This is a genomic window from Sphingorhabdus sp., from assembly GCF_023910635.1.
Lineage (GTDB): Bacteria > Pseudomonadota > Alphaproteobacteria > Sphingomonadales > Sphingomonadaceae > Sphingorhabdus_B.
Genome location: NZ_JAAVVZ010000020.1, coordinates 1 through 45,698, shown reverse-complemented (window position 1 = coordinate 45,698; position 45,698 = coordinate 1). Strand labels below are relative to the sequence as shown.

Below are 45,698 nucleotides of genomic sequence, written 5' to 3'. Positions count from 1 at the left end.
CGCCCAACCGCCGCCAACACTATGCCCGCATTGCCGAAAATTCATCAATAATGAGAAAGTGCCAAAGTAGTGCTAGAACCACTAAGCCTGCGCTCTGCGGCCTTGCACTGAACAAAATGGCCTCAAACCGCGAAGGTGGATTTAAGTGGTCCTGACCCTAAGCAGCAGCGCGGCCTAATGCGGGAACAATGATGGCTTTTCGCTGTTAGCTATTCGGACACACTGCCTGCGAATCCTCCCTTTGTTAGTTCGGTGTGTCCAACTTGACTGATGGGGCGAATCCCAAAGCCTTGGCCCGAAGTCACCACCGAACCGCACGGCATTGATCGCCATTTGCTTACGCGGCTAGCGCGCCCGAATGACCTGCTTTTGTAATGCCGTTCACAAATTGGCTCGTGCATTTGTCCCAGCAAAATTGGGCTCCATAATTTGCAGCATCGGCACGACCAAGCGCCAGTGCCCCGTTGATTGCCTCCGTCAGATCGGGCTTAAGGCAGCCAATCGCGCGGTCTAGCCTGCTATGCGGCCCGCGACCCTCGGTACCGATAATGTCCAGTGGCCCCTGAACGGGATAGGCGGCCACCGGAACGCCAGTTGCAAGCGCCTCAAGCATGACAAGTCCAAAAGTATCGGTCTTGCTTGGAAATACGAAAACATCGGCAGAGGCGTAAATACTGGCAAGCTCGGCACCCTGGCGCGTCCCAAGAAAGACGGCGTCGGGATATTGCACCTGAAGATGCGCGCGGGCAGGGCCGTCGCCAACGATGACCTTCGTTCCGGGGACATCGGCGTCAATAAATGCCTCCAAATTCTTTTCTACAGCTACGCGTCCGACAGACAACATTATCGGCTTGGGAAGATGTTTTAAGCTTGGATGGGTGGGCTGGTCTGGATGGAACACGGCATGATCAATTCCACGCGACCAAAGCTGTGTTGGTTGAATGCCGCGGCTTTCCAGTTCGTTCCGCAGGCTTTGTGTCGCCGTCAGGACCGCGTGCGAACCCCTGTGGAATGTGCGCATAATGGGCCAGATGAAGTCCGGTGACAGCCGCGTGCGTGCGGCAACATATTCGGGAAACCGGGTATGAAAAGCGGTGGTGAAGGGGACTTTGTGTTTGATGCACCATGCGCGCGCGCTCCAGCCAATGGGGCCTTCGGTTGAGATATGGACGATGTCGGGCCTGAACGACCCTAGCGCCTTACGCACACCAAAGCGCGGCGCAAGCGCCAGTCGGATTTCCGGATAGCCAGGGCAGGGAATGGTCGTGAACTTGTCAGGTGCAACAACCTCAACAGTGTGTCCGCGTGCTTTTAGGTGGGTTATCGTTTCGGTTAAAGTGCGGACTACGCCGTTGACTTGCGGTGCCCAGGCATCGGTCGCGATGGCCAGCCTCATGCTTCGACGACCGCTTGGGTCGCGGCGCGATTGCGCACATGCGCTGCCCAGTCGATGATGGATATTGTGCCATCCTTGGATTCTGCCAACGCGGTGCAGCTTTCAACCCAATCACCATCATTATAATAGGTTATCGACCCAAATTGGCGAATTTCGGCGCAGTGGATATGACCGCAGACCACGCCTTCGACGCCGCGCTGCGATGCCTCACGCGCCACGACCTCTTCATATTGACCGATAAATTGGACAGCGTTTTTTACACGTTTTTTCAAATAAGATGAAAGCGACCAATATGGCAGGTTGAACCTGCGCCGGACGGCATTGAGGATGATATTGGCCTTCAACAGCAATGTGTAAGCCTGATCACCCAAAAAGGCGAGCCAGCGCGCATATAGCACAATGCCGTCAAAAGCGTCGCCATGTGTGACAAGCAAATTGCGCCCGTCAGCCGTTGTGTGGATCGCCTCCAACTGCACTTCGACGCCGCCAAAGCTGAGGCCCGCATAGTCACGGAACATTTCGTCATGGTTGCCGGGAATGTAAATGACGCGGGTGCCCCGATGCGCCATTTTCAATATACGGCGAATGACCTCATTATGTTGGTCCGGCCAGTACCAGCCCTTACGCAATCTCCAACCGTCAACAATGTCACCGACCAAGTATAGCGTTTCGCACTCAACCGAATGCAGAAAATCGCTGAGCAGTCCGGCCTGACAACCCGCAGTGCCAAGATGCACGTCCGATATCCAAACCGTGCGCAGTTTCATCTTTGGCTGAAAGCTTCGCGGTTCGGGCTTATCAAACCAAATTGGTAGCTTTGGACCTTTGTTATCTCGCTCAAGGCGCGGTGCGTCAATTGTGTCAGCGTTGCTAAATAGTGAATATGTCATCTGCTTTTACCCCCACCAGACGCGTTTCGAACGTAACTGGGGTAGCCGACCGATGGGTCAGGCGTATGGCAGATCAATGACAGTTTTCTTGCCATTAAGTTCCGCACGCGCGGCCGCCATATCGGGATATTTTCCATGTTGTTCATGGTCAAGCGCAGTCAGATAGACCGTCGTGGAGTAACGTTTTTCCCGCGCAAAGTTGGCGCGCCTGGGCCACGTTGCCATTGGCAGCACGCCGCGCACGCCTTGGGCATAGCTGCCTTGCGTGATGCGCTGGTCAGCGCCGCCTTTCTACTTTTCGGCGTTATGAGGGACGCCCGAGACAAGACTGGAGAAACCGCCTGCTTAGCCAAAATTGACGTGGGTAAAGGTGCGCATGATTTAACCTTCCCTGCGTATGTCTCCGTCGGCGCACTAGGGAAGGTACATGGTCGCTTCATGCGGTTATTATACTGTTTTCATATAATATTTATGACTTAAATATGCGACATCGTTGGATGTTTTTCGGCAATTCGCCTAGCATTACATTTTTATGACATTAATGTTGCAAGACTGTCATTAAAGTGTAACATAGTTGGCAGGATAAGGAGAATCGCTATGAAAATGATGTTGTTGGGCGCCTTGATCGCCGGAACTATTTCAGTTGCAGCACAGGCTAATCCGGGTGCAGTTGGCGAAATTTCATACCCAAAGGGCTCCATCGGATATGAAGCCCTCATGCGCGGTGATAATGAGCGCGCGGTCTCACAAATCTTGGCCAGCGAGCAGGTCAGCAAGCATGACCCTGCAAAACTGCTTAATCTCGGACGCGCTTATGCTCGTATGGGGCAGACCGAGCAGGCAGCTGGGTATTTCAAGGCAGCGATGCAGGCGCGTGAAAGCGTGGACTTGGTTCTAGCCGATGGCCGCGTGATGAATTCCAAGGTTGCAGCACGCGAGGCGTTCGCCAATCTGCAAACGCGGGTCGCGACGCGCTAGGGTCAGGACCACTTAAATCCACCTTCGCGGTTTGAGGCCATTTTGTTCAGTGCAAGGCGGCAAGCGCAGGGCTTAGTGGTTCTAAGTCCAAGCTTGCCAACGCGGCAATGGACAAAATGGGTCAAATCCTTCGGACGCCAAAATGGCTTCGATCTCAAAGCAAAATGCCCTTGCAGGCAGAATTACTGCCTGCGGCGGCCATTTTGCTTCGATATCTTTGCCATTTTGACGCCGCGAAGGTGGATTAATAGGTCCTGACCCTAGGTCCTGATCCTAAGCCACCGTCGCTGAAGTTTAGTATTGTTAAAGCTAAAAAAGGGCGAGCCGGACAGGCTCGCTTTTTTTGTTTGGAAACAGGGCCGCGGTAACAAGTGGCCTGCGATTTGTCATATTACTGACGCAAAATATTCTTCCAACTGCAATGTGATACGCACAGCCTTGTCATAGGCGTCCCCTATCGGCGGCAAGGTCAACGGGTGGGACCTATGTTGATTCGTCGCTGGTCCGTTGCAACTGCCTATAATCGGGCAAGCCATATTTGTTGCGGAGAATAAGAATGTTTGACCCTAAATTGCGCGGGATCGTATATGCGACAGCAGCAGCCGTCCTTGTCACTGGCTGTGGCGCAGATGATATCGCGTCGCCAGGTACCGGTGGTAACATCACCATCAACAACCCTGCTCCACCGCCTCCGCCGCCACCCCCACCGCCGCCACCGGCAACAGTTACGCCTGCGACGGGCTGCCCCACAATTTCCGATGCGCAGGGTTTGACCGATAGCGGCACTATTACGGGTCCAACCGGCACTTATCGCGTCTGCACCTTGCCAGCACAGATTAACACCAGCACTACTTTGCCAAAGGTAACAGGCCTTTTGTATCGTTTGGGCGGCCGCGTTGATGTCGGTACCGACCAAGGCGCTACGTCCACCAACACAGCAGTAACCCTGACCATCGCACCTGGCGTTATCGTTTTTGGTGGCACCGGCGTATCGTGGTTGAACGTCAACCGCGGCAACCGCATCAATGCAATCGGTACTGCCGCACTGCCCATCATCTTCACCAGCCGCGACAATGTTCTAGGCTTGAACACCGATAGTTCGATCGGTCAATGGGGCGGTGTCGTTCTTAACGGTCGTGCGCCCATCACCGATTGCCTTGCACCAGCAGCCACACCAGGCACTGCCGCATGCGAGCGTCAGGTTGAAGGCGCAGTTGATCCGGCGCGTTATGGCGGTGCGAACTCTGCCGACAATAGCGGTCGGTTGAGCTATGTTCAAATCCGTTATTCTGGGTTTGTTTTGTCGGGTGACTCGGAGCTTCAGGCTTTAACAACGGGTGGCGTTGGTTCGGGTACGGTGTTGAACAACATTCAATCGTTCAACAGCTCGGACGATGCTGCCGAATTCTTCGGTGGCAGCGTAAACATGAAGTATTTCGTTGCCGTTGGCGCCGATGATGACAATCTCGACACTGACACCGGTGTTAAGGCAAACTTCCAGTATGTGATTGCAGTTCAACGTCAAGGCGCGGGCGACTCAATGATCGAGGCAGACTCGGATAACGCTCTGGACGGCAACACGCCGCGTCAGAATACCCGCGTTGCTAACTTTACCTTCATCCAGCGCAGCAACATTGGCAACCTCTCGGCAATCCTCCTTCGCGGTGGTACCGATTATTCGTTGGTCAATGGCGTCATCGCTAGCCCGAACACGTCCTGCTTGCGCATCAGCCGCCCGCAGACAATTTCGGCAACTGCGGACGCGAGCATAGATGAAGCTGGCGCACCTTTGGTCCGCTCGGTTGTTGCTCAGTGTGGCACACCAGCGTTCCGCGGTTCGAATGGCGTATCGGAAGCAGAAGTTGCTGGTGTTTTCGGTTCGGGAAGCAATGGTAACAACAGCGCGTTCACGCCGAGCCTCACATCTTTGTTCATCAATGGTGCGAGCGAAACGGCAGTGAGTGCATTCAATGCGAGCACGTTGAATGCTTTCTTTGACGCAACGACCTATGTTGGTGCGGTGCGTGATGCCAATGACACCTGGTATGCTGGTTGGACTTGCAACAGCGCGACCGCCACATTCGGCACAAGCGTTACCGGGCTTTGCACCTCACTCCCTACCTATTGATAGGCGATAACTGATTGGGGTGGGGTGCAGGCATGGCCAGGCACCCCGCCCCTTTTTTAAATATGAAAAAGGGAATGAAAATGTTGAAGCCATTGGGGGCAATCAGCCTGTTGCTTGTAACGTCAGCACTTGTCGCGCCGTCGTTGGCATTCGCGCAAAGCGCCGAGCCTGCGGCAGCCGAAGCAGCAGAACCATCGCCAGAAGGCGCAATTACCGAGACAGCGGAACAACCTGCCGAACAGGAAGAGGTTGACGTATCGTTCGGCGGTGAAGAAATTGTTGTCCGAGGGTATCTGGATCGCAATATTTCAAAAAATGCACCGCAAGTTGTGTCGGTGCTTTCAGCGGCAGATATAGAACGGACAGGTGAAGGCGATATTGCGGGGGCCCTCTCGCGCGTAACGGGTTTGAGCGTCGTGGGTGGCGGCTTTGTCTATGTGCGTGGCTTGGGTGATCGCTACTCTTTAGCCTTGCTGAACGGCTCGCCATTACCGAGCCCTGAGCCTCTGAAACGCGTTGTTCCCCTTGATCTGTTTCCGACAAGCGTCATTGCTTCGTCACTGGTCCAGAAAACCTATTCCGCCAACTTTCCTGGCGAATTTGGCGGCGGCGTGATCAATTTGACCACCAAAGCAATCCCGCGCGAAACCTTCCTGACGATGAGCGCCGATGCCAGCATTAACGGCGAAACGACTAATCAGCTTGGCTACACATATTATGGCAGCTCCTCCGATTGGAGCGGCTTTGACAATGGGAATCGTGATCTAAGGCCCGCTCTGGCGGGCTATCTTACCAGTGGTCAGCGCATAAGTACCGGCGGCGTCGACACGCAAGCCATTGCAAGCCAGTTGGTGACAGGACGCAATGCCGTGGTGCAGCGTGATTATAATCTGCCAGCAAATGGTTCGGCAAATATTACCGGAGGTACCAATTTCGAAATTGGTGACGATGCCACAATGGGTATCCTGTTCAACGCAGGTTACAGCAACAAATGGCGCACACGCGACACGTTGCAGCAGACGGCATCGACGCTTGACCTCAGCCAGAAAGAATTGGATTTTCGGAAGGTTATAACTGACAACCGCCTCGTTGTTAACGGCCTTGTTGGCTTTGGCATCGAAGCGGGCGAGCAAAAGGTGCGTTGGACCAATGTCTTCATTCGCGACACGCTGAAACAAGCGCGTCTCGGAATCGGTACGCGGCAAAACCTTTCGCCAACTGCGACATTGTTGCAGCAGGACACGGCATGGTATGAGCGGCAGTTGGTTAATTCGCAACTTGTTGGCGAATTCAAGCTATCGCCCGACGTGAACTTCAGTTTCCGTGTTGGCTATGCCAATTCAAAGCGGGAAGCGCCTGATGAATTCAGTTTTGAATATTATCGCAGCAACCAAGCGTCAGATCCCTTTGGACAGGTTTTCATCAACCGTCTGAACAACGGACAGCAGGGCAGCGCTGAGGTAAGTTATTCCTACCTGAACGAGGACCTCTGGTCGGGAAGTGCTGATTTGTCGTTCAAGATCACGCCGGATATGACAGGTACGGTTGGTTATGCCTATGCTGACACCAAGCGCCGTACCGAGCGTCGTGACTTTTTGTTTACTGCGCCAGGCGGGACACCAATCGTTTCGGCACTTTTCCGTCCGGATTTCTTGCTGCAACCTGATGTGATCGATTTTTATAAAATCACATTGACTGACACCAACGAAGCCAACCCAGTGTTTGACGCGGGATTACTTACCCATGCTGGTTATGGCCAGATTCAGGCATTCATCACGCCTGAAATCAGCGTTAACATCGGTGTGCGTTATGAAAAGGCGACGCAATCTGTTGCGCCCGTGCAGGTTTTCAATGTGCCTACGGCGTCGTTAGCCTCCACCAGTCTTGATCGTGCATATTGGTTGCCCGCCGCGACATTGACGTGGGACATCAATGACCAAATGAAATTCCGTGTAAGCGGGTCAAAAACAATTGCCCGTCCGCAATTCCGCGAACTGATTTTCCAGAACTTTTATGACACCGATTCGAACCGCTTGTTCCGCGGGAACCCGTTATTGACCGACAGCCAGTTGTATAACGCAGAAGCGCGTTACGAGTATTATTTCGATCGTGACCAACGCTTTACGGTAGCGGCATTCTTCAAACGGATTGACAGTCCCATCGAGTCCTTCTCAAGCTTTGATGATAACTCGGTTGTCACCAGCTTTGCCAATGCGCCAAAGGCAGATTTGTACGGTGTGGAAATCGAAACACAGAAATATTTCGATCTGTCGGGCATAGGTGAAAAGGGCTTTTTCGCCACTCGCCGCGCAGTGGCAATCGTAAACTACACCTACACCCAGTCAAAGCTGGGCGTGAAGGCAGGCGACCCCGTTGCTGTGTTTAACTCATCCTCAACAAGCGCGCTCGACTTTTTCACCAATGGTTCGCCCTTGACTGGCCAGTCGGATCATCTGGTCAATCTGCAGCTTGGCTTGGAAGATACCGAACGTCTGTCGCAGCAGACAATATTGTTCACATTTGCAACCGACCGGGTCACCAGCCGAGGCGCATCGGGGCAACCTGATATCAAGGAACGCCCCGGCATCCAGTTGGATTTCGTTGCACGCGAAGGCTTTACCGTTGGCGGTAACGAGGCTGAGCTGAAGTTTGAATTGCGTAACCTAACCAATACAAAGTATCAGGAACGGCAGGAAAGCGGTGATAATGTGATTTTCTACAACCGCTACAAGCAGGGCATCAGTGCCTCAATCGGCGTTGAAATAAATTTTTAACGGTTTTACAACTCCCTGACTTACGGCGGCATGTTGTCATCAACGTGCCGCCTTTGTTTTGCCTATCGTGCACGCTGTAGGCAGTGATCGTCATGAAAATGTCATTTTAACTTCACTTTTAGGTCACAACGGCGTCTTAATCCCGCTTCAACGCGTGGAGTCGCCAGGGGGGTATTGTGGCAAGATCATTGGCTGAAAGGGTTAGGGTGCAATCTCGTGCGCTGACGTTGCTGCCTGTTGGCAATGTCCTTATTGCTTTGATTGTCGTCCTTCTGGCTATTCAGGTGACGCGGCTTTTTTGGGTCGTTGTCATACCGGTTGGACCTCTTGCCGGATGGCGCGCGCCATCGGTCAGTGTGGTTTCACCATCGGCTCGGCTCGCGCTTTTTAGGGGCTTTGATCCTTTTTATCGCACCGATGCGCCCGCAGCGACCACGCAAAATGTCACGTCCTTAAGCCTGGTTTTGTTTGGCGTGCGCGCAAATGAAAGCTCAGGAGGCGGTTCCGCCATTATTGCTGGCGAGGACGGTATCCAAAATAGTTTTGCCGTGGGTGAAGAAGTTGCGCCGGGCGTGACGTTGGACTCAGTTGCTTTTGACCATGTGATATTGTCGCGCGGCGGGGTGAAGGAGTCACTGTATCTGGATCAGTCGGTTCCGGCGGAAACGGTCAGCCCCTCTGGAGATGCGCCTCAACCAGCAATTGGCTTGTCCTCCACGGGAGGGTTGAACGCCCGAACGCTGCAAAAGGCCATTGGCTTTGCGCCGCGCAACGAAGGAGGCAGGGTCACTGGCCTAGTTTTGAAGGCCCAGGACGACGGGTCCATGCTTCGGCTCGCTGGATTTCAGCCAGGTGACATCGTTGTCGCCGTCAATGGTCGTCCCGTCTCATCCGCCACTGACGTCGTAGCACAATTCCGACCCGGAGCCCGCATAAGCGTCGAAGTCGAACGCGGCGGTTCAAAGGTCCCCATCGCTCTAAATTTGGAACAATAGTGATCCGTAAATTCTCCTTATGGTTGGCGTGCAGCACGCTTATTTTTACCACGCCAGTCATCGCGCAGCAGACATTGAACGTCCGCGACGCCGACATCCGCGCTTTTGTGCAAGACGCCGCGCGCGTTACGGGACAAACCTTCATCGTTGATGGCCGTGTCAGCGGTAAGGTGTCGGTTGTGACCGACCGCCCATTGTCGCGTTCGGAATATTTCGAAGTGTTTTTGTCGACATTGCGTGCAAATGGCCTTGTCGCCATTCCCATGCGCGGCGGGGGATATCGCATTCAGCCCTCGGACGGCGCGGCAACGCAGCCAACACGCGTAGGAAGCCGGGCCGAATCCGCCAGCCAGTTTGTAACCGAAGTGTTCCGCTTGCGGTCGATTGACGCAACCACGGCGGTGGAAACGCTTCGTCCGTTAATCAGCCGGGAAGGTTCGCTAACGGCGAACCGCAGCGCAAATAGCCTTGTGGTGGCCGATTATGCCGACAATATCCGCCGGATCCGCGATCTCATCCGCCAGATTGACCGCGACAGTGCAGCCACGCAGATTGTGACGCTCGAATATGCTGGCGCACGCGAAATTGCGACGGCATTGCAGGGATTGGCTGGCCAGGGCGGGGGCGAAGGCGCGCGTGCGCCGGTATCGATCGCTGCCATCGACAGCAGCAACGCAATCGCGTTGCGCGGCGACCCAACATCCGTCGCGCGCTTTGCCGAAATGGCGAAGCAATTAGATGCCCGTGCGCAATCTGGGGCGGAAATTCGTGTTTACCGGCTTGAGCATGCGAACGCCGAAACTTTACTTGAAACGGTCCAATCGCTGATTGGCGGACAAAGCGGTGGTGCGCGGGCCAGCGACATGCCGTCCGTAGCTGCACCTGCGAACGGCGGAGCGCCGGCTGCCCCATCCGCGCCAATCGTTGCGACATCTTCTGGCGCAGGCACGAACGGCATTGGCGGACGCGGGCCTATTGTTGTGACGCGTTATGAAGGCACAAATGCCCTCATCGTCGCTGCTAATCCGGACGTCCAGCGCAGCTTGGGCGAATTGATCCGGCAATTGGATACACGGCCTGAACAGGTTCTGGTCGAAGCCATTGTGGTGGAAATCGGCAATGAGGCCGCCAAAAAGCTTGGCGTGCAATTCCTCGTGGGGGGCAAGGACGCGCCTTTTGCAGCGACCAATTACTCCAACGCTTCGCCCAATATCCTGACAATAGCAGGTGCCATTGGGGCCGAGGAGTTGACGCGCACGACGACGACTGTGAACGGCAACACCACGACCACCGGGACCAGCAGCGCCTTGGGTGATAGCCTGCAAGAAGCGGCGGCGGCATCTATTTTAAGCGCGACGGGCGGCTTTGGCGGCTTCGCCCTCGATATCGGTAACAATGCGATTTTTGGCACAATCATCAACGCAATTGCATCGGACACGGAATCAAACCTTTTGGCGACGCCGCATATTGTGACCCTGAACAACCAAAAGGCGAAGTTTCTGGTCGGCCAAGAAGTGCCGGTCAGCACGGGCGAACAATTGTCCGCAAACTTTGAAAATGCATTCCGCACCGTGCAGCGTCAGGAAGTCGGCATCAAGCTTGAGGTCACGCCGCAGGTCAACGCGCAAGGCGATGTGAAGCTGTTCCTCAAGCAAGAGGTGTCAAGCGTTGCGGGCCCTGTATCTTCGCGGTCCAACGATCTTGTCCTCAACAAACGCGAATTCGAGACCACGTTGACGGTCGGCGATGGCCAATTGCTGGCGATAGGCGGGCTGCTTAACGATGACGAGCGCCGCACGATTGAGCGTATTCCGTTGCTCAGCGACATTCCGCTTATTGGTGAGCTGTTTAAGTCGCGCAGCCGCAGCCGAAGCAAAACGAACCTGATGGTGTTTATCCGGCCTACAATCTTGCGGACCCGGCAAGATGGTGATCGTTTGACCGCGCGTCGTTATGATTATGTACGCGACATGCAACGGGTGCGTAATCCGGATATTGAGCCGAGCATCGATGAATTGCTGCGCGATTATATGGGCGCCACGCCGCCAACTGAACCAAATACGCGGGCGAACGACATCATGATCGGCGCAGACGGCAATCTGACGCGGCCTCCGGCAGGCGGCGCACTTGAACCTGCTGATGTGCCTGCGAGCGCCATATCGGCTGCCAGTGGGGATGGACAATAATGACAGGTCCGCAAGGAACGTTGGAACGACAGGACGTGACTGACGCCGAAACTGACGCGCCCATCACTGTTGCCCAAATTACGCCATTGCTGGATCTGCCTTATGCCTTTGCCAAGGCGCACGGCCTAGTTTTGCGTCATGAGAGCAACGCGCGTTTAATCGTTGCCATGCGCGAAGGTGCAGATCCGCTCATGCTGCTGGAAGTGCGGCGCTATCTGGCGATGCCGTTCGATGTTGAGATAGCCGATAACCAGACCTTTGACCGCTATCTGTCCGACCATTATGCAATGGATGGAAGTGCAGCGGCAATGGCGGGTTCAATAGGCCATAACGACGGCGATCTGTTGTCCGATATGTTGCCAAGTGTCGATGATTTGCTCGACAGCGCGGACGACGCCCCCGTTATCCGGTTGATTAACGGCATCATAGCAGAGGCTGTGCGGCAAGGTGTTTCGGATATTCATATCGAGCCTTATGAAACTGGCCTCGTCATCCGTATGCGTGCCGATGGCGTGTTGCAGGAACGGCTTCGGCTCCCCGCCAATGTAGCGCCTGTTGTTGTTAGCCGTATCAAGGTCATGGCGCGGCTCGACATTGCCGAACGCCGCATTCCGCAAGATGGCCGTATTGGCCTGACGCTTGGTGGAAAGATGGTCGATGTGCGTGTGTCGACCTTACCCAGCCGTGCTGGCGAGCGCGTAGTGATGCGTATCCTCGACAATGAAAATGCAGGGATTTCGCTCGATTTGCTGGGCATGTCGGAAGAGACGCTAAAAATATTGCGCGAAGCATTGGCTGAACCCAACGGTATTATTCTGGTCACTGGACCGACGGGTTCGGGTAAGACCACCACATTATACGCGGGTCTAAAGCGCCTGAATGACGGTTCCCGCAACATACTGACGGTTGAAGATCCGGTAGAATATGCCGTTGAAGGCATTGGCCAGACACAGGTGAATGCGAAAGTAGGTATGACTTTTGCCGCTGGCCTGCGCGCGATTTTGCGGCAGGATCCTGACGTCGTCATGGTCGGCGAAATCAGGGACCGTGAAACCGCCGATATTGCGGTGCAAGCGGCGCTTACCGGCCATTTGGTGCTGACCACGGTGCACACAAATGATGCGCTTGGTGCCATAACGCGTATGCGCGATATGAAGGTTGAGCCTTTCTTGCTGGCCTCGACCCTGCGCGCCGTCATCGCGCAGCGACTTGTGCGTCGCCTGTGTCCGCATTGCCGCCAAACGGTTCAGGCCGACGGTAATGCCGCGTCGTTGCTTGGTTTTGACAAGGGCACGGCAGTCTACAAGGCGGTTGGTTGCCCTGAATGCAACAATACTGGCTTTTTGGGTCGCATTGGCGTGTTTGAGGCTGTCCGGGTGGATGATACCATCCGTCGCTTGATCAATGACGGCGGCGATGAGGCCATATTGGCGCGCCATGCCTTTGTGAACCAACCCAATTTAAGTGCCGCCGCGCGCAAATTGGTGCGAAGCGGGGACACCACGCCAGAGGAGGCTATTCGCATTTCACGCCGTGAAGACATCGTTGATGCCTGAATTTGCCTATCACGCCATCGACCCTGACGGGCGCGAGCGGCGCGGGCGGATATCTGCGGCCAATGATGATCTGGCACGCGAAGCATTGGTGTCGAAAAAACTTTATATTGTGAGCATTGCGCCTGCCGAAGTGCGGGCATCGGTGTTTGCCAACCTGCCGCTGAAACGGCAGCCACGGTTGAACGTAAAGCAGCTGACATTGTTCACCCGGCAATTGTCTTCCTTGGCGCAAGTATCACCCTTGGAAGAGGCGCTGCGGACGATAAGTCGTCAGAGCGAGCAGCCAGTTGTGCGTCAGATATTGACCGGCGTTCACGCGGGCGTGGTTGAAGGCCAGCGTTTGTCCGAATCTATGCGGCGCGAAAGCAACAGCTTTCCGCCTTTGTATCGCGCAATGATCGCCGCAGGGGAGGGCGCGGGCACATTGCCGCTGATCACCGAACGGCTTGCTGTGCTCCTAGAACGGCAGGCGGAGATGCGTGGTAAGTTGATTGGCGCGCTCGCTTATCCGGCGATCCTGTCGCTCGTTGCGATCCTGGTTGTGATGGGGTTGATGGTGTCCGTCGTGCCGCGCGTGGTTGAACAATTCGACAATGTGGATCAGCAATTACCGCTGATAACGCGGATTGTGATTGGCATTTCCGCATTTTTGGCGAATTATTACTGGGTGCTGATCATCGTCGCCTTGCTGGGTGCTTTCGTTTTCGCGCAAGCCTTAAAACAGCCAGCTTTCCGTTTGGCGGTGGACCGCAATGTCCTGCGCATTCCGGTGCTTGGAAAGCTTTTGCGCAACTTGCACGCCGCACGCATGGCACGGACACTGGCCACCATGGTTGCAAGCCGCTTACCGTTGTTAGAGGGCTTGCGCCTGACGGGCGGCACCATTCGCAATAAAGTGTTATCTGCGGCAAATGACGATATCGTCGAGTCCGTGCGTAGCGGGGGTAGCCTGTCAGGCGCGATGCGTGCCAGCGGTGTTTTTCCGCCTTTGCTCGTGTATCTCACGGCAAGCGGCGAGAGCGCAGGACAGTTGGATATCATGCTCGAACGTGCTGCCGAATATTTGGAACGCGAATTTGATAATTTCACCAGCACCGCTTTGTCGCTGCTTGAACCTTTGATCATTGTCGCCATGGGCGGGGTGGTCGCTGTCATCATATTGGCTATATTGCTGCCTATCCTTCAACTTCAAAATCTTACAGGACTGTAGACATGCTCCGCCTATTTTTTAATCTTTTGACTGATACTAGCCGCGCACCTGTCAGGTTCCGCCGCAAGGCAGTTCAGGCGCAACGCAACGGTTTCACCTTAGTTGAAATGATGGTGACTTTGTTCATTTTGGCGCTGCTGACGACGGTCGTGGCCATCAACGTGTTACCTAACCAAGACAAGGCCATGGTGCAAAAGGCACGGGCAGATATCGCAGTTTTGGGACAGGCGATGGAAACCTATCGGCTTGATAATCTGACTTACCCTGATGCAGGTGCAGGGCTGCAGGCATTGGTCACGCCGCCGACGACCGGCGCGCGGAGTGAAGGCTATATCAAGAAACTGCCTATGGACCCTTGGAACCGCCCCTATCAATATAGCATGCCTGGAAAGAACGGCGCCTTTGACATCTATTCGCTGGGTGCCGATGGCGCACCTGGCGGTGAGAATGACGATGCCGACATTTACGGCGACTAAGCCGTCCGTCCGTAAAATCGTTCAGGATAATGCGCGCGGCTTCAGCTTAGTGGAGCTGATGGTGGTATTGTTCATCATCGGCATTGCAAGCACGGCCGTTGTCATGACCGTACGCTCGCCTGAGCGCGGTGTGCGGGATGAGGCAGAGCAATTTGCCGCCCGCATTGCCGCCTTGCGCGATAATGCCATATTGCAATCGCGCACTATGGCGGTGACCGTGCGTCCGTCGGGATATGGCTTTGAAACGCGCAATGATGGGAACTGGGTCCCGTTGTCCGAAGCCCCATTTTCAACCACCGACTGGAAACGTGGCACAACGGTTCAGATGTCCGGTGCGCGACAAATGCGGGTTGCCTTCGACAGCACTGGCCTGCCGTCAAGCGCCGCCAATTTCGCGATCAAACATGACAATGTAACGGTCACGCTAAAGCTCTCCGCAACCGGGGACATACGCGTTGTCCGTTAAGCCTTCATTGTCGCGCAATGGCTTCACGCTATTGGAAATCATGGTTGCCTTGGCCATTTTCAGCCTCGCGGCCTTAGCGATGGTACGCTTGCAGGGATATTCGGTACGCTCGACATCCAATCTGGGCGATAGCAATATGGCATGGCAAGTGGCGCGGAACGTGGCCGTGGAAATATTGTCCAACCCCGCGCCGCCAACTCTCGGAGAAACGCGCGGCGAAGAATTAAACGGCGGTCAAAATTGGAAGTGGATGGCGACAACGCGTCCGACCGATGACAGCCGTTTGGTGACTGTCGAGATCAACGTGGTCGGAACTGGTAACGCGGCACTCCGTAAGGCCCAGATGACGATCGCTAGGCCCGTTGAGCAATGACCGAATTGCGACATTCAGAGGCCGGGTTTACGCTTATCGAATTGCTTGTGGCGCTAGCGATTTTTGCACTCATTTCGGTGGCTGGTGTCATGCTTCTACGTTCCGGCAGCGATACCCAAATTGCCGTGAAAAAGCGTCTTGAAGAAATGGCATTGTCGCATCGCTTGGCCAATGGTTTGGAAGGCGATCTGGCGCAGGCGATCGCGCGTCCTGTGCGAGATCAATCGGGCCAACCTGTCCCTGCCTTCACCCAAGGAGAGGAAAGCGTTCCCGGCGCGCTATTTGGCTTTGTCCGGGCCGGGTGGTCCAACTTTGATGATGCGCCGAGGGCAGGGCTGCAACGCGTGGCTTATGTGTTGGAAGGTGGGGCGCTCAAGCGTTTAAGTTGGCCCATGCTCGACGGAACAGCCCCTACAGACGCTGCGGTCTTGTTGGAGGATGTAGCGTCTGCAAAGGTCGAATTTCGCGATGATACCGGTGCTTGGCGCGATGATTGGACTGCGGCCGATGCGGATGCTTTGCCGCGCGCTGTTGCCTTAAACGTCAATTTGGTCGGTAAGCCTGCCCAACGCATGCTTTTTCTGGTTGGGCCGCAAACACGTGTTGCACCACCGAGCGTTGAAAAAGGCGCAGCCGAATGATGCCGCAAAAGCATTCAGAACGCGGCGCGGCCTTGCTGTCGGTCTTGCTTATGGTGGCGGTGCTGGCCGTCATTGCGGCAACGACGCTTGACCGGTTACGTTTATCGAGCAAATTGTCGGTCAATGGCAACGCGCTTGCCCAGGCGCGGATGTTTACGTACGCGACCGAGGCGATTGCCGTTGCGCGTATTGAGGACCTGGTTGCCCGCGATGCCGCGCAAACGACGTTATCGGGGGATTGGCTGGGCAAAGCGCAAGCCATTCCCATTCCGATAGGGTCTGCCACCGCTGCCGTGCGTGATGCTGGCAATTGTTTCAATCTCAACAGCTTGGTGACCAAAAATGACGGCCGATACTTGGCCAGCGCGACGGGCCAAGACCAGATGACGTCTTTATTGGTGGTGTTGGGCACGAATGAAAACACGGCGCGTGTTGTTGTTGCGGCGGCAGCCGACTGGGCGGACAGCGACATCACGCCTTTACCAAATAGCGTCGAGGATGATGGCTATCGTTCTGCGGCGACCCCTTATCTTACGGCGAACAGGCTTTATGCCCATCCAAGCGAGCTGCGCGCGGTCAAGGGCGTAACCCCCGCTATTTATGCCAAGTTGCAGGATTGGATTTGTGCGCTGCCCGATCCGGTTTTATCGCCGTTGAACGTCAACACTTTGCTACCCGAACAGGCACCGTTGTTGGCGATGCTATTCCCGCCCGGCAAGATGAATTTGACCTTAGCGCGCAGCTATCTCGCCAAGCGGCCATCTAATGGCTATGGCAGCCTCATTCGATTCTGGGCGGCGCCTGAAATTGCCGCCCTGGAACCGTCTCCTCTGGTTCAAGGGCAGGTAAAACTGACGAGCAATTACTTCCTTTTGAACACAAATGTGTCATTTGGCGAACTTAAGCTTGCCGGACAGTCGATGATTGTCGCGTCGCCCGCGCCTGCGCGCGTTGTCTGGCGCAGTTGGGGGGAAGAGGAATGACATTGGTCATTACGCGGTTCCCGACATCTGAGCGGGACGACCCGTCGGTATTTCGGGTCATCGAGGGCATCTGGCAGGATGCAGGTGTACTTTCCAACTTCGTGCAGACGGTTGACGACATGACTGTCATGGCACTTGTCGCGCCTGAAGATGTTCGGTGTCACTGGTTCACGCTGACCGATGTGCAAGGGCGTCAGGCCGAAACCGTCGCGAAACTGCATGCAACCGAACAATCGCTTGGCCTTGTGCACATCAGCGCTGGCGCAGATTATGACGATGTTGTTGCCACAGCGACAATCGCGTCGGAGGTTATGCAGAGCGGGTTGGATAGGCTTGGTGCGTGCGGGCTGAACCCCGACATCGTCCTGCCCTTTGCATCATTGGTGCGTACCCATTTGGATGGCGTGTTCAGGGCCGAAATGGACGGCCTGCGCGTCCTGCGCGGCGCGCAATTTGCGATACCTGACGAAGCCGTGTTGCGCGATCTGTTCATTGGCGACGCGCATATAGAAAATATTGATACCGCCTCCCTTCGGTCCATGCTGCTTTCCGCCAGCGCGTCGCCATTGCTGAACTTGCGTGAAGGCAACTTCGCAAAACGGGAGCGGGCAGTTTGGATGACCGCAGAGCAAAAGATGTGGGTGCGGCGGCTTCTGACCGCGCTCTTTATCGTGACGATTATGCTCACTCTTGCGACCTTGGCGAAATATTGGACTGCAACTGCGTCTGAAAATGACGCCGCATTGGCTGCGGCACAGAAGATTGATCCGGCTATCCAGGATATCGATCAGGCCGAAAGCATGCTGGCCGCGTCGCTTAATCGTCAGGGCAAAACGCAAAGCAGCTTTGCACCGCTTTCTGCGGCCTTGTGGCGCAGTGTCAAGGCTTCACCGAATGTGTCCGTGCGGGAATTGCGATATACGCCCGACGGCATATTGACCGTTGTTCTGGCGGCACCCACCGCAGATAACATCAACAAGGCTCTTGTGACCATTCAACAAGACGGGTTCCGCATTACGGCAACCGCGCGGCAAGACACAAGCGGCGCTACATTGGTTGATATGACTGTGAGGATGCCATGATAGCGGTGATACGCTTATGGTTTGCTGCGCTGACGCGGCGCGAGCAATGGCTCGTTGGTGTCGCGGGCGCATTGACAGCTTTTGTGGTGGCGATTTTTGGAATTTTACTTCCCGTATTGTCAAACATTGATCAGGCAAAGATAGATCATGACGAGGCGGTTCAGCGGCGCGGGCGCATAATCGCCACGGTGGATGCAACGCAGAAGCAGCAGACGGGGCCGCGTTCCACAACCGCGGCGGACATTGACCTGTTGATTGTCCAAAATGCGGCAGAAAACGGGTTCGATCTCGTCAAATCGGCCAATGGTGCACCAGGACAAATCAGCTTCCGGATTGATCAAGCACGGGCGCCAGCGTTGCTTGCGTGGCTGACAGAGCTTGAGGGCCAGAATGTTGCTGTGCGCAGTGTCGCCTTACGACCCGGCGCGAACAGCACCGTAACGGTGGATGCGCAGTTGCAGATGGGCGCACCATGAAACGGCGCTTCGTCATTGCTTCGGTCGCAGCTTTGGCTGTTGCGACGATATTATTCATGCCGTTGCGGACTATCGTCGCTGGGGACGGGGTAACCGCACGCAAGGTTGATGGTATCATTTGGGACGGGTCCATCCGCGACCTGCGCCTTGGCAAATTGCCGTTGGGCGACGTCAATGCACGTTTGTTGTTATCCCCATTATTTATGGGCCGGGCAGAGATATTGCTGTCACGGGGCAAGGCGCAATTTGTGCCTGGCATAACCGGGTCTGTATCACGCGGCATAAGTGGTGTGTCGGTCAACAATCTGTCCGCTACTTTGCCAGTAGGTGCGCTGTTCGCTCCGTTTCCTGCCGAAAATATTCAGTTTGAGGGCTTTTCTGCGCGCTTTGCTGCTGGCAAGTGTATGGATGCTGGCGGTCAAGTCCGGTTGACTTTGTCCGACACGATGCCGGGACTTAACTTACAGAATGGGATGCTTGGTCAACCCCGCTGCGACGGTGCCCAATTATTGCTGCCCTTGGTCAGCCAATCCGCGATGGAGCGCGCGGACATCCGTTTGTCTGCGGACGGATCTTATACCGTGGCGGTTACGCTTGATGCCGACCGGGGCGACCAGGCGGCGGTGTTGAACATTGCCGGGTTCCGGCCAGTTGCGGGTGGTTACCGCCTGGTCCAAAAGGGCCGGTTCTGAGCGCGTTCCAGACGTCATTGGGCGATATGCTATGCGCTTTGCCCTTTTGGTATCAAAGCATGCTCGCCATGATATTCGGCGCAATCTGGGGCAGCTTCGTTGCGGCCTTATGCAGTCGCTGGCCACGCGGGGAACGGGTATCGGACGGCCGGTCGCATTGTGACCATTGCCAAACGACGCTTGGGGCTAAAGACCTCGTGCCGATATTGTCTTATCTATGGCTTCGCGGCAAATGCCGATATTGTGGGCAATCCATAGGAATAAGCGCACTATATATTGAACTTGTCTCCGCCGCGATTGGCCTATGCGCGGTGTTATTCTTGTCGGGTGGTCCAGCCGTGGCGGCGGCGGTTTTCGGTTGGGTGCTGCTACCGCTCGTCATCCTCGATTATCAGAAACTGTGGTTGCCCAATCGACTGGTTTTGGCGCTGGCATTGGCGGGTGTCTGCCTTGGCCCGTTTCTGACACCCGAGATTGACTGGCCCGACCGCATTTTGGGCGGCATTTTCGGATTTCTTGCATTGGAAGCGACCCGGCAGGTCTTTCGAAAGCTGCGCAACGTCGAAGGCATGGGTGGAGGCGACCCCAAATTGTTCGGAGCCATTGGGATATGGCTCGGTTGGCAGGGTCTGCCGATGACTTTGCTTTTGGCAACTATCTTCGGGTTTCTGTTTGTCGCGGCTGCCTATACGCTATCCAAAAAGAGCGCCCGACAGTTACCGTTCGGGGCGTATTTGGGAATGGCTGCCTTTATGATTGTCTTGCTGCTGGACGGCCAGCCAGCCTAGCGCTTCAGATTATTGTGCAGCTTCGGCGGGTGCGGGGGTTGCAGCCTCCATTTCGGCCTTTGCGTCCGCTTCAATCAACTGCGTGGCTTCTTCGGCGGCTTGTTCGATGGTCAGCTTTCGCTTGGTCACTTCTTCTTGTTGCGAGGCCGCAGGCATGATTCCCTCTGCTGGTGCAGTATCGGGCGTTGCCGTCGTATCATTGCAAGCCGCAAGCATGGCCAACGCAGATATCAGTAAAGCAGCTTTCTTCATTGCGTTGGTTCCGGCTTTAGTTCGCCCTCATAATTTGCCAGATAGGCCAAAGTTGCGACCCAAGCGGCCACGTTTTGGCGTAATTCGCCCTTATCGACCTTGTCCAACGTATCATCCGGTGTGTGATGGAGGTCGAAATATTTTGTTCCATCTTGCTGCAAATCCACGATACCAAGTTTTTGTGCATCGATGATTGCGCCAATGTCCGCGCCGCCGCCCGCCAGTTCGCGGCGGGGGACCACGCCCAAGGGTGCAAGCGCCGAAACGATCTGCGAACGCACCGCATTTGCGCTTTCAGCTAAGCGGAAATCCACAGCCCAGATTTTGCCTGCACCGAAGTCGGATTCCATGGCCAAAGCATGTGGTTCGTTGGCGTGCTTCGCCCCATAGTCACGGCCACCCCATATGCCGACTTCTTCAGCCCCGGCCCAAAGTAAGCGCACGGTGCGCTTTGGTTGGCCCATAGACTTCAGATGCTTGGCGGCCGCACCGATGATGCCGCAACCCGCCGCGTCATCAATCGCGCCCGTGCCAAGGTCCCAGCTATCCAGATGGCATGCAATGACGATAATCGGCAATTTCGGGTTGGACCCCGTCACTTCGGCCAGCACATTGCCCGAGGTCTGCATGCCTATATTCTGCGGGGTAAGCTTCAACTTCATGCGCACAGGCTTCCCGCGCGCAATCATCCGTTCAAGGTTCTCCGCGTCGGGAATCGACAATGCGCCTGCCGGAATAGGGGCGACGCCAGGTTCGAAATTGGTGTTCCCGGTATGCGGGTTGCGGTGATAGTCGGTGCCGATGGAGCGGATGACGATGGCCGCCGCGCCTTTCTTGGCAGCAATATTCGGTCCGACAAAGCGGGCAGGGCCAAATGCGCCATAACTGCTACCGTCCTGCGTTGCCTTCATATTATGGCTGACAAAGGCGATTTTGCCTTTCAGGCTGCCGTCTGGCGCAGCGCGCAAGTCGTCGATGGTCGGGAAATAGACGATCTCCGCATCCAATCCCGCCTCGCCGGTGCTACCGCTATTGCCAAGTGCGGCAACAGCCAACTTCTGCGGAAATGGCGCGGTGATTTCAGCGGTCTCTTCGCCGCGCACCCATGTCGGCATCTGATATTCTTCAACGCGGACATTGTCGAAGCCCAACGCCCTTAACGTGTTTACCGACCATATCCGCGCACGCGCCTCTGCCTCCGTGCCAGCCTGCCTTTGGCCAATCTCGGTCGTGAGGCCCTCTAATATGTCATAAGCGATGTCGTCGGATTTTAGCGCCTTGTCGCGCAATTCTGCGACAGAAACTGGCTTCGGGCTATTAGGCGCGGCAATGGCGATTGACGATGTAAGGAACAGCGTAGAAGCTGCGGCGAACAGAGCTATATTTTTCTTCATGCCGCGTAGGCTTAATCGCATCGCACAGTTTTGCAATCCCGCCTTGCGAGGAAAGCTGCGGATAGCTAGGGAAGCGGCCAAATCAAAGTAATGCAACACAGGAACTGATCCCCATGGCAGCGCAATATAGTTACGTAATGAAGGGAATGACCAAAACCTTCCCCGGCGCGAACAAGCCGGTGCTCAACAATATCAATCTGCAATTCTACCCGGATGCAAAGATTGGCATCGTCGGACCAAACGGCACGGGTAAGTCGACACTGATGAAAATCATGGCGGGCATGGACACCGAATTTACAGGAGAAGCATGGCCCGGAGAACATATCCGCGTTGGTTATCTGGCGCAGGAGCCTGAGCTGGACCCAAATAAAACGGTGCGTGAAAACGTCATGGATGGCGTGCGTCCGGTTGCGGATTTGGTCGATCGTTTTAACGAAATTTCGATGATCATGGGCGACCCGCCCGAAGATGCCGATTTTGACGCATTGATGGAAGAAATGGGCACACTTCAGGAAAAGATTGATGCCGTCGATGGTTGGTCGCTGGATAGTCAGCTTGAATTGGCCATGGACGCGCTGCGGTGCCCACCCGGCGATAGCTCTGTGACCAGCCTTTCGGGCGGTGAAAAGCGCCGGATCGCGCTTACCAGATTGTTACTTGAAAAGCCTGACATCCTGTTGCTCGATGAACCTACCAACCACCTTGACGCGGAATCGGTGGCGTGGCTGGAAAAGCATTTGGTCGACTATAAGGGCAACGTCATCCTCGTAACCCACGACCGCTACTTCCTCGATAATGTGGTGAGCTGGATACTCGAGCTCGATCGTGGTCGCTATTTTGTCTATGAAGGCAATTATTCGACCTATCTTGAGAAGAAGGGCAAGCGCCTGGAGCAGGAATCGCGAGAAGATGCGGGTCGTCAGAAGGCTATCAAGGACGAGCTGGAGTGGATTCGGCAAAGCCCTAAGGCGCGTCAGACGAAATCCAAAGCGCGTATCAAATCCTTCGACCAATTGGTTGAGGCGCAAGAAAACCGCACCCCCGGCAAGGCACAGATCGTCATCCAAATCCCCGAGCGTCTTGGCAGCAAGGTTATCGAGGTTAAGAATGTCACCAAGGCCTATGGTGATAAATTATTGTTCGAAAATCTGTCATTCACCATCCCGCAGGGCGGAATTGTTGGCGTTATTGGGCCGAACGGCGCAGGTAAATCAACACTTTTCCGCCTGATTACGGGTCAGGAAGTGCCGGATTCCGGTGAAGTGGAAATCGGCGAAACCGTGAAGCTTGGCTTTGTCGACCAAAGCCGCGATGACTTGGACCCCAACAAAAATGTGTGGGAGGAAATCTCCGGCGGCGCGGACTTTATGAAGCTGGGCAAGCATGAAACGCCAACCCGGGCGTATGTCGGGGCGTTCAATTTCAAGGGCACGGACCAGCAGAAAAAGGTTGGCCTGTTGTCCGGCGGTGAACGCAACCGCGTGCACATGGCAAAGATGTTGAAAGAAGGCGGAAACGTGCTTCTGCTCGACGAACCGACCAATGATTTGGACGTCGAAACGCTTTCGGCTCTTGAAGAAGCGCTGGAAAGCTTCGCCGGTTGCGCCGTGGTCATCAGCCATGACCGCTTCTTCCTTGACCGCTTGGCCACGCACATATTGGCTTTTGAAGGTGACAGCCATGTCGAATGGTTTGAAGGCAACTTTGAATCTTACGAAGAGGACAAGATTGCCCGCCTTGGCGACGAAGCCACGCGTCCACACCGTGCAACGTACAAGAAGATGACACGTTGATGATGGCATGAAATCACACGCCTCGTCACCGGTTGTAACACAAGTTCAGGTGACGAGGGTGTGTGGCCTTATGGGATAAGCCAGCGACCCGCCCATGAATTTTGCACCGCGTCCCATTGCCAGCGCGCACGCCGGTGGCCGGCATTGGCAAGATACAGCCATTCGATTGTATCAATCTCGACCAACAAAGCCGCAAAATTAGGGCGATAGTCCGCAAGTTGATCTTCTTCAGGTTGCTTGCCCGCGATCCAATCGGGCAAACCTGACGAAGGTTCTGCCAACGGTGTTCCGGGTGCAGCCTCGGCCATGTAACAACGCCGTGCAAATGGCGTTGATGCCGACCAAGCAATGTCGGCAACGGCGCCTGTGGCCGTGAAATGTGTTTTCCCCGACATCCGGATTTGAACCTTTGCCGCCGGGTCATAGATCAACACGCTGGTCGCCGGGTTCTGACGCAGTTGTTCCGCTTTTATCGAACGCGAGTCGGTATGAAACCGCAGCGTGCGCGTATCTCGCGATACATCCCGCAATATCATGATCCGCAATTGCGGCATGCCCAACGCATCGACGGTGCCCACTGCGGGCATATGAGACGGGCTGTTGCGATTGGTCACACCGGCGGCGATAAGGCTCCATGCCTCTTCAAAACTTAACGCGAGATCATCATAATAAGCGGGGAAGCTGACGGGATCGTTCATTGTACCTCAAAACTGTCGTTCTCATTATTTAGAACGTAAAGATTACCGTCGGATATGCCGAAATAGGCACCGTGTAGCTTTAATTGCCCCGATTGTTCGCGTGCCGCAATAAAGGGAAAACTACGTAGGTTGGCGAGGCTGACGCGGATCGCCTCCAGCTCCAGATCGCGTTGCGGGTCTTGCGACGCGGATGCCAGCACCTTGTCGCGGGCAGGGCGCACAATATCCACCCAGCTATCGATGAAGCTATACCCGGCGTGTCCCAGGTCGCCGCCCTCCAATGATGCTTTAATGCCGCCACATTGCGCGTGCCCAAGAACGACGATATGACGCACCTCAAGGCCCAAAACACCAAATTCGATTGCCGCAGATACCCCGTGCAATCCGCCGCCGGTTTCATAGGGCGGAACTAGGTTCGCCACATTGCGCAATGCGAAAACCTGGCCCGGGGTGGTATCAAATACCGTCGCAGGGTCGACCCGGCTATCGCAGCAGGAGATGATCATGATTGGCGGTGACTGTCCGTCGCTTGCGAGCGCGTCATAGCGCGCCTTTTGCCGGACATACGCGTCCGATTTGAAACGACGATATCCGTCAACCAAGACGCCAAACTCAGGCATTAGAAACGCTCTCCTCGGACAACTTGAACGTCGCCTACGGTTAACAACATGCCATAGCTATCCAGCAAGGGGGCAATTGCGTCCATTAACTGTTCCGTCTTTGTGTCTGACGCGATGGCCAGCACGATGGTCTTAGCACTGGCGCCAGTGACGTCGTCATGCTGCCATTCGCCCGCACGTCCACCGCCAGAGTCCACGTGAATGAGGCTCCATCCTGAAATATCCACGGCTTTCAACTTGCCGACAATACGCGGGACAAGCGGCGTATCGACAAGGATTTCAACACGTTTACGCAGGACGGTTTGTATCATTGGGTCATCCTAAAGCTTGGGCAAGGGCAGCGAAGATACTGATGCCAAAGATGATGTTGAACGGAAAAGTGACGCCGAGTGACATGCTCAGATAGATGCCCGGGTCAGCCTGGGGCAGGGCAAGGCGCATTGCCGCCGGAACCGCGATGTAGGAAGCGCTTGCCGCCAATATGCCAAGCGCCGCTGCGGAGGCAACATCAAGGCCAATGACCGTTCCAACGACGGTGCCAATCGTGCCGTTTACCAAGGGTAACAAAATCGCCAAGAAAACTAGCCGCAACGTCATCTTACGCGATTGAATCAGGCGGCGTGCCGCAATCAGGCCCATATCCAGAAGGAAAAGGCATAATACACCACGAAAGCCGGTATCGAACAGCGGCTTGACGGCTGCGAACCCGTCGCTTCCGGCAATCGCGCCAATGACGAAGCTGCCGACCAGCAACATCACCGAGGCATTGGTCAGCACCTCATGCCATGGCGTCGTGTTGCTTTCACCAGAGCTTGTGTCACCGCGGCGGGCGAGCATCAGGCCTGTTATAATGGCTGGCGTCTCCATAAGCGCCAGAACAGCGACCATATATCCTGCCGGGCTTAAGCCTTCGCCGGTTAGCAATTCTATAGCGGTTACAAAGGTAACGACGCTGACCGAACCATAATGCGCGGCAACCGCGCCGGCGTCGACTTTCGACAATTTGCCAATGCCGCGCAACAATGCAAAGGCAAGAACAGGTAAAAGGAAGCTTAAAGCAAGGCCAGCGGCAGCAGCAACCATGACTTCTGTGGTAATTCCGCTCTTGGATACCTCAACCCCGCCTTTCAAGCCGATTGCTGCCATCAAATAGATGGACATCGCCTTGGCGAACGCCTCTGGAATATTAAGGTCGGATTTGAGAATAGCGGCAATAAAGCCGAGTACAAAAAACAGGATCACCGGCGAAGTAAGGGTATCAACGATCATCTTGGCCCCTTTGCGAATTTTACAACCCATAGCAGGCAAGTTGCAGTTGGCAAGATGGCGCGCTACGTCTATTCGGGCTTCATGAACGCGCCGATCAATATGCCCGAACGCCCGGTTAGGGAACGCAAACCCGACTGGATCAGGGTTAAAGCGCCGACCGGTGCCGGGTTTAATGAAACACGCCGCTTGATGCGTGATCTCAATTTGAACACGGTGTGTGAAGAAGCCGCCTGTCCCAATATCGGCGAATGCTGGACCAAGAAACACGCCACCGTGATGATACTGGGCGATGTGTGCACAAGGGCTTGCGCATTTTGTAACGTGAAAACCGGAATGCCGCGGGCGGTTGACCCGCTTGAGCCGGAGCATGTGGCGATTGCTGCGGCCAAGATGGGCCTTGAGCATATCGTTATTACATCTGTTGACCGAGACGACCTGCCCGACGGTGGCGCAAGCCAGTTTGTAAAGGTGATTGAGGCATTGCGCCGAAATACGCCCAACACCACAATCGAAATCCTGACCCCCGATTTCCGCAACAAGGCGCAGGCCGCAATTGAAGCAATCGTTACCGCCCGCCCCGATGTGTATAATCACAATCTGGAGACCGTTCCGCGCCTGTATCCGACCATTCGGCCCGGCGCGCGCTATTACGCTTCGCTGCGTTTATTGGAAACGGTGAAGCGACACGATCCGTCGATTTTCACGAAGTCTGGCGTCATGCTCGGGCTGGGCGAAGGACGGATGGAGGTGCATCAGGTGATGGACGACATGCGCAGCGCGGACATCGATTTCCTGACGATGGGTCAATATCTGCAGCCAACGCCAAAGCATGCCAAGGTTATGGATTTCATTACGCCAAGCGCATTTGACGCTTATGCCGCCATTGCGCGCGCCAAGGGTTTTTTATTGGTTGCGGCAAGTCCACTGACCCGGTCCAGTTATCATGCGGGTGATGATTTCACCAAGATGCGCGACGCACGTGCGGCGCAACTCGCCAAGGTGCGCTAAGGGTTTCGTTCACACATGCCGCACCATCACGAACGCCGCAGCCTGCCGCATAATGCGGCGCAAATGTATGATTTGGTGGTGGACGTCAGCCGCTATCCTGAATTTCTGCCTTGGGTCAGCGCCATCCGTATCCGGAAGGATGAAGAAAGCGAAATGCTGGCAGATATGATTGTCGGGTTCAAATCGCTTCGCGAAACGTTCAGCAGTCGCGTGGTGAAAACCCCTAAGTCATCGATCATCGTGGATTATCTCGATGGCCCCATGAAGCACTTACACAATGCTTGGACGTTCGAGGATGTCGAAGGCGGCGGCTCAATTGTCGACTTTACCGTCGAATTTTCCTTCCGTAACCGCGTGTTTGAGGCGCTGGCCGGTCAGTTTTTTGATTCGGCTCTCCGCAAGATGACAACGGCGTTTGTTGAACGTGCCGACGCGCTTTATGGTGCGGGCGGAAGCAACAACCCTAACGCATGAAGCGTTGCAAAGGCACGGATATCAGCGCGGCTTTTGTCTGAGCCAAAAGATTTGTGATCTCCCACCACCTCTTCTGGGTTTTGACCTTTGACCGCTACTGCAAAAACTACGGTGCCAACGGGTTTGCTGGCGGTCCCGCCGTCTGGGCCGGCCACACCGCTTATCGCGACGGCCACGTCTGCGCCGCTTTTTTTCAGCGCACCTTGCGCCATGGCCCATGCGACGCCGACGGATACAGCGCCGAATGCATCGATGATGTCTTCATTTACGCCCAGAAGCTTAATCTTCGCGTCATTGCTATAGGTAACAAAGCCATAGCCAAGGACGGCGCTGCTACCCGGAACTTCGGTGATCGCGGCCGCGACAAGGCCGCCGGTGCAGCTTTCCGCGATTGCGACCATTCGTCCCGCAGCTTTGTTCTCGGCAACAACGCGCGCGGCCAGCTCGGCAATCTCGGTGGGTAAGACGGTGTCCATATTCAGATTTTCTCAAAAGTTGCGGTGGCTTGCGCGGCGATGCCTTCGCCGCGGCCAGTAAAACCAAGCATTTCGGTTGTTGTTGCCTTTACCGATATGCGATCCACATCAACAGACATTATTTCTGCCAGCCGTTCGCGCATTTTTCCCCGGAAGGGTCCGACCTTTGGCTGTTCGCAGATAATGGTAACATCGGCATTTGAAAGCTCAAAGCCATCTGCGCGCGCCACCTTTATGGCATGCGCAAGGAACCGATCGGACGACGCACCGCGCCATTGCGGGTCGCTTGGTGGGAAATGATCGCCAATGTCTCCCTTGGCAATTGCCCCCAATATGGCATCGGTCAGCGCATGCATGGCAACATCGGCATCGCTATGGCCATCAAGACCCCTGTCATGGGGAATCTGCACGCCGCATAGCCATAATTCGGCACCTGGCACCAGACGGTGGACGTCAAAACCATTTCCGCTTCGGAATGTGGGCATGCTGTTTCCTGCAAAATCGCTTGAGAAGGTAAATTTATTGAGCGCCTCCGCGCCCGGCACGATACGCACGTCGCTTCCTTGCGCCATGAGCATGCGTGCATCGTCGGTTGGTTCTGCGCCCGTCCAGCTTTGGTGGGCTGCGTAGATGTCCTGAAAGGCAAAGGCCTGCGGCGTTTGAATACGCCACAGATTTTCGCGTGCGACGGTTTCGGATAGTATATCCGTGCCGCGTGAAAGGCTGTCAACGACAGGGAGGGCGGGGACAGCACCGGGCGCAAGCGACAATGCGTCCAACAGGTCGTTGATGACGTGAACTGGAAGGAAGGGCCGTGCAGCGTCATGGATCAACACCTGATCAACCGTTTCCGCAGTGGCAATCGCCTTTAACCCCAAATAGACGCTTTCGCGGCGTGTCAGCCCGCCTTGTAGAAGGATAGGTTCTTTGAGATCTGCTAACGCAGCTACCGCCTCTGTTTCTTGGCCCGCACCAACCGCCACATAGACTTGGTCAATGGCCGGGTGCGCCGCCAATGTCGCATAGCTGTGCCACAGCATAGGCTTGCCGCGCACGAGGCGAAACTGCTTTGGCTGCGCGCCGCCCACGCGGCTACCTGAGCCTGCGGCGACGATGAGTGCAACGGTGGTTGGTCGAGATGCCATTTGGGCGCTCTAGCGACAGCAGACTTGCCCGCCAAGCTGAAAGCGGGTAACGGCCTGCCTAAATTTTAGGCAGTGTTTGAAGATGCAACTGAAACCCATCCATATCGGCAACATCAAAATTGATTGTCCCGTCATATTGGCGCCCATGACTGGCGTGACCGATATGCCGTTCCGCAAAATTGTGCGTGAGTTTGGTTCCGGCTTGAACGTCACCGAGATGATCGCCAGCCAAGCGATGATCCGTGAGACGCGGCAAAGCATCCAAAAATGCGAATGGGACGCCATTGAAGAGCCAGTGTCGATGCAGCTTGCCGGTTGCACCCCTTATGAAATGGGCGAAGCGGCCAAGCTGAACGAAGAACGCGGTGCGGCCATCATCGACATCAACATGGGTTGCCCGGTCAAAAAAGTTGTCAATGGCGACGCCGGCTCTGCGCTGATGCGGGATTTGCCCTTGGCCGCGAGCTTGATTGCGGCAACGGTGAAGGCCGTGTCGGTGCCTGTGACTGTCAAAATGCGCATGGGTTGGGACCATGGAAGCCTGAATGCGCCTGAGCTTGCGCATATTGCCGAGGATCTGGGTGCAAAAATGATCACCGTGCACGGCCGTACGCGGAACCAGATGTACAAAGGCTCCGCTGACTGGGCCTTTGTGCGTAAGGTGAAAGACGCGGTGTCATTGCCTGTCATCGTAAATGGCGACATCTGCAATATTGAAGACGCGCAAACTGCTTTGGTGCAGAGCGGCGCAGATGGCGTGATGGTTGGCCGAGGCGCTTATGGTAAGCCATGGTTGCTTGGCCAAATGATGCACTGGTTTCGGACCGGACAGACCATCGACGACCCGAATATCGATACGCAGTTTCGCCTTATCATGAACCATTATCGCGCCATGCTTGACCATTATGGCAACGAAGTCGGGGTGCGTATCGCACGCAAGCATATTGGCTGGTATACGAAGGGGCTGAACGGGTCGGCAGAGTTCAGAAACTTTATGAACCGTATTGACGATCCAAATGTCGTGATCGACGAATTGACGCGCTTTTATGAACCGTTCCTGATCAAGTCGGCGGCCTGATCTATGTCGCAAGCCATGCATCGTCCCGATTATGGCCAGATGCTGGCGAGTATCGCGGTTCCGGTGCTTTTGATTTCCCCAGATCACATCATAACTTATGCCAATGACGCCAGCGAGGCGTTTTTCGGACGGAGTAGGCGGCGGTTGGAGGGGCAACGCATTGATGAAACGCTCATTTTTGAAAGCGAGCGGATGAATGCGGCATTATTGTCACCGGACGGCGACATATCTGCCCAAGATATGGAGCTTAAAACGCCCCACGGCGTCATTACAGTCGATATAAACCTGTCTTCGGTGTCGAAGGAGCCGGAATGGAGAATCGCCATCATATCGCCCCGTAATGGCGGGCGAGAGCATATCGGCGATCAGCGCGACATTGGGCAGCAGCAAGCGATGGGCGCGCCTGCCATATTGGGGCATGAGATAAAAAACCCATTGGCGGGTATCAAAGGCGCAGCGCAGTTGCTGGCCCGGATCGTCGATGAAAAAAACCGCGCCCTGACGGAATTGATCGTGAACGAAGTCGACCGCATTGCGCGTTTGCTCGACCAAATGCAAAAGCTTGGGCGTTCGGAACCGGCGGAACTTGCGCCTGCCAACATCCACTTGCTGATTGAGCGTGCCATTCGCTCGCTACGTGCAGCGAACCGCGGCATGCCGGAAATTTCCATTAATTATGACCCGTCGTTGCCAGATGTTCTAATCGATGCCGACGGGATGGTTCAAATACTCATCAATCTGCTGCAAAACGCAACAGACGCGCTGCAAGGGCGTCTTGATGGCGTGATAGGCATTTCGACCCGCTATGTCATGAGCGGTGCGTTGAGGGACGCTGACGTTGATCGGCGGTCGATTAAATTGCCCGTCGAGATCGCTATTTCGGACAATGGCCCCGGCGTGCCCGAACATATACTAGACGAACTGTTTTCGCCCTTTGTGACCACGAAACGCGATGGGCAGGGGCTTGGCCTCGCCATTGTGCGCAAACTCGTGCAGCAAATGAACAGCCGCGTGCTGTTCGAACGCGATGCTGCGCAGGGGCAAACGACGTTCCGGCTGTTGCTGCCGGTTGCATCAGGGAAAACGAACGCATGAAACCGCCACGGGTACTCATTGTTGAGGATGACGCATCTATCGGCCTTGTGGTGAGCGCCGCGCTTCAAGCGGAGAATATCGAAACATCATTATGTGATTCCGTGGCGGCGCGCGACACGGCTTTGGCCAGTGGACATTTTGATTTGATGCTGACCGATGTCATGTTGAAAGACAGCGATGGCCTGACCACGTTGAAAGAGGCGATGGAAAAAACGCCGGACATGCCGGTCATCATCATGTCCGCGCAGAACACGCTGGAGACCGCAGTGCGCGCTAGCGAGATTGATGCGTTTGAGTATTTTCCAAAACCCTTTGATCTGAATGATCTCGTTCTGGCGGTGAAGCAAGGCATCGAAAAGAGGCGCTCAACGGCGCAAGATCCGTTCGAGTCGCTCACCGAGGCCAATCTTCCTATGATTGGAAGAAGCGCTGCGATGCAGGATGTTTACCGCATGGTCGCACGGCTTTTGCGGAATGACCTGTCGGTGCTAATCTCGGGCGAAAGCGGCACGGGCAAGGAGCTGGTAGCCGACGCGATCCATAATCTGGGGCACCGCAAAACAGGCCCCTTTGTCGCGGTCAACATGGCGGCGATCCCAAGCGAACTGATTGAAGCTGAATTGTTCGGCCACGAAAAAGGCGCGTTTACGGGCGCCGTTGGCCAATCCATCGGTCGGTTTGAACAGGCCCAGGGCGGCACATTATTCCTCGACGAAATTGGCGACATGCCCATGCACGCGCAGACACGATTATTGCGCGCATTACAAAGCGGCGTCATTAGCCGTATCGGCGGCAAAGCCAGCATCCGCTTAGATGTACGCATCGTCGCAGCGACCAACCAGAATTTGCCAACATTGATCGAAAAAGGCGGCTTTCGTGAAGATTTATTCTACCGCCTGAATGTCGTCCCGATCGAAATGCCGCCATTGCGCGACCGGACGGAAGATATTGGCCTGCTTGCGCAACATTTCTTGATGATGGCGGCGAAAGATGGTCTGCCGATGCGGAAAATCGATGACAATGCCATTGGCCATTTGATGGTGATGCCGTGGCGCGGCAATATTCGCGAACTGAAAAACCTGGTCTACCGTCTCGCTTTGTTATGTCGCGAAGATACCATTACGGACGCGACGATCATGCAATTTGTTGAACCGGCGCATGACGCAGAACCGCCCATCCAAGGGGCAAGTTTTGAAGCAGCGGTGGCGCAGTTTTTAAGGGATCAGCGTCAGCGCGGATCAATGCGTGAAAAACTATATCCACGCGCACTGGCGCAATTCGAAATCCCGTTGCTTCAGCATGTGATGAAGCAAGTGAAGGGTAATCAGTTAAAGGCGGCGGCTTTGTTGGGTATAAACCGCAATACCTTGCGTAAAAAATTGACTGACTATGGCATTGGCCCTTCAGGTGGGGGCATTGGCCCTTCAGGCGGGCGTTAGGCCGTGAACGCATAAATATCACCTTCGCGGCGTCAAAATGGCAAAGATATCGAAGCAAAATGGCCGCCGCAGGCAGTCATTCTGCCTGCAAGGGCATTTTGCTTGCGAGATCGAAGCCATTTTGGTGTCCGAAGGATTTGACCCATTTTGTCCATTGCCGCGTTGGCAAAGCGCGACTTAGAACCACTAAGCCTGCGCCTTGCCGCCTTGCACTGAACAGTATGGCCTCAAACCGCGAAGGTGATATTTATGCGTTCACGGCTTAGGTGGATGAATTAACGCGATACGTTGCCAGAAAACCACTATTTTGTGCTTTTCAGGCAACGCAAGGAATGCCACAGTGTCTTTATGGCAACAATGGACCTTGAGGAAGAACGCGCTGCAACGTCCGCTGTCCGTCGTCTTTTCGAACGGGTTGCCGATCTTCTGGGCAAAAGTCAGTCCATAAAGTTTTTGGAAATTGCCAGCGCCGTGATGTTGATCGTCGCGGGCCTTGTCACGGCTATGCTTTTGGTGGGGCAAGGGCCGCAATCGGAACCACTGGCGCCTGCTGCATCGGCGACAATGCTGGTGAGCAACTTGTTGCCAGCGACATTGCTTCTTGTTCTTTTCGGGCGGCGCGTGGCGCTGAAGCGAGCGGAGAATAGCAATATTGGCAGCAAGCAATTGCTGCACGTCCGTTTGGTGGCGATTTTTTCGGCGATCACTGCGGTGCCTACGGTTCTTCTCGTCATCTTCGCATCATTGCTGTTTCAAAGCGGTATCCAATTTTGGTTCTCGGGCTCTGCGCGCGGGATGTTGGAAAATGCGGGGGAATTGGCAAAGGGCTATTATGAAGTAAACGCCAAGGATGTCGGCGACGAAACGGTCACGATGGCGGGTGATTTCCGAAATGCATTAAGCCAAACCAACGCCAATGATCCCGCTTTTTTGAGTTATTACTTGGACCAAGTGTTCCGCAGGCGGTTAAGCGAATCTGCAATTGTGTCAGTTGGTGACGATGGAGTTCAAAGGACAGAAGCGGTCGCGACTGAAAATGATGGCCGGAAGCAGGACTGGATCGCTGCCGACATTTTGAGGAAACTGAACGCAGGCGAGGGCATGGTTATTACCAGCCGCGCAGATAGAATTGAAGCTGTCACTATATTGTTCGACACACCGCGAAGCTATTTATACGCAAGCCGCGCCTTATCAGTTCCATCCTTCGCGCTTGGGAAAAAAGCGCAATCGGTGCTTCAAGATTATGACGATATGGTCAGTCGGGCACGCACGCTGCAAATCCAGTTCAATCTTGCGCTGTATTTTGTGTCGTTGATGATTATCGGGATCACTTTGTGGGTCGCCTTGCGGGTTGCCGACCGCCTTGTACGTCCGGTGAATAATCTCGTGAACGCTGCACAATTGATTGCAGAGGGTGATTTATCCGCGCGAGTCACAATTGACCAATACCGCAACGATGAAGTTGCCTTTCTTGCGCAATCCTTCAACCGCATGACCGAACGGCTGCAGCAACAGACCAGCGTGTTGTTAGCGACCAATCATCAACTCGGTGAACGACGTCTATTTATCGAGGCCGTTCTTGAATCTGTGTCCGCCGGTGTGGTTTCTATCGATGGGGATGGCGTGGTACAACTCGCCAACTCTACTGCGGAAAAGCTGCTGAAAAATACATTCAAAACGATCGTGGGTCAAAAGTTTGCAAGCGTCGCGCCTACACTGGCTGCATTAGCCAGCGAAAGCCCGCGCGGCGTGGTGCAATTGGCGGATGGACCTGAACCACTCACGGTGGCTGTAACCGTCTCCCCGCGAGAGCAGGGCAGTGTGGTGACCTTTGAAGATATTAGCCAGCAATTGGCAGACCAACGCAGCGCGGCATGGTCGGACGTTGCGCGCCGTATTGCTCATGAAATCAAAAATCCGCTGACCCCGATACAGTTGGCCGCAGAGCGCCTGCAACGGCGGTTTGGCAAAAATATTGTCCAAGACGAAGCAATATTCGAGCAGTTGACGAGCACAATCGTCCGCCAAGTCGGTGACTTGCGTAACATCGTCGACGAATTCTCGTCCTTTGCACGCATGCCGAAGCCGTTGTTCCGTGCCGAAAACGTTCATGACATTGTGGGCCATGCAGTGTTCATGTTTGAGGTGGCACATCCCGATATCAGCTTTACCTATAATCAGGATGGCTCGTTTCCCACATTGATCTCCGACCGGCGTCAGCTGGGGCAGGCGATCACGAATATTCTCAAAAATGCGGTAGAATCGATTGAAGAGAAAAAGAAAATGGGCGACGTCGACGGTGCGATTGTTGTCGATCTGGTGGTGGAAGACAGCGGCCTGACCATTCGGATTGCAGATAATGGTATTGGCCTGCCGTCGGATCGTCAGCGGATTATGGAGCCCTATATCACCAACCGGGCAACAGGTTCGGGGCTTGGCCTGGCCATCGTGAAAAAGATTATCGAGGAACATTTCGGAGAGATTTCTCTGTCTGACAACAAGCCAGATGGCGCGGTTGTGACGTTGAAGTTCAATCCGGAAATCGTGGCGTTGCGCGTGGGGAAGCTAAATGCGTCCCCGCCACCTTCCAATTCAGATGAGGTTATGGGCTAATATGGCACTCGACATACTGATTGTAGACGATGAACAAGACATTCGGGACTTGGTCTCCGGTGTCCTTGATGACGAAGGATACGGCACCAGAACCGCAGCCTCCGCAGATGAAGCATTGGCTGCACTGGATGAACGGCTTCCGTCGCTTATCCTTCTGGACGTTTGGCTGCGCGGGTCTTCCATGGACGGGATTGAGTTACTGCGCGCCATCAAAATCCGCGATCCGCAAATCCCGGTTATCGTGTTCTCGGGCCATGGGAATATCGACACTGCTGTTGCTGCCATTGGGCAAGGTGCGGTCGATTTTATCGAAAAGCCATTTGAAGCCAGCAAGTTGCTGCACCTCGTTTCAAAGGCAACCGAAACGGAACGGCTGCGTGCTGAAAATGCCGACCTTAAGGCGCGTGTTGGGCATTCGGAGGAACTAACCGGTTCGTCGGTATCGATCAACGCGGTACGCGCAACGCTGAAGAAGGTCGCTGGCACAGGAAGCCGAATGCTTATCACTGGACCGGCAGGTGTGGGCAAAGAGGTTGCTGCACGGTTGCTGCATAGCTGGAGCCCGCGGGCAGGGTCGCCTTTCGTGTCCGTAAGTGCCGCGCGATTGTCTCCTGAAAGATTTGACGAAGAATTGTTTGGAATCGAACAGGATGGCCGTCTCGTGCAGGCGGGCATGTTGGAGAAAGCGCATGGCGGGACACTGTTCCTAGACGAAGTTGCAGACATGCCGCGCACCACACAAGGCAAGATCCTGCGGGTGTTAACTGACCAGAGCTTCGTTCGGGTAGGCGGTGACCGGCAAATACGTGTCGACGTCCGCTTTGTGTCGGCCACTGCGCGTGATCTGGCTGTCGAAATTTCCGAAGGCCGGTTCCGCGAAGATTTGTTTTACAGGTTAAACGTCGTTCCGGTCGAAATTCCACCCTTGTCAGGGCGGCGCGAAGATATCCCCGACCTCGTCAACCATTATGCCGCGCGCTTTGCATCTGAACATCGCATTTCGCCACCTAACTTCTCGGGCGATGCGATGGCAGCACTTCAGGCATGCGAATGGCCGGGCAACGTCCGGCAATTGCGTAACATCATTGAACGCACCATCATATTGGCGCCGGCAGAAGGCGTTGCGACAATTGAGGCTGATATGCTGCCGTCAGAAATCATCAACAGCTATGAAGGCGCAGAACATAATGTAACGTCTCTTATGGGAGCGCCATTACGTGAGGCGCGCGAAGCATTTGAACGCGAATATTTGCGGGTGCAGATCAAACGTTTTTCCGGCAATATCTCAAAAACAGCGGCTTTTGTCGGTATGGAGCGCTCAGCGCTGCACCGGAAGCTAAAGCTATTGGGCATTTCCGTCCGCAAAAATGCAATCGATTTTAGCGACGACGCAGAGTCTTGAGTGCAATTGCGAAGTTGGTGTTATTCGTGTAATATCCATATTGCTGTGCTTTGTGGTTGCTTGATGGGCAATCTGCGACATTCGGCGTAACGATAAATATAAACGGATAATCACAATGACTGAAAAAAATAACGGACTTCAAGACCTCTTTCTGAACTCCCTCAGAAAATCGAAGACCCCTGTGACTATGTTTTTGGTGAAGGGCGTAAAACTTCAAGGTGTTGTAACGTGGTTTGACAACTTCTCGGTGCTGTTGCGCCGCGATGGCATGTCGCAGCTTGTCTATAAGCATTCTATATCGACAATTATGCCGTCGACTTCACCGGACCGTTCATTATTCGATGATATGATGTCGCGCACCACGCACCGGCCTGGCATACTGCAGGATGTTTTTCTTTACGCTATGTGTGATAAGAATGAATCCGTTACGACGTTTCTGGTGAATGGCGTGATGCTTCAGGGCGCTATTGTCGCTTATGACCTTTTTTCGGTCATGCTGGAACGTGATGGCACGACGCAGCTTGTATATAAGCATGCCATATCCACCATTCAGCCAGCGCACGCCGTTAACCTTGCGGAATATAATCAGGGCGTCGACGAGATTGATATTTGAGCGGGTTTGAACGCAGCGAGACTGATGAGTTCGCGCGTGGCGCGCGCGCTTTGGTTATTTATCCAGAGCTGCCTGGACGGGCCTCTGTGGGTCCGGAGGCGCGCCTTGCCGAAGCTGAGGGGCTTGCACTCGCGATTGGCCTGAATGTTGTTCGCAAAAAGCATTATCGGGTGCGTTCACCGCGGGCGGTGACGCTGCTCGGCGGTGGTCAGGTTGAAGAAATAGCCGAAATGGGCCGTGATCTTGAGGCCGATCTTCTGATTGTGGATGCTTCGCTGACCGCCATACAGCAACGTAATCTTGAAGAACGCACCGGACTGAAGACGATTGATCGGACTGGGCTGATCCTGGAAATTTTTGGCGAACGCGCGGCTACAGCCGAAGGACGGCTGCAGGTCGAGTTAGCGCACCTTGACTATCAAGCGGGTCGCTTGGTCCGTAGCTGGACTCACTTGGAGCGGCAGCGCGGTGGTTTCGGCTTTCTGGGCGGTCCAGGTGAAACGCAGATTGAGGCCGACCGTCGTATGATCCGGGACCGCATGGCGCGGTTGCGGCGCGAATTGGAGGAGGTGAAAAGGACCCGTTCTTTGCATCGCGCCCGGCGCAAACGCGCACCTTGGCCGGTGATTGCTTTGGTGGGCTATACCAACGCGGGTAAATCGACTTTGTTCAATCGGTTGACGCGTGCGACCGTCCTGGCCGAAGATATGTTGTTCGCGACGTTAGACCCAACGATGCGGCAAATTACGCTACCGGGGGTGGAAAAGGCGATATTGTCCGACACTGTTGGTTTCGTCTCTGACCTGCCAACGCAATTGATCGCTGCCTTTCGCGCGACGTTGGAGGAAGTCATATCGGCTGACATTATCGTCCATGTGCGTGACATTTCTCATCCCGAGAGCGATGCGCAGCGTGACGATGTTTTGCAGATTTTGCGCGATTTGGGCGTTTTGGACGACGATCTGGAGGCGAATCAGCCCCGGATGGTTGAAATTTGGAACAAGTTGGATCTTTTGGATGATGCTCGGCGGGCGGAGTTATCCGGCATGGCCGCGCGCGATGAAAATATCTTGATGATATCGGCCGAGACAGGTGAGGGCATTGATGTATTCAAGGCATACTTGGCTGCGCTCATTGCCAAAGGAAACGATCTGCGCACTGTCAAATTGCGCACTGACGATGGCGCTGCTTTAGCTTGGTTGCATGGACGCGGTGTGGTGAGCAGGCAGTATGTTGACGGTGACATTGTCTCAATCGATGTGTCATTGAGCCGCCAATTGTGGGGCCAGTTCGAAAAACAGTTCGAAAAACAGATCGAACAGGCCGAAACTTAAGCCTGTGTCTTAATTTTTCTCTTTTACTTTCGCTTGTTGCCAAAGTTCTTCTTTTTCATCGAGTGACAAACCCACAAAAGCGTTGCCGGCAGACATTTCCATGTCGCGAAACCGCCGTTCGAACTTGGCGCTCGCTTGCTTCAGTGCATGTTCTGCGTCCACTTTATGAAAGCGCGCGAAGTTGACGACGGCGAATAGCAAATCGCCTATTTCTTCCTCTACCTGTTCGGCTGAATTAGCTTCGCTAACTTCTTCTAATTCCTCTATTATTTTATCACGTGCACCTGACTGGTCTGGCCAATCAAACCCTGTGCGCGCCGCGCGTTTTTGAATTTTCTGTGCGCGCAATAAAGCGGGAAGGGCGATGGCGACTCCTGCTAACGCGCTGTTGTCTTCATCTCCGCTGCGTTCGGCGGCTTTTATGGCTTCCCAATTGTCCGGCACCTCATGACGTGTAGCTGTGGCATCCCCGAACACATGCGGATGGCGACGCACCATTTTATCACAAATGCCACTAACGACGTCTTGCAAGTTGAACGCGCCAAGTTCGGAAGCCATCTGGCAATGAAACACGACCTGAAGCAGCAGGTCGCCAAGTTCATCCTTGAGCGATACCAGATCATTACGCTCAATCGCATCGGCAACTTCATAGGCTTCTTCAATTGTATATGGCGCAATCGTCGCAAAGTTTTGCTCAATATCCCAGGGACAGCCTGTGTCACGATCACGCAGGCGCACCATGATATCCGTAAGAGGGGTAATGTCAGCGCTCATCGGTTCACCATATCAATAAGTTCGATAATATATATTATGTTAAGTAATTCGTAATATCAGCATTGCATAAGCGTCAATTGCAATGGGCTTATTCATGGTCGTAGGACCATCATATTCGCTTCCACGCGCCAACTTTGCATGCTGTTGAGGAAGTTCATGCCCAGTACATTGACCTCGCCAAAACGCTCCGACACGACAACTTGATGGTTCTCGATGCTGTGCGGGCCAACCGCCAATAAACGGACGACGCCGCGCTTGGCGGCTATACGGCCGTTTGCGGTGCCAAGGATGATTGGATAGCCATCGGCTTCAACGCCAGCTTCTCTCGCTGTAGTCGCATTGATCGCTGTCATCGTCGCGCCACTGTCGACCATGAAGCGGACGGGTTTGCCGTTTATGTTGACCGTGAGCCAATAATGGCCATCATCCTGACGGCGCAACTCTATTGCTTCGCTGCTGATATTTTGTCCGGCGGTGCCCGATATGTCGGCTTTAACGCGATCCCAGATGCCGATAAATTCAAACCGGAAGCTGAAAATGGCAAATAAGGTCGCAAAAATGGCGATCCAAGCAAGCCCTGCCTTGGCAACATAGCCCAAGGGTAAGCGGCGCGCGGCAAGCGAGCTAACAAGTAGCAATAGGCAAACAACGCCCCAAATCATCGATGGTCCGTCTTCCATGATGTTCATCGACTTGCTTTCGTAAACAGGTCGTAGAAATTGTCTGAAGTTTGCTGTGCAAGGCTTTCCGCTGCAACGTCACGTAGCTGTGCCACAAAGCGCGCGGTATCGGCCACAAAGGCTGGCTCACCGGTTCTGCCGCGATGCGGTATCGGCGCCAAAAACGGGGCATCGGTTTCCACCAGCAATCGATCTGCGGGTAACCATTTGGCTATATCTTGAAGGTCTTTGGCGTTCTTAAACGTTACGATACCCGACAACGAGATATACAGACCCAACTCCAACGCAACCCGCGCAAATTCGGCACTGGCGGTAAAGCAATGAATAACGCCGGTGAATGGCCCTTCCCGCATTTCTTCGGTCAGTATCGCTGCCGTGTCGGCTTCCGCATCGCGGGTGTGGATGATGATCGGCAGGCCAGTTTCGCGCGACGCCTTAATATGCTCGCGAAACCCCGTGCATTGCTGCGCCCGGTCGCTTTTGTCGTAATAATAATCGAGGCCTGTCTCGCCAATAGCAACCACACGGGGATGTGCGGACTTTGCAACGAGTTTAGCACAGTCCATGCCGACATGTTGGTCGGCCTCATGCGGGTGAATGCCGACGGATGCCCACACATCCTTTTCTTGCTCGGCAAGGCCAATGACCTCATCCCACTCGCGCTCTCGCGTCGAAATATTGAGCATCGCCGACACTCCGCTTTCGCGCGCCCGCTTTAGTATCTCAGCCTGTTGTTCAACCAAGCCCTTGTAATTGAGGTGGCAGTGGGAATCGACAAACATCAGACGGAGGCCCCCTCCTCCGCTGGCAATTCAAGCCGCGGAAACAGTCCTGTTGGTTGGGCAATTTGGAAACCGCCTTCGGCCAGCGGCGAAAACCAATGCGACCCGGCACGCGCATAATTACGCACATCCTGCGGCACACCCATTTGATCGAGCAGCTTAGTGGCTGACCCGGGAATGATTGGCTGCACGGCTATGGCTAATTGCGCGATGCAGATGAATAACGTCGCCAACACCGTCTCCATCCGCTCGGGATCGGTTTTCTTAAGTGCCCATGGTGCCTGCACGTCGACATAGGCGTTACATGCAAACACGGCCTGCATCCAAGTTTCCAAAGCCTGCGACATGGCCAGTTCTTCGAAATGCACCGGAATTTGCGTCGAAACGACATTGCCGACCAATTCCAGCAAGGCCTGGTCATCAGCATGATGGCCGTGAATCGCAGGAAGATAGCCTTCGCAGTTTTTGAAAATCAGCGACAATGTCCGCTGCGCCAGGTTGCCAAAACTGTTCGCCAAATCAGCGTTTACCCGCGTCACAATGGCTTCGGGACTATAGCTGCCATCCTGCCCAAAGCTGACTTCGCGCAGCAGGAAATAGCGCAATGCGTCGACGCCAAAGAGCTGCGCTAGTTCCATTGGGTCGACGACATTGCCCAAGGATTTCGACATTTTCTCCCCGCGCGACAACAGAAAGCCGTGGCCGAATACCATTTTTGGCAAGGGCAAGCCTGCCGACATCAGGAATGCGGGCCAATATACGGTGTGGAACCGGACAATGTCCTTGCCGATGATATGGATGCTAGCTGGCCAGAATTTGCGCCATTCTTCGGTGTCATTTGGAAAGCCAATGGCGGAGATATAGGTGGTCAGCGCATCCAGCCAGACATACATGACATGGTTCTCGCTGCCCGGAACCTTAACCCCCCAGTCAAAGCTGGTGCGCGAAACGGATAAGTCCTTCAACCCGCCTTCGACAAATTTGACGGTTTCGTTCTTGCGGCTGTCGGGGCGCATAAAACCCGGGTTCGCGGCGTAATAATCCAACAAAGGTTGTTCATATTTGGAGAGCCTAAAAAACCAGCTTTCTTCAACGGTCCATTCAACGGGTGTACCCTGGGGCGACAGCTTTTGTCCCCCTTCCCCGTCGGTAAGCTCGGCTTCGTCATAATAAGCTTCGTCGCGGACAGAGTACCACCCCTCGTAGCGGTCCAGATAGAGATCGCCATTGGCCTCAAGTCGTTTCCAGATCGCCTGGCTCGCTGTGTGATGGCTATCGGCTGTCGTTCGGCAAAAATGGTCGAAAGAAATATCAAGTGTTACGCACATTTGTTTGAAATAGGATGACATTTCATCCGCAAGATCGCGCGTTGCCCTGCCCAACCCGCGTGCCGTCTGGTCCATTTTTAGGCCATGTTCGTCCGTGCCAGTGACGAAACAGACTTCTCGGCCATTCAGCCGCTGAAAACGTGCAATAGCATCTGTGGCAATTGCCTCATAGGCGTGGCCGATGTGCGGTTTCCCATTGGGATAAGCGATTGCGGTGGTGATGTAGAAAGGTTCGGACATGGAAACTCTTAATATTGGCTATGGGCGCGCTGTATGCGCTTGAATCGATGCCAGCAAGCTTCCCATTTGGAAGACAACGCTTTGTTTGTCCAAACTTAACGCAATGGCCCGCGCGGCAAGCCCGCTTGCTGCCTCCCAAGCGGCGACACCATTACTCGCCTGCGTGGCATCAAGCTTGCGGGTGTATTCCGCGATCAGGGACGGCGCACGGCGCAAGAAAGCCTCATAACGCGGCTGTGCAGCCTTTAACGCCAGCCTGTCTGCTAAACCACTGCGCAGTGCATTGTCGCGGTCACCCGTACGCAAGATCGACATCATGGCGTCCTCAATTTCCTTGAGGTCAAGGCCAAGAAAATCAAGCGCTTGCCCCGGTGTGCCATTGCCCAAGCGGATAAGGGCTTGAAGCTCGTCCGCACCGACCTCTGGTACCGCGCGGTGCAAAACGTTGGTCATGTCGGCGTCACTCAATGCCTCAAACCGAAGGATCTGGCAGCGCGACCGAATGGTGGGCAGCAATCGGTCACTGGCGTGGCTCACGAGGAAGAAAAAGGTGCCAACCGGCGGTTCCTCCAGCGACTTGAGCAAGGCGTTGGCCCCACCCCGCTCCAGGTCGTCCGCAGCATCGATGATGATCGCGCGTCTGTTGCTTAAGCCCGGACGTGTGGTCAGCGAATGTTGCAGCCCGCGGATTTGATCGACGGTAATGCTGCGCTTGAACTCGGTGGCATCATCAATGTCCTCATCCTCCTTCAACGGCTCCTTGGGTAGCCGCTTCACGGACAGGATATCGGGATGCGACCCACGCGCAATCATGCTCCCATAAGCATTCTCCGGGTCAACCAGCATGGCCGCAGCCCGCAGTGCAAAGGCAGACTTGCCAATGCCGCGTGGCCCAGATAAAATCCAGCCGTGGTGGATCTTATTACCATCACAAGCGGTCGCGAACTGCCGCCACGCCTTATCATGTCCGACATAATCGTTCATGCAGGCTCCAACAGGTCGCTAATTTCGGTCAGTAAGCGCGCGGTTACCTCGTCCGCTGCACCCGACGCATCGACAAGCCGCACGCGCGGTTCACACTCGGCAAAGCTCACAAAGGCGATATCGACGTCCGAATGGAAGGTCTCCGTGCGGCCCTGAATTCGGTCGGGCTGGTTCTGGTCACGTGCAGCCGCGCGGTTTGCGGCCTCTTTGGTATCGAGCCGCAACACTAAGGTTCGGTCGGGCAACATGCCATGGCTGCCGATCTGATGCAGCGTCATGATGTCAGCATCGGACAGGCCGGAGCCCGCACCCTGATAGGCCCGACTGCTGTCGATAAAGCGGTCGGAAATGACCCATTTCCCGCTGGCCAAGGCTGGCTCGATAAGACGGTCGACATGGTCGCTGCGTGCGGCGGCGAACAACAATGCCTCGGCGCGTGGCATCCACCGTTCCGCGCTTCCGCCAAGGAGCAACTGCCGGATGGTTTCCGCGCCCTCGGTCCCACCTGGTTCGCGGGTTAACAATACCTCAAATCCATGTTGGGTGATGAACGCGGCAAGCGCCGCAATCTGGGTCGATTTGCCAACCCCCTCGCCGCCTTCAATGGATATGAAACGGCCGCGCGCGGTCACAGGCGCACCCATATTGGCTGGCTCGTTAAGTCGTCCGCAGTATCAGGCATAAAATATCTGTTCCGTCGTCATATAACGCGAATGGCAGGGCCATTTGCTCTCGCCATCCGATAGGCGAATTTATCCGCCGCGTATAGCGGTCAGCAGACGCCACTCCAAAACCTAATTGCGCAATTCGTCCGCCAACAATCCGACCGACAGCGCATAGAAATTCGAACAATTATAATCCAATATGACGCGGTAATTCCCGCCGAGCAGATAGGCCGTATTGCCAACACCATCGGGTTCAATCAACGTCGCCATCATATTGTCATTCGGCCAAAACCCCCGCTGCGGTGATATTCCCAATTCCCGCCATTCGGCGATTGTCCGCCATTGGCTGTGCCGTGCAAAGACGCGGGGGCATCGCGGCGACGACATAAGCGACCGCATGACGCCGCGATTGAACGACGCCGGCACATCGACCGCAAATCCCCATAATTCACCACGCCGCCAGCCCGCATTGACGAAATAATTGGCAATAGAGGTCATGGCATCGACTTCGCTACGCCAAATGTCGGCATAGCCGTCACCATCACCATCGCGGGCAAGCCGCAAATATACCGACGGCAGAAATTGCGGCTTACCCAGCGCCCCGGCCCAGCTTCCGGTGATCGCATATTGCGGCACGCCTTTGTCGATCATTTTGAGCGCCGCGATCAACTCGCCTTCAAACAACGCCCGGCGACGTCCTTCATAGGCCAAAGAGGCCAAGGCTTCGGGTGCGTTGAAATTGCCCATGACGGACCCATAATTGGTCTCATGCCCGTAAATGGCGATCATGATTTCTTCAGGCACGCCGGTCTCATCCTCAATCCGCTGGAGCAAAGGGCGAAGCTCTGTATATTTGGCGCGGCCCCGGCTGATGCGCGATGCATCGACATGGCGCGCCTTATACGGCGCAAAGTTGGGCAAGGGCGCGCTGGACGCACCTTCGGGCTGCTGCCGGTCAAGCCGCACCACGCGGTCATTATAGGTAATCGACGGCAACACGCGGTCGAGCGTCGCTTGTGTCACACCCTCACGCAGAGCGCGTTGCCGCACCGCCGCCAGATAGGACCGGAAACCGTCCTCCTGCATTTCTGTGCCCGGTGCAGAGCCAGCGGCCCCATCCTGCGCCAGACCCGCCGGGCCAAGCACCGAAGCACTCGCACATATTGCCATCGTCATCACAATTTTACGGTAAAAGCGCACTGGACTCCCTCATATTTGATTGGGACATAGTGCCACAGACAATACAGGCTGTGAATTGTTTTGGTCTTGTCGAACAACCATTTCATCGCGTGGCTTGGCCAAGCGGCACATCATCTACGCTTGCCATCGTAAAGCGCACTAGCTAGGGGACGCATCGTAAGCGGACAGGTGGCCGAGTGGTTTAAGGCAACGGTCTTGAAAACCGTCGTGGGTGGAAGCCCACCGTGGGTTCGAATCCCACCCTGTCCGCCA

At 55.0% G+C, this 45,698-nt stretch carries 44 protein-coding genes and 1 tRNA gene; 27 read left to right on the top strand and 18 right to left on the bottom strand.

The annotated features are described in order from the left end of the window. Positions 1-337: 337 nt before the first annotated feature. The 3 genes from HEQ34_RS11285 to HEQ34_RS11275 all read right to left on the bottom strand — a co-directional run bounded on the left by HEQ34_RS11285 (position 338) and on the right by HEQ34_RS11275 (position 2,511). Positions 338-1,396 carry a glycosyltransferase family 1 protein gene (locus HEQ34_RS11285; protein ID WP_296200433.1) on the bottom strand — a complete coding sequence of 353 codons (1,059 nt, stop codon included), beginning with the start codon at positions 1,394-1,396 and terminating at the stop codon, positions 338-340. Beyond that, positions 1,393-2,163, bottom strand: a complete 771-nt coding sequence (locus HEQ34_RS11280) for a UDP-2,3-diacylglucosamine diphosphatase (protein WP_296200439.1) — start codon at positions 2,161-2,163, stop codon at positions 1,393-1,395. Before HEQ34_RS11280 ends, HEQ34_RS11285 begins: the two co-directional genes overlap by 4 nt. Before the next feature lie 180 nt (positions 2,164-2,343). Next, a complete protein-coding gene (locus HEQ34_RS11275) occupies positions 2,344-2,511 on the bottom strand; it encodes a hypothetical protein (protein WP_296200432.1) in 168 nt (55 codons plus the stop codon). A 372-nt stretch (positions 2,512-2,883) separates the two neighbouring features. On the opposite strand from HEQ34_RS11275, the gene HEQ34_RS11270 reads away from it, so the two are divergent. The 16 genes from HEQ34_RS11270 (at position 2,884) to HEQ34_RS11195 (ending at position 20,090) form a co-directional block, all read left to right on the top strand. After that, a complete protein-coding gene (locus tag HEQ34_RS11270; RefSeq protein WP_296200431.1) occupies positions 2,884-3,264 on the top strand; it encodes a hypothetical protein in 381 nt (126 codons plus the stop codon). A 556-nt stretch (positions 3,265-3,820) separates the two neighbouring features. Next, entirely contained in the window at positions 3,821-5,392 is a 1,572-nt protein-coding gene (locus HEQ34_RS11265; protein WP_296200430.1) for a hypothetical protein, read from the top strand. 80 nt (positions 5,393-5,472) lie between these two features. Then, entirely contained in the window at positions 5,473-8,166 is a 2,694-nt protein-coding gene (locus tag HEQ34_RS11260) for a TonB-dependent receptor (protein WP_296200429.1), read from the top strand. A gap of 206 nt (positions 8,167-8,372) precedes the next feature. Next, on the top strand, positions 8,373-9,161 hold the full coding sequence (locus tag HEQ34_RS11255; RefSeq protein ID WP_296200427.1) for a type II secretion system protein N: 789 nt from the start codon (positions 8,373-8,375) through the stop codon (positions 9,159-9,161). Between the two features lie 2 nt (positions 9,162-9,163). After that, a complete protein-coding gene (gene gspD, locus HEQ34_RS11250) occupies positions 9,164-11,347 on the top strand; it encodes a type II secretion system secretin GspD (RefSeq protein ID WP_296200438.1) in 2,184 nt (727 codons plus the stop codon). Beyond that, positions 11,347-12,903, top strand: a complete 1,557-nt coding sequence (gspE, locus tag HEQ34_RS11245) for a type II secretion system ATPase GspE (RefSeq protein ID WP_296200425.1) — start codon at positions 11,347-11,349, stop codon at positions 12,901-12,903. The genes gspD and gspE overlap by 1 nt, the downstream gene beginning before the upstream one ends. Continuing rightward, positions 12,896-14,113, top strand: coding sequence for a type II secretion system inner membrane protein GspF (gene gspF, locus HEQ34_RS11240; RefSeq protein WP_296200424.1), 1,218 nt, complete (start codon positions 12,896-12,898; stop codon positions 14,111-14,113). Before gspE ends, gspF begins: the two co-directional genes overlap by 8 nt. Before the next feature lie 2 nt (positions 14,114-14,115). Continuing rightward, the gene (gene gspG / locus HEQ34_RS11235) at positions 14,116-14,589 is read left to right on the top strand and encodes a type II secretion system major pseudopilin GspG (RefSeq protein ID WP_296200423.1); all 474 of its coding nucleotides are present in this window, start codon (positions 14,116-14,118) and stop codon (positions 14,587-14,589) included. Beyond that, positions 14,561-15,055, top strand: coding sequence for a GspH/FimT family pseudopilin (locus HEQ34_RS11230; RefSeq protein WP_296200422.1), 495 nt, complete (start codon positions 14,561-14,563; stop codon positions 15,053-15,055). Before gspG ends, HEQ34_RS11230 begins: the two co-directional genes overlap by 29 nt. Then, on the top strand, positions 15,045-15,428 hold the full coding sequence (gene gspI / locus HEQ34_RS11225) for a type II secretion system minor pseudopilin GspI (RefSeq protein ID WP_296200421.1): 384 nt from the start codon (positions 15,045-15,047) through the stop codon (positions 15,426-15,428). Before HEQ34_RS11230 ends, gspI begins: the two co-directional genes overlap by 11 nt. After that, positions 15,425-16,069: a type II secretion system minor pseudopilin GspJ gene (gspJ, locus tag HEQ34_RS11220; protein WP_296200419.1), complete on the top strand. Its 645-nt coding sequence runs from the start codon at positions 15,425-15,427 to the stop codon at positions 16,067-16,069. Before gspI ends, gspJ begins: the two co-directional genes overlap by 4 nt. Next, on the top strand, positions 16,066-17,052 hold the full coding sequence (gene gspK / locus HEQ34_RS11215; protein WP_296200417.1) for a type II secretion system minor pseudopilin GspK: 987 nt from the start codon (positions 16,066-16,068) through the stop codon (positions 17,050-17,052). The genes gspJ and gspK overlap by 4 nt, the downstream gene beginning before the upstream one ends. After that, the gene (locus HEQ34_RS11210) at positions 17,049-18,134 is read left to right on the top strand and encodes a hypothetical protein (RefSeq protein WP_296200415.1); all 1,086 of its coding nucleotides are present in this window, start codon (positions 17,049-17,051) and stop codon (positions 18,132-18,134) included. The genes gspK and HEQ34_RS11210 overlap by 4 nt, the downstream gene beginning before the upstream one ends. Further along, positions 18,131-18,610 (top strand): type II secretion system protein GspM, encoded by a 480-nt coding sequence (gene gspM / locus HEQ34_RS11205; protein ID WP_296200413.1) that lies wholly within the window; start codon positions 18,131-18,133, stop codon positions 18,608-18,610. The genes HEQ34_RS11210 and gspM overlap by 4 nt, the downstream gene beginning before the upstream one ends. After that, positions 18,607-19,302 carry a type II secretion system protein N gene (gspN, locus tag HEQ34_RS11200; RefSeq protein ID WP_296200411.1) on the top strand — a complete coding sequence of 232 codons (696 nt, stop codon included), beginning with the start codon at positions 18,607-18,609 and terminating at the stop codon, positions 19,300-19,302. Before gspM ends, gspN begins: the two co-directional genes overlap by 4 nt. Before the next feature lie 68 nt (positions 19,303-19,370). Continuing rightward, entirely contained in the window at positions 19,371-20,090 is a 720-nt protein-coding gene (locus HEQ34_RS11195) for an A24 family peptidase (protein WP_296200410.1), read from the top strand. A gap of 9 nt (positions 20,091-20,099) precedes the next feature. Here HEQ34_RS11195 and HEQ34_RS11190 read toward each other — a convergent pair whose 3' ends face one another. Both HEQ34_RS11190 and HEQ34_RS11185 read right to left on the bottom strand, forming a co-directional pair. Continuing rightward, entirely contained in the window at positions 20,100-20,342 is a 243-nt protein-coding gene (locus HEQ34_RS11190; RefSeq protein ID WP_296200409.1) for a hypothetical protein, read from the bottom strand. Then, positions 20,339-21,736, bottom strand: a complete 1,398-nt coding sequence (locus HEQ34_RS11185) for a M28 family peptidase (protein WP_296200407.1) — start codon at positions 21,734-21,736, stop codon at positions 20,339-20,341. The genes HEQ34_RS11190 and HEQ34_RS11185 overlap by 4 nt, the downstream gene beginning before the upstream one ends. 113 nt (positions 21,737-21,849) lie before the next feature. Between HEQ34_RS11185 and ettA the strand changes: the two genes are divergently transcribed. Next, positions 21,850-23,529 (top strand): energy-dependent translational throttle protein EttA, encoded by a 1,680-nt coding sequence (gene ettA, locus HEQ34_RS11180; protein WP_296200405.1) that lies wholly within the window; start codon positions 21,850-21,852, stop codon positions 23,527-23,529. 68 nt (positions 23,530-23,597) lie between these two features. Here ettA and HEQ34_RS11175 read toward each other — a convergent pair whose 3' ends face one another. From HEQ34_RS11175 to HEQ34_RS11160, 4 genes are read right to left on the bottom strand one after another with little or no spacing between them, the layout of a single operon-like run. Further along, on the bottom strand, positions 23,598-24,227 hold the full coding sequence (locus HEQ34_RS11175) for a pyridoxamine 5'-phosphate oxidase family protein (protein ID WP_296200402.1): 630 nt from the start codon (positions 24,225-24,227) through the stop codon (positions 23,598-23,600). Then, on the bottom strand, positions 24,224-24,847 hold the full coding sequence (locus HEQ34_RS11170) for a carbonic anhydrase (protein ID WP_296200400.1): 624 nt from the start codon (positions 24,845-24,847) through the stop codon (positions 24,224-24,226). The genes HEQ34_RS11175 and HEQ34_RS11170 overlap by 4 nt, the downstream gene beginning before the upstream one ends. After that, positions 24,847-25,158 carry a transcriptional regulator gene (locus HEQ34_RS11165; RefSeq protein ID WP_296200399.1) on the bottom strand — a complete coding sequence of 104 codons (312 nt, stop codon included), beginning with the start codon at positions 25,156-25,158 and terminating at the stop codon, positions 24,847-24,849. The genes HEQ34_RS11170 and HEQ34_RS11165 overlap by 1 nt, the downstream gene beginning before the upstream one ends. Before the next feature lie 4 nt (positions 25,159-25,162). Continuing rightward, positions 25,163-26,116 (bottom strand): sodium-dependent bicarbonate transport family permease, encoded by a 954-nt coding sequence (locus HEQ34_RS11160; protein ID WP_296200398.1) that lies wholly within the window; start codon positions 26,114-26,116, stop codon positions 25,163-25,165. Positions 26,117-26,197: 81 nt separating this feature from the next. On the opposite strand from HEQ34_RS11160, the gene lipA reads away from it, so the two are divergent. Beyond that, positions 26,198-27,124 (top strand): lipoyl synthase, encoded by a 927-nt coding sequence (gene lipA / locus HEQ34_RS11155; protein ID WP_296200437.1) that lies wholly within the window; start codon positions 26,198-26,200, stop codon positions 27,122-27,124. A 15-nt stretch (positions 27,125-27,139) separates the two neighbouring features. Beyond that, complete coding sequence (locus HEQ34_RS11150) at positions 27,140-27,598, top strand: type II toxin-antitoxin system RatA family toxin (protein WP_296200396.1); 459 nt, start codon at positions 27,140-27,142, stop codon at positions 27,596-27,598. Here the strand turns inward: HEQ34_RS11150 and HEQ34_RS11145 are convergent. Both HEQ34_RS11145 and HEQ34_RS11140 read right to left on the bottom strand, forming a co-directional pair. Then, positions 27,562-28,074 (bottom strand): CinA family protein, encoded by a 513-nt coding sequence (locus HEQ34_RS11145; protein WP_296200395.1) that lies wholly within the window; start codon positions 28,072-28,074, stop codon positions 27,562-27,564. The two genes, HEQ34_RS11150 and HEQ34_RS11145, sit on opposite strands and share 37 nt — an antisense overlap. A gap of 2 nt (positions 28,075-28,076) precedes the next feature. Continuing rightward, the gene (locus HEQ34_RS11140; protein WP_296200394.1) at positions 28,077-29,219 is read right to left on the bottom strand and encodes a bifunctional 2-C-methyl-D-erythritol 4-phosphate cytidylyltransferase/2-C-methyl-D-erythritol 2,4-cyclodiphosphate synthase; all 1,143 of its coding nucleotides are present in this window, start codon (positions 29,217-29,219) and stop codon (positions 28,077-28,079) included. Positions 29,220-29,301: 82 nt separating this feature from the next. Between HEQ34_RS11140 and dusB the strand changes: the two genes are divergently transcribed. The 7 genes from dusB (at position 29,302) to hflX (ending at position 38,793) form a co-directional block, all read left to right on the top strand. After that, positions 29,302-30,297 carry a tRNA dihydrouridine synthase DusB gene (gene dusB / locus HEQ34_RS11135; protein ID WP_296200393.1) on the top strand — a complete coding sequence of 332 codons (996 nt, stop codon included), beginning with the start codon at positions 29,302-29,304 and terminating at the stop codon, positions 30,295-30,297. Positions 30,298-30,300: 3 nt separating this feature from the next. Next, positions 30,301-31,392, top strand: coding sequence for an ATP-binding protein (locus HEQ34_RS11130; RefSeq protein ID WP_296200392.1), 1,092 nt, complete (start codon positions 30,301-30,303; stop codon positions 31,390-31,392). Continuing rightward, on the top strand, positions 31,389-32,831 hold the full coding sequence (locus HEQ34_RS11125) for a sigma 54-interacting transcriptional regulator (protein WP_296200390.1): 1,443 nt from the start codon (positions 31,389-31,391) through the stop codon (positions 32,829-32,831). The genes HEQ34_RS11130 and HEQ34_RS11125 overlap by 4 nt, the downstream gene beginning before the upstream one ends. A gap of 348 nt (positions 32,832-33,179) precedes the next feature. Continuing rightward, positions 33,180-35,444, top strand: a complete 2,265-nt coding sequence (locus HEQ34_RS11120; RefSeq protein ID WP_296200389.1) for an ATP-binding protein — start codon at positions 33,180-33,182, stop codon at positions 35,442-35,444. A 1-nt stretch (position 35,445) separates the two neighbouring features. Continuing rightward, entirely contained in the window at positions 35,446-36,846 is a 1,401-nt protein-coding gene (locus HEQ34_RS11115; RefSeq protein ID WP_296200387.1) for a sigma-54 dependent transcriptional regulator, read from the top strand. Positions 36,847-36,961: 115 nt separating this feature from the next. Next, complete coding sequence (gene hfq, locus HEQ34_RS11110; RefSeq protein WP_296200385.1) at positions 36,962-37,459, top strand: RNA chaperone Hfq; 498 nt, start codon at positions 36,962-36,964, stop codon at positions 37,457-37,459. Continuing rightward, a complete protein-coding gene (gene hflX, locus HEQ34_RS11105) occupies positions 37,456-38,793 on the top strand; it encodes a GTPase HflX (protein WP_296200383.1) in 1,338 nt (445 codons plus the stop codon). Before hfq ends, hflX begins: the two co-directional genes overlap by 4 nt. 9 nt (positions 38,794-38,802) lie before the next feature. On the opposite strand, the gene mazG is transcribed toward hflX, so the two are convergent. The 7 genes from mazG to HEQ34_RS11070 form a co-directional block, all read right to left on the bottom strand. Beyond that, positions 38,803-39,567: a nucleoside triphosphate pyrophosphohydrolase gene (mazG, locus tag HEQ34_RS11100; RefSeq protein ID WP_296200381.1), complete on the bottom strand. Its 765-nt coding sequence runs from the start codon at positions 39,565-39,567 to the stop codon at positions 38,803-38,805. 92 nt (positions 39,568-39,659) lie between these two features. After that, positions 39,660-40,256: a TIGR02281 family clan AA aspartic protease gene (locus HEQ34_RS11095; protein WP_296200379.1), complete on the bottom strand. Its 597-nt coding sequence runs from the start codon at positions 40,254-40,256 to the stop codon at positions 39,660-39,662. After that, positions 40,253-41,029, bottom strand: coding sequence for a TatD family hydrolase (locus HEQ34_RS11090; RefSeq protein ID WP_296200377.1), 777 nt, complete (start codon positions 41,027-41,029; stop codon positions 40,253-40,255). The genes HEQ34_RS11095 and HEQ34_RS11090 overlap by 4 nt, the downstream gene beginning before the upstream one ends. Then, the gene (gene metG, locus HEQ34_RS11085) at positions 41,029-42,597 is read right to left on the bottom strand and encodes a methionine--tRNA ligase (protein ID WP_296200375.1); all 1,569 of its coding nucleotides are present in this window, start codon (positions 42,595-42,597) and stop codon (positions 41,029-41,031) included. Before metG ends, HEQ34_RS11090 begins: the two co-directional genes overlap by 1 nt. 18 nt (positions 42,598-42,615) lie before the next feature. Then, positions 42,616-43,581, bottom strand: a complete 966-nt coding sequence (locus HEQ34_RS11080) for a DNA polymerase III subunit delta' (RefSeq protein WP_296200373.1) — start codon at positions 43,579-43,581, stop codon at positions 42,616-42,618. After that, positions 43,578-44,225 carry a dTMP kinase gene (gene tmk / locus HEQ34_RS11075; RefSeq protein WP_296200371.1) on the bottom strand — a complete coding sequence of 216 codons (648 nt, stop codon included), beginning with the start codon at positions 44,223-44,225 and terminating at the stop codon, positions 43,578-43,580. The genes HEQ34_RS11080 and tmk overlap by 4 nt, the downstream gene beginning before the upstream one ends. 150 nt (positions 44,226-44,375) lie before the next feature. Then, positions 44,376-45,332 (bottom strand): lytic transglycosylase domain-containing protein, encoded by a 957-nt coding sequence (locus HEQ34_RS11070; RefSeq protein WP_296200434.1) that lies wholly within the window; start codon positions 45,330-45,332, stop codon positions 44,376-44,378. Positions 45,333-45,608: 276 nt separating this feature from the next. Here HEQ34_RS11070 and HEQ34_RS11065 point away from each other — a divergent pair. Continuing rightward, positions 45,609-45,698, top strand: a tRNA-Ser gene (locus HEQ34_RS11065).

What these genes read in the sequence shown, in the direction of transcription:
- HEQ34_RS11285 (WP_296200433.1), bottom strand. Translation starts at nt 1,396, where the DNA reads ATGAGGCTGGCCATCGCGACCGATGCCTGGGCACCGCAAGTCAACGGC.
- HEQ34_RS11280 (WP_296200439.1), bottom strand. Translation starts at nt 2,163, where the DNA reads ATGAAACTGCGCACGGTTTGGATATCGGACGTGCATCTTGGCACTGCG.
- HEQ34_RS11275 (WP_296200432.1), bottom strand. Translation starts at nt 2,511, where the DNA reads ATGGCAACGTGGCCCAGGCGCGCCAACTTTGCGCGGGAAAAACGTTAC.
- HEQ34_RS11270 (WP_296200431.1), top strand. Translation starts at nt 2,884, where the DNA reads ATGAAAATGATGTTGTTGGGCGCCTTGATCGCCGGAACTATTTCAGTT.
- HEQ34_RS11265 (WP_296200430.1), top strand. Translation starts at nt 3,821, where the DNA reads ATGTTTGACCCTAAATTGCGCGGGATCGTATATGCGACAGCAGCAGCC.
- HEQ34_RS11260 (WP_296200429.1), top strand. Translation starts at nt 5,473, where the DNA reads ATGTTGAAGCCATTGGGGGCAATCAGCCTGTTGCTTGTAACGTCAGCA.
- gspE (WP_296200425.1), top strand. Translation starts at nt 11,347, where the DNA reads ATGACAGGTCCGCAAGGAACGTTGGAACGACAGGACGTGACTGACGCC.
- gspF (WP_296200424.1), top strand. Translation starts at nt 12,896, where the DNA reads ATGCCTGAATTTGCCTATCACGCCATCGACCCTGACGGGCGCGAGCGG.
- gspG (WP_296200423.1), top strand. Translation starts at nt 14,116, where the DNA reads ATGCTCCGCCTATTTTTTAATCTTTTGACTGATACTAGCCGCGCACCT.
- HEQ34_RS11230 (WP_296200422.1), top strand. Translation starts at nt 14,561, where the DNA reads ATGACGATGCCGACATTTACGGCGACTAAGCCGTCCGTCCGTAAAATC.
- gspJ (WP_296200419.1), top strand. Translation starts at nt 15,425, where the DNA reads ATGACCGAATTGCGACATTCAGAGGCCGGGTTTACGCTTATCGAATTG.
- gspK (WP_296200417.1), top strand. Translation starts at nt 16,066, where the DNA reads ATGATGCCGCAAAAGCATTCAGAACGCGGCGCGGCCTTGCTGTCGGTC.
- HEQ34_RS11210 (WP_296200415.1), top strand. Translation starts at nt 17,049, where the DNA reads ATGACATTGGTCATTACGCGGTTCCCGACATCTGAGCGGGACGACCCG.
- gspM (WP_296200413.1), top strand. Translation starts at nt 18,131, where the DNA reads ATGATAGCGGTGATACGCTTATGGTTTGCTGCGCTGACGCGGCGCGAG.
- gspN (WP_296200411.1), top strand. Translation starts at nt 18,607, where the DNA reads ATGAAACGGCGCTTCGTCATTGCTTCGGTCGCAGCTTTGGCTGTTGCG.
- HEQ34_RS11195 (WP_296200410.1), top strand. Translation starts at nt 19,371, where the DNA reads ATGATATTCGGCGCAATCTGGGGCAGCTTCGTTGCGGCCTTATGCAGT.
- HEQ34_RS11190 (WP_296200409.1), bottom strand. Translation starts at nt 20,342, where the DNA reads ATGAAGAAAGCTGCTTTACTGATATCTGCGTTGGCCATGCTTGCGGCT.
- HEQ34_RS11185 (WP_296200407.1), bottom strand. Translation starts at nt 21,736, where the DNA reads ATGAAGAAAAATATAGCTCTGTTCGCCGCAGCTTCTACGCTGTTCCTT.
- ettA (WP_296200405.1), top strand. Translation starts at nt 21,850, where the DNA reads ATGGCAGCGCAATATAGTTACGTAATGAAGGGAATGACCAAAACCTTC.
- HEQ34_RS11175 (WP_296200402.1), bottom strand. Translation starts at nt 24,227, where the DNA reads ATGAACGATCCCGTCAGCTTCCCCGCTTATTATGATGATCTCGCGTTA.
- HEQ34_RS11170 (WP_296200400.1), bottom strand. Translation starts at nt 24,847, where the DNA reads ATGCCTGAGTTTGGCGTCTTGGTTGACGGATATCGTCGTTTCAAATCG.
- HEQ34_RS11165 (WP_296200399.1), bottom strand. Translation starts at nt 25,158, where the DNA reads ATGATACAAACCGTCCTGCGTAAACGTGTTGAAATCCTTGTCGATACG.
- HEQ34_RS11160 (WP_296200398.1), bottom strand. Translation starts at nt 26,116, where the DNA reads ATGATCGTTGATACCCTTACTTCGCCGGTGATCCTGTTTTTTGTACTC.
- lipA (WP_296200437.1), top strand. Translation starts at nt 26,198, where the DNA reads ATGAACGCGCCGATCAATATGCCCGAACGCCCGGTTAGGGAACGCAAA.
- HEQ34_RS11150 (WP_296200396.1), top strand. Translation starts at nt 27,140, where the DNA reads ATGCCGCACCATCACGAACGCCGCAGCCTGCCGCATAATGCGGCGCAA.
- HEQ34_RS11145 (WP_296200395.1), bottom strand. Translation starts at nt 28,074, where the DNA reads ATGGACACCGTCTTACCCACCGAGATTGCCGAGCTGGCCGCGCGCGTT.
- HEQ34_RS11140 (WP_296200394.1), bottom strand. Translation starts at nt 29,219, where the DNA reads ATGGCATCTCGACCAACCACCGTTGCACTCATCGTCGCCGCAGGCTCA.
- dusB (WP_296200393.1), top strand. Translation starts at nt 29,302, where the DNA reads ATGCAACTGAAACCCATCCATATCGGCAACATCAAAATTGATTGTCCC.
- HEQ34_RS11130 (WP_296200392.1), top strand. Translation starts at nt 30,301, where the DNA reads ATGTCGCAAGCCATGCATCGTCCCGATTATGGCCAGATGCTGGCGAGT.
- HEQ34_RS11125 (WP_296200390.1), top strand. Translation starts at nt 31,389, where the DNA reads ATGAAACCGCCACGGGTACTCATTGTTGAGGATGACGCATCTATCGGC.
- HEQ34_RS11120 (WP_296200389.1), top strand. Translation starts at nt 33,180, where the DNA reads ATGGCAACAATGGACCTTGAGGAAGAACGCGCTGCAACGTCCGCTGTC.
- HEQ34_RS11115 (WP_296200387.1), top strand. Translation starts at nt 35,446, where the DNA reads ATGGCACTCGACATACTGATTGTAGACGATGAACAAGACATTCGGGAC.
- hfq (WP_296200385.1), top strand. Translation starts at nt 36,962, where the DNA reads ATGACTGAAAAAAATAACGGACTTCAAGACCTCTTTCTGAACTCCCTC.
- mazG (WP_296200381.1), bottom strand. Translation starts at nt 39,567, where the DNA reads ATGAGCGCTGACATTACCCCTCTTACGGATATCATGGTGCGCCTGCGT.
- HEQ34_RS11095 (WP_296200379.1), bottom strand. Translation starts at nt 40,256, where the DNA reads ATGAACATCATGGAAGACGGACCATCGATGATTTGGGGCGTTGTTTGC.
- HEQ34_RS11090 (WP_296200377.1), bottom strand. Translation starts at nt 41,029, where the DNA reads ATGTTTGTCGATTCCCACTGCCACCTCAATTACAAGGGCTTGGTTGAA.
- metG (WP_296200375.1), bottom strand. Translation starts at nt 42,597, where the DNA reads ATGTCCGAACCTTTCTACATCACCACCGCAATCGCTTATCCCAATGGG.
- HEQ34_RS11080 (WP_296200373.1), bottom strand. Translation starts at nt 43,581, where the DNA reads ATGAACGATTATGTCGGACATGATAAGGCGTGGCGGCAGTTCGCGACC.
- tmk (WP_296200371.1), bottom strand. Translation starts at nt 44,225, where the DNA reads ATGGGTGCGCCTGTGACCGCGCGCGGCCGTTTCATATCCATTGAAGGC.
- HEQ34_RS11070 (WP_296200434.1), bottom strand. Translation starts at nt 45,332, where the DNA reads ATGCAGGAGGACGGTTTCCGGTCCTATCTGGCGGCGGTGCGGCAACGC.